We start from the raw sequence: 56,068 nt of genomic DNA on the forward strand, positions 1-56,068 counted from the left end.
GTCCCCCGGTGGTCCGTTCCCGACATCCCCGAGAGCGCCCTGCGCGAGCGCGGCCCGGAGCACTGGGACGTCTTCCGGAGCAACCCCTTCATGGCCGGACTGACCGCCCGGCGGGAGCCGGGGGCGAACGGGTAGGCGCCGCCGTCAGGCGGCGGCCGGGCGCCAGGGCAGACCGGGGACCACCAGCGGCGAACCGGTGACCGGGTCCGGGACGACCACGCAGTCCAGGCCGAAGACCTCGCGGACCAACTCCTCCGTGACGACCTCGGACGGCGGGCCCTGGGCGACCAGCCGGCCGTCCTTCATGGCCACCAGGTGGTCGGCGTACCGGGCGGCCTGGTTGAGGTCGTGGAGGACGACGACCACCGTGCGGCCCCGGTCGTGGTTGAGCTGGCGCACCAGGTCGAGCACCTCCACCTGGTGGGAGATGTCGAGATAGGTCGTGGGCTCGTCCAGGAGCAGGAGCTCCGTCTCCTGGGCGAGGGCCATCGCGATCCACACCCGTTGCCGTTGTCCGCCGGAGAGCGCGTCCACCGGACGGTCGGCGAGCGCGGCGACGTCGGTGCGCTCCATCGCCTCGGTCACGGCCCGCTCGTCCGCCTCGGACCACTGCTGCCACCACCGCTGGTGGGGCTGACGGCCGCGGGCCACCAGGTCGGCGACGGTGATCGCCTCCGGGGCGACCGGGGTCTGCGGCAGCAGTCCGATCTGCTGGGCGATCCGCTTGGTGGGCAGCTCGGCGAGGGCGGTGCCGTCGAGCAGCACCGAGCCGCCGCGCGGCTTCAGCAGCCGGCCGAGCGCCCGCAGGGTGGTGGACTTGCCGCAGGCGTTGGGGCCGACGAGGACCGTCACCCGGCCGTCCGGGATCGCCAGGTCCAGTTCCTGGACGACGGTGCGGTCCTCGTAGCCGAGGGACAGTTCGCGGGTCCGCAGCCGCGCGGCGGCGTCCGCGGGGAGCCCGCCGGCCGCCGCGGCCTCCGCCCGCCGGGGGCCCTTCGGGTCGGAGGACGGGGACTGCTTGCCCAGGGACGGTGACTGCGTCACGAGGTTCCTCCAGTGCGGCTGCGGATGATGAGCCAGATCAGGTAGGGGGCGCCGACAGCCGCGGTCAGCACTCCGACGGGGAGTTCCGTGGGGGCGAACATCCGCCGTGCCAGCAGGTCCGCGACGACCACGATCACCGCGCCGGTCAGCGCCGAGCACAGCAGCGGGATCTGCGCGGTGCGGGTCAGCCGGCGGGAGACCTGCGGGGCGAGCAGCGCCACGAAGTCCACCGGGCCGGCCGCGCCGGTCGCCACCGAGGCCAGCACCACGCCGAGGGCGACCAGCCCGAGGCGGACCCGGTTGAGCCGGACGCCGAGCGCGGTGGCGGTGGCGTCGTCGACGCCGACCCTGCGCTGGGCGTGGGCGGCCCAGAGCATCGCGGGCACCAGGGCGAGCAGCACCCAGCCGAGGGGGGCGGCCTCCGACCAGCCGCGGCCGTTGAGCGAGCCGGTCATCCACACCTGGGCCTGCTGGGCCACGTTGTGGTCGCCCTTGGTCATGAACAGGCTGGTGACGGAGCGCAGGGCGACGGCGATGCCGATGCCGATCAGGACGAACCGGGCGGCCTGCACCCCGCCGCGCCAGGCGAAGGCGTAGACGAGCGCGGCGGCGAGGATGCCGCCGGCGACGCTCAGGTACGGCATCACGGCGTAGGAGGTGATGCCGAAGGTCATCGCGCCGACCGTGACGGCCGCCGCGCCCTGGCTGATGCCGATGACGTCGGGGCTGGCCAGCGGGTTGCGGGCGACGGACTGGATCAGCGCGCCGGCGACTCCGAAGGCGGCGCCCACCAGCAGCCCCACCACCAGCCGCGGCGCCCGCAGGCTCTCCACGACCAGCTCGTCGGGGGAGGGTTGGCCGCTGAGCACCCGCAGCACCTCGGCGGGGGAGACGAAGCTCTCGCCGACCGACAGGTAGGCGACGCAGGACGCGAGGAGCACGGCGGTCAGGGCGAGGGCGGTGACCACGGCCCGCCGGTGCACCAGGAACGAGGCGCGCGTCCCGAACCGCACGGGTGTGTAGCCGGCGGGTCGGGCCCCGGGCCGGGAGGGTCGGGTCGGGGTCGGGTCGGCGGTGACGCCGTCCGCGGTACGGAGCTTCATCCGCGTGCCGCCTCTCGCAACGCTCGGAACGTCTCGGTGCGCGTGCCCGCGCTGCCCACGTGACGGGTGTGACGTAGGTGGTGGCCGGTGCGGCTCATGCGGTGACCGTCTTCCTGCGCACCAGGACGATCAGGAACGGCACCCCGAGGAGGGCCGTCATGACCCCCACGGGGACTTCGCTGGGCGGGAACACGACCCGGCCCACGGTGTCCGAGACCAGCAGCATGGTGGGCCCGAGCAGGGCGGCCATCGGCAGCAGCCAGCGGTGGGCGGTGCCGACGATCCCGCGGGCCAGGTGGGGCACCGCGAGGCCGATGAAGGCGATCGGGCCGGCCGCGGCGACCCCGGCCCCGGTGAGGACGGCCGCGCCGAGCCCGCCCACGATCCGTACCGTGGCGACCTTCTGCCCGAGGCCCTTGGCCATGTCCTCGCCGAGGGCGAGGGCGTCCAGCCCGCGGGCCACGGAGATCACCAGCACCGTGCCGATCAGCAGGAACGGCCAGACCTGACCGGCGAGTTCGGCGTCCCGACCGGACAGCGAACCGACCTGCCAGAAGCGGAACTCGTCCAGCGCGGCCGAGCGGGTGGTGAGGATGCCGGTGAGGACGGAGGCCAACAGCGCGTTGAGCGCGGCCCCGCCGAGCGCGAGTTTGATGGGGGTGGCCCCGCCCCGGCCGCGGGAGGCGATCGCGTACACGGCCAGCGCGGCCAGCGCGGCGCCGACGAACGCGAACCACACGTACCCGTTGAGCGTGTGCACGCCGAGGAAGGCGATGGCGAGGATCACCCCCACCGAGGCGCCCTGGCTGATGCCGAGGATGGCCGGGTCGGCGATCGGGTTGCGGGTGATGCCCTGGAAGGCGGTTCCGGCCATCGCGAGGGCCGCCCCCACCATGACCCCGACCAGGGTGCGGGGCACCCGCATCTCGCGGATCACGATGGCGTCCTCGCTGGACCCGCCGTGCAGCAGGGCGTCGAGGACGACGGACGGGGCGATGGTACGGGCGCCCACGGCGAGGCTGAACACCACGGCGAGCAGCAGGGCCGCGACGGCCGCAAGCATCGCGACGGCACGTCTGACCGGCATCGGCGGTACTCCCGTGACAGCGAGGGTTGGTAAGGCTTGGCTAAGTCTAAGGGTGGGCCCTTTTCGGCCGTGCTTCGGGAGTTGTCCGGGATGCGAGACGCGTGGGGATCGGGGTCGGGGCGGCGCGGGGCGTGCCGAGGTGCGGCGGACGGGCACGGGACGGGACGTTCCGGCCCGTCCCGGCACAATGGAGGGCGTGACCTCCACGACGCACCCCCCGACGGACCCCGCGCCCACCGTGCCCCGGACGGTGCCGGGGCACCCCGCGACCGGACCGGAGCCCACCGGGCACCGCATCGGCGGGGCGGCGCCCGGCGGAGGGCTCGTCGTCGGGTTCGACCTCGACATGACGCTGATCGACTCGCGTCCCGGCATCCGGGCCTGTTACGACGCCCTGGCCGAGGAGACCGGCGTCGCCATCGACAGCGAGTTGGTCGTCAGCCGGCTGGGCCCGCCGCTCACGGAGGAACTGGCGCACTGGTTCCCGGCGGAGCGCGTCCCGGCGGTGGCCGACCGGTACCGGCGGATGTACCCGCGGTGGGCCATCGAGCCGACCGGGGAGATGCGCGGCGCGGGCGCGGCACTGGACGCGGTGCGCGCGGCGGGCGGCCGGACGCTGGTCGTGACCGCCAAGTGGGAGCCGAACGCGGTGCTCCACCTGCGGCACCTGGGCATCGAGGCGGACGCGGTGGTGGGGAACCTGTGGGCGGAGGGCAAGGCGGCGGCGCTGCGGACGCACGGGGCGACCGTGTACGTCGGCGACCACGTCGGCGACGTGCGCGGGGCGCGCGCGGCCGGCGCGGTGTCGGTCGCCGTGGCGACGGGTCCCTGCTCGGCGGAGGAGCTGCGGGCCGCCGGCGCGGACGTGGTCCTCGCCGACCTCACCGGCTTCCCCGACTGGCTCGCCGCGCATGCGGCGCGGGGCTGACCGGGGGCGGTCCGGTGGTCAGCCGGTGGTACCGGCGCGCTGCACGGCGCGGGCCTGCCGGCGCTGCGCCGCGATGGACCGGAGGACGCCCGCCCCGGCGACGGCGAAGCCGACGCCCATCAGCATGCTCAGCCAGAACATGTAGGTGGGGAACGGGGTGGTCCCCAGGAACAGTGGGGCCACCGTGATCAGGGTGGCCACCGCACCGAGGAAGAAGACGACCGCACCGACGCGGATCAGTCCGTCACCGGGCACCGTGGAATTCGCTGGGGTCTCGTTGCGCACCGCTCCAGGGTAGTTCCTGCGCCCGCGCACGCTCCTCGGGTGCCGACGGCGCGGCGGGAGCACGCGCGGGCGCAGGCGCCGTACCCGTGGGGAGCCGGCCGGAGGCCCCTGGTTTCCGGCGGCTGAACAGCGGTTTTTCGGACAGGGTCCCCGGGCGCTCCCGGGCGGGGCCCCGGATGGCCGAAGCGTGTGCCTAACATGCCCCTCCGCGACCGAGGCGACGGTGAGGGTGCATGACGGACGGCAGGAGCGCTTCACCGGGGCGTCGGAAAGGATTTCGAAACCTCCGCGGCGAGCTGGCACGGTTCGGGGCGGTGGGCGCTTTCGGCTGGATCGTCGACGTCGCGGTTTTCAATTTCTGCATCGGTGTCCTCGATCTCCAACCGGTCCGCTCCGGAGTGATGGCCTCGGCCGTCGCGATGTGCGTCAACTATCTGGGGAACCGGTACTGGACGTACGGCGACCGGGCGACCGGGAAGCGCGGCCGGGAAATGTCCCTCTTCCTGGTCTACAGCCTGGTGGGGACGGGAATCCAGAACGGCGTTCTCGCCATTTTCCACTACGGATTGGACTTCACTTCCGCGCTCGCCGACAACCTCGCCAAGAACGTCGTCGGACTGGCGCTGGGCAGCCTGTTCCGGTTCTGGGCCTACCGCACCCGGGTGTTCCGGCCCGCTGGTGGGACGGTGCGCGGGGAGCCCGTGCGGGACGCGGAGCCGCCCGCCGTTCCCCGATCCGAAGAGCAGTTCCCCGTCCCCCTGAACGAACGGGCCGGCCGCCGCTGACAACGGGCGGCGGCCGTCGTCGTTCCCGGGTCCGTTCAGCCCTCAATGGCGTGAACCCAACGGGTCGACGGCCCCCTTACCGGATCGAGTGGCCGCCCCGTTTGTTTTCCTGGGTGATCGAATGGGGACAGCCCCGGTAGGCTGGTCCAAACGTTGGCCTTGTGAAGCGGAAGTGGGTGTGTGCTTTGCCGACTGGCAAGGTCAAGTGGTTCAACAGTGAGAAGGGCTTCGGCTTCCTCTCCCGCGACGACGGCGGCGACGTTTTCGTCCACTCCTCCGTGCTGCCCGACGGCGTCGACGTCCTCAAGCCGGGCCAGCGGGTCGAGTTCGGTGTGGTGGCGGGCCAACGGGGCGACCAGGCCCTGTCCGTGACGGTCCTCGACCCCACGCCGTCCGTCGCCGCCGCCCAGCGCCGTAAGCCGGACGAACTCGCCTCGATCGTCCAGGACCTCACGACCCTCCTGGAGAACATCACGCCCGCGCTGGAGAAGGGCCGCTACCCGGACAAGGCGTCCGGCGCGAAGATCGCCGGCCTGCTCCGGGCGGTCGCCGACCAACTCGACGTGTAGGGTCCCCCGTTCGGATCCGGCCGGGCGGGCCCGGCACGATCCGGACGAGCGGTTCTCACGCCGACCCCGGTCAGGGGAACGCCAGCGCACCGGGGGCGAGGGGCGGCACCAGTCCCTCGTCCGCGGCCCGCGACAGCAGCGTCCGCACCGCCGCGTACCCCTCCTCGCCCAGGTCGGCCGTGAACTCGTTGACGTACAGCGCGATGTGCTGGTCGGCGACGGCCGGGTCCATCTCCTGCGCATGGGCGAGGACGTAGGGGCGGGAGGCGTCCGGGTCGGCCCAGGCGGCCCGGACCGAGGCGCGGGCGGCCTCGGCGAGCCGGCGCAGCGCCGCCGCGCCCAGCGAGCGCCTGGCGATGATCGCGCCGAGCGGGATCGGCAGCCCCGTCGTCGTCTCCCAGTGCTCGCCGAGGTCGACCAGGGCGTGCAGCCCGTAGTTCCGGTAGGTGAAGCGGGCCTCGTGGATGACGAGTCCGGCGTCCACCCGCCCGTCCCGCACCGCGGGCATGATCTCGTCGAACGGCAGCACCACGATCGAGCCCACCCCGCCGGCCACCCGCTCCGCGGCCCAGAGCCGGAACAGCAGGTACGCCGTCGAGCGCTCGCTGGGCACCGCCACCGTGCGCCCGGCCAGGTCCGCGCCGGGCTCGCGGCTCAGCACCAGCGGCCCGCAGCCCCGGCCCAGCGCTCCGCCGCAGGGCAGCAGCGCGTACTCGTCCAGCGCCCAGGGCAGCGCCGCGTAGGACACCTTCAGCACGTCCAGCTCGCCGCGTTCGGCCATGCCGTTGGTGAGGTCGATGTCGGCGAAGGTGACGTCCAGGGCGGGGGCGTCGGCGAGTCGGCCGTGCGCCCAGGCGTCGAAGACGAAGGTGTCGTTGGGGCACGGCGAGTAGGCGATGCGCAGCGGCACGGCCCGCTCCGGGGCCGCTCCGGACACGGTGTCGGCGGTGGACGTCATGAGGGTTCCCCACTCTCCAGGACGGGTGCGCAGGTGCCGAACGCGTCGGTGAGCGCGTCCAGGGCGTCGGCGATGCGCCAGGCGGACCGGTCGCGCGGGCCCACCGGGTTGGACACCGCACGGATCTCCAGGACGGGCCGGCCGTGCGCGGCGGCGGCCTCGGCGACCCCGAAGCCCTCCATGGCCTCGGCGAGCGCCCCCGGGTGACGGGTACGCAGGTCCGCGGCGCGGGCGGCGGTGCCGGTGACCGTGGAGACGGTGAGGACGCCGCCCGTCGGGCAGCCCAGGGCCCCCGCCACCGCCCGCACCAGCGGGGCCGGCGGGGTGTGCGTGACGGTGCCGAAGCCCAGTTCGGTGACGGGCAGGAAGCCGGCCCCGTCACCGGCCTCGGCCCCCAGGTCGGCGGCGGTGATCGCGTCGGCGACCACCAGGGAGCCCACCGGGGCGTCCGGCGCGAAGCCGCCGCCGATCCCGGTGGACACCACCAGGTCGTAGGGGGCGCCGTCCAGGGCCGCGGCGGTCAGCGCCGAGGCGGTGCCGCTCGCGGCGGCGGCCGGGCCCACGCCGGCGGCCAGCAGGTCCCAGCGCGCGCCGGGGGTGGTGAGCCGGCGCAGCGGGGCGCCCGGGACCGGCACCTCGCGCTGCTCGGTGCGGAACGCGACCGCCACCGCGTCCCGCTCGACGGGCACCGCGGTGGCGACCAGGACGCGCAGGGGCCGGGTCATCGGACGGGGTCCGTCAGGACGCCTTCTTGAGCCGGAACGTCCACAGCCCGGTGACCTTGTTCTCGCCGCCCTCGGCGATGGTCACGGTGGTGGAGCTGCCGCTGGCGCCGTACTGCTGGTTGAAGAAGACGCTGCCGGGAACCGTGCGGTACGTGTTCTTGCTGTAGTCGGTCAGCCGCTGGCCGTTGAGGAGGATCGTCCACTCCTTGTCGGCGATGCCGACGTCCACGCCGAAGCGGACCGTCTCGTCCGGGTTCACGGTGATCGACTTGACGTCGTCCATGTCCTTCAGGCACTTCTCCACGTCGGCCGGCTTGATCGCGTCGCCGTCCTGGTAGCAGGAGGCCTCCGAGGTCACGGAGTCGTCCCCGACGGTGACGGTGGCGACGGGCGTCGGCTTCTCGCAGGCCGACAGGACGAGCAGACCGGCGGACACGGCGCCCACGGCGGCGACGGTCCGGCGCAGGCGGCGGGGGCGCCCGGTGGCCGGGGCGGACTTCAGGTGCGGCTCGGCCGCGGGCAGGGACGTCATGGCGGAAAGGCTAGCGGGCCCCCGGGACGGGCGTGTTACGCGGGTACGGCGTGCCGCCCCGGCACGACCCCGCTCAGGCCACCCGGGCCCGTGCCGGGCCGTCGTGCCGCGCCGCCGCGAGCAGCCCCCGGACGGTGGTCAGCCAGCCGGTGGCCACGATCGCGGCGGCCACCAGCAGCCCGAGGGTGCCGTTCAGCGGCAGCACGATGCCGACGGCGCCGCCGAGCACCCACGCCATCTGGAGCAGGGTCTCCGACCGGGCGAACGCCGAGGTGCGGACGGACTCGGGGACGTCCCGCTGGATCAGCGCGTCCAGCGACAGCTTGGCCAGTGCCTGGGCGAAGCCGGCGCAGGCGGCCAGGCAGGCCACCAGCACGGCGCCGAAGAACACGGCGGCCACCAGCGCCATCAGCAGGACCCCGCCGACCACGGTGACGATGATGAGCTCCGGGGCCCGGGTGCGCAGCCAGGCGCCGACCGCGGTGCCCAGGGCGTTGCCGGCCCCGGCCGCCACGCCCACCACGCCCAGGGACACCGCCGCGCTCTGCCCCGTCATCGGGTGCTCCCGCAGCAGGAACGCCAGGAAGAAGATGAGGAACCCGGACAGACAGCGCAGCGCGGCGTTGGCGGCCAGCCCGTGGGTGACCGCCGGCCCCACGGTGCGCAGCCCGGGCCGGCGGGCGCCGTTCCTCGGGCGCGGGGCGCGCGCGGGGCGGTCCGCGGGGTCCGGGCCGGCCGCGAGCAGGGCCCGGGCCTCGCCCTTGGCCGAGTCGACCTTGGGCGGCATCCGGAAGGACAGGAAGGTGCCCGCCACGAAGAGCACGAACGCCCCGTACAGCGGCCAGCGGGGGCCGATCAACTGGAGCCCGGCGCCGATCGGGGCGGCGGCCCCGGTGGCGAGCAGCCCGCCGAGGGTGACCCGCGAGTTGGCGCGCACCAGGGAGAACCCGGCGGGCAGCAGCCGGGGCACCACGGCGCTGCGCACCACCCCGTACGCCTTGGAGGCGACGAGCACGCCGAGCGCCGCCGGGTACAGCTCCAGGCTGCCGGTGACGACCGCGCTGGACAGCAGCAGCGCGAGGGCGGCCCGGGCCAGCATCGCCGCGGCCATCGCCGCCCGCCGCCCGTGCGGCAGCCGGTCCAGCAGCGGGCCGATCACCGGGGCCAGCAGGGTGAAGGGGACCATGGTGACGGCCAGGTAGAGGGCGACCCGGCCGCGGGCCTCGTCGGTGGGCACGGCGAAGAAGACGGTGGAGGCCAGCGCCACGGTGACCATGACGTCACCGGCGCCGTTCACCGCGTGCAGCTCGATCAGTTTGCCGAGGCCGGACTCGCCGGCGCCGTGGGCGTGGGTGGCCCGGCGGATGCCCCGGGCGGGGCCGGTGATCGGCAGGTGCAGCGCGCGTCCCACCGTGCGGCCGGCCCGGCTCAGCGGGCCCGGTCCGCCCGGGGAGCGGGACGACCTGGCGACTGCCACCCCGTCATAGTGCCCGCAAAGCGGCGCGCGTGGCGCGGAAACGACGTCCGCCGGGTGGGGGGCGCGCCCGGCTGCGGGGGGCGCGGACCGGGGGCCGCCGGGTCTCGGACCGGGAACGAAGCCGGGCCGCACCGTACGCCGGTGTGGGCGCCGGCGGCCGGAGAGGGTAGCGTGCACCACGCGCCTGCGGTGACTGGTCCTGGCCGCGCGCCTCTCGCTCATCACGCAGAATGGATGACACAGGTGCGCCCGGGTGGCCGGGCGCGGACGTTGACGCGGCCCACAGGTCCGCTCCGTCCGTGCTCCCGGTGCAGCCGGTCCGCCGCTCGACAGGAGGCGCACCCGACAGACGGTGTAGGAGAGAAGCGATACCCGTGAGCGCAGCGACAACGCGAAGCCGTACCCCCGACCGTCTGTGCGCCGAGGCGGTCGATCTCGCCCGCACCGCAGCCGAGGAGGCCGCCGCGCCGGGGGTGGTCGGTGAGCACGTCGACGTGGTCGTCGAGGGCGACCGGGTGCTCACCCACCTGTTCGAGTCCAAGGAGCCCGGCTACCGGGGCTGGCGCTGGGCGGTGACGGTGGCCCGGGCCTCCCGGGCCCGGATCGTCACGATTGACGAGACGGTTCTGCTGCCCGGCCCGGACGCCCTGCTCGCCCCCGAGTGGCTGCCCTGGAGCGAGCGGCTGCGCCCCGGCGATCTGGGCCCGGGCGACCTGTTGCCGACCGAGGACGACGACCGGCGCCTGGAACCGGGGGTGCCGGCCGCCGCGGACGAGCCCGCGGCCGGGCCCGTCGAGGGGCCCGCACCGGCCGGTGACCCGCGGCTCGCGGGCGGCTGGAGCGGCGCGGACGAGCCGGCGCCCGACTCCGTCCGTTCGGCGGAGGCCGCACGGCTGGCCGCTGCCGAGGAGGCCGCGGCCGGGGTCGACGGGCCGGCGCCGGCGCTGCCGGTGACGCCCGCCCGCGCGGAGATCGCCTCGGTGGCCCGCGAACTCGGACTCGGCCGGGCCCGGGTGCTGTCCCCGCTCGGGCTGAAGGAGGCCGCGGAGCGCTGGGACCAGGCGTTCGGCGGGGCCACTCCGATGGCGCAGGCCGCCCCCGGGAACTGCGGGAGCTGTGGCTTCCTGGCCCCCGTCGGCGGTGCGCTCGGACAGGCGTTCGGCGTCTGTGCGAACGAGTTCGCCCCCGCGGACGGCCGACTGGTCTCCCTCACCTACGGCTGCGGCGCCCACTCCGAGGCGGCGGTGGTCCCGCGCGGCAACCGCCCGCCCGCCCCGGTCCTGGACGAGACGACCGTCGAGGTCTTCCCCCTCCACCCCACCGCCGACGCGGACCCGGCCCCCGCGGACCCCCCCGCCGAGGGCCCGGGCCACGCGTAGTCACACCCCCTGTCCGGGGGGTATCCGGCGTCGGGCGCGGGGGCGGGGGTCCCCGTGCACCCGCGCCGCCGACCCCTCCTCCCCGAGGCGGTACCTTCGGGCGGCACGCCCGAACGCCCGGCCCCGGCACGCCCCAGCGGCGACCAGCGGGCCGGGCGCCGGGCCCGCGCCGCGGTCGCCGACAGGCCGCGGGCCGCAGGACCAAGGACAAGGAGCACCCCGTGAGCACGTCTCCGAGCCCCGCCCCCCAGGCCCCCGGGGCCCCGGACCCCTTCGGCACCGACCGGCTGCGCACCGAGGTCCTCGCCGCCTGGCGGGCCGCGCCCGCCCGCTTCCGGGAGGACGCCAACGCCGAGGAGGACCTCGCCCTCGGCGGTCACCGCGACCGCTTGGTCGTGGAGCTCGCGCAGAACGCCGCCGACGCCGCGGCCCGCACCGGCGCCCCCGGCCGGCTCCGCCTCGCCCTCCACGAGGACGGCACCCCGCACGGCACCCTGCTCGCCGCCAACACCGGCGCCCCGCTGGACGCGGCCGGCGTGCGCTCCCTGGCCACCCTGCGCGCCTCCGCCAAACGCGAGGACTCCGACCCCGCGGCCGGCGCCGTGGGCCGGTTCGGCGTCGGCTTCGCCGCCGTCCTCACCCTCACCGACGCGCCCGCCGTGCTCAGCCGCACCGGCGGCGTCCGCTGGTCCCTCGACGAGGCCCGCACCCAGACCGAACGGACCGCTTCCGGCGATCCGGCCGGCACCCCCGGCTCGCTCGGCGACGAACTCCACCGCCGCGCCGGCCAGGTACCCCTGCTGCGGCTGCCGTTCCCGGCCTCGGGAGCCGTCCCCGAGCCCTACGACACGGCGGTGCTCCTCCCACTGCGCGACGCGACCGCCCGGGAGCTCGCCGAGCGCCTCCTCACCGAGGTCGACGCCGCCCTGCTGCTCACCCTGCCCGGCCTCGCCGAGGTCACCGTCGAACTCCCCGGCGCCGCCGTGCGCACCCTCGCCCGGCGCACCGAAGCCCCGTACACCGTCGTCGAGGACACCCGGGACGGCACCACCCGCTGGCGCACCCTCAGCCGCACCGGCCCGCTCACCGCCGAGCTCCTCGCCGGGCGCCCCACCGAGGAACGGCTCCGCCCGCACTGGTCGGTCACCTGGGCCGTCCCGGTGGACGACGCGGGCGCGCCCCGCCCGCCGCGCACCCAGCCAGTGGTCCACGCGCCCACCCCCAGCGACGAGCCGCTCGGCCTGCCCGCCCTGCTGATCGCCTCCTACCCGATGGACCCCACCCGCCGCCACGCGGCGCCCGGCCCGCTCACCGACTTCCTCACCGCCCGCGCCGCCGACGCCTACGCCGACCTGCTCGCCGGCTGGCACCCGGTGGGCCCCGGCACCGTGGATCTGGTGCCAGGCCCGCTCGGCCGCGCCGAACTCGACGGGGCGCTGCGCGCCGCCGTGCTGGAGCGGCTGCCCCGCACCGCGTTCCTGCCGCCCGCCGCACGGCACGCCCCGGCCGCCCCGGTGCCCGCCCCCGAGGCGTGGGACGGCGACGCCGAGCGGGCCCCCGAGGACGGGCACGCCCTGCGCCCCCGGGACGCCGAACTCGTCGAGGGCGCCGGCGCGGAGACCGTCGAGGTGCTCGCCGAGGTGCTGCCGACCCTGCTCCCGGCCGGACTGGAGCGCCGGGTGGAACTGCGCGCCCTGGGGGTGGCGCGCACCCCGCTCACCGACGCCGTGGACCGGCTCGCCGGCCTGGAGCGCGACCCCGCCTGGTGGTGGCGGCTCTACGACAGCCTCGCCGGCGTGGACCCGGACCGGCTGACCGGACTGCCGGTGCCGCTCGCCGACGGCCGCACCACCATCGGCCCCCGCCAGGTGCTGCTGCCCGTGCCGGGCACCGGCCCGACCGACGCGGACGCCCCGGGCACGCCCGCGGTCCTGGCCCGGCTGGGCCTCAAGGTCGCCCACCCCGACGCCGCGCACCCGCTGCTGGAGAAGCTGGGCGCGCTGCCCGCGACCCCGCGCGCGGTGCTGACCACCCCGCAGGTGCGGGCCGCCGTCGCCGCCTCCCTGGACGAGGAGTGGGCGGGGGCCGACCCGTACGGGGCGGAGCCGGGCGCCGGTCTGGACGCGGAAGGGCTGGCCGAGCTCGTCCTCGGACTGGTCCGGGACGCACACCTGGCCCCCGGCGACGAGCCCTGGCTGGGGGCGTTGGCCCTCACCGACGAGGAGGGCGAACTCGCCCCGGCGGGCGAACTGGTCCTGCCGGACAGTCCCTTCGCCCTCGTCATCCGGGAGGGAGAGTTGGCGGAGGTGGACCGCGAACTCGCCGAGCGCTGGGGCGGGCAGCCGCTCGCCGCCTGCGGGGTGCTCGCGGACTTCGCCCTGGTCCGGGCCACCGACGTGGTCCTCGACCCGGACGAACTGGAGCCCCGGGAGGGCGACTTCGCCCAACCGGACGACGCCGGCCTGCTGGACGCCGTCGACGTGTGGTGCGAGGACGTGCTGGACCGGCTGCCGCACACCCCGGTGCCGCCGGTGGCCACCGAGCTGATCGCGGTGCGCGACCTCGACCTCGTCGACGACGACCGCTGGCCGCAGGCGCTCGCCCTGCTGTCCCGCCCGCCGCTGCGGGACGCGCTCACCCAGCCGGTGCGGGTGCTGCTGCCGGACGGCACCACCGAGTCCGTCCGCCCGTACACCGCCTGGTGGCTGCGCGGGCACCCGGTGCTGGAGGGCCGCCGCCCGGCGGGGCTGCGGGCCGCCGGCTCGGACCCGCTGCTCGCCGGGCTGTACGAGTCGGCGGACGCCGCCGGCTTCGAGGACGCGCAGGTGCTGCGGGCCCTGGGGGTGCGCACCTCGGTGACCGCGCTGCTGGACGAGCCGGGCGGGGCCGCCGAACTCCTGGACCGGCTGGCCGACCCCGAGCGCGATGTGACGCCCGCCCAACTGCACGCGATCTACGGTGAGCTGGCGCACCTCGACGCGGACCGGGTGACCCTGCCGGAGGAACTCCGCGCGGTGCTCGACGGCCGGGCGGCGGTCGTGGACGCCGCGGACGCGGTGGTCGCCGACGCGCCGGACCTGCTGCCGCTGGCCACCGGGCTGCCCCTGCTGCCGGTCCGCCCCTCCGCGGCGAACGCCCTCGCGGAACTCTTCCAGGTGCGGCGGCTGTCCGACGTGGTCGAGGGCGCCGTGACGGCGGACGGCGCGGTGCGGACGGTGCCCGAGTCGGTGCGCACCCTGCTCGGCCCGACGACCCCGGCCACCTACGTGGAACACGAGGAGCTCGTCGTCCAGGGAGTGGAACTTGACTGGCGCCGCACCCCGGACGGGGTGGTGCACGCGGCGACCCTGGAGGGCGTCGCGGCGGGTCTCGCCCGGGCGGCGGGCCAGTGGCCGCGGCGGTTCGAGGTGGCCGCGCTGCTGGAGGACCCGTCCCGGACGGACGAGTTGGCCCGGGACCGCTGGTTCGACTGAGGCGGTTAGGGCCGGTTCATCACGGTTCGACGGATGCCCGGCCCGAGGAAATGACTGTTAACTCGGCTCACAGGTCAAAAAGTTGTGGACGAGTGCAACCGTTCGATGGCATGGTGTGTCTTGTTCGACGAGCCGACCGGCTCGTACCGAACGCAGACCGGGCTCCCGTGCGGCCCCACGCCCCAGAATTGGGGGGTGGCGTGGATCGCCCCGGGAGCCCCCAACACCTGGGGAACTCATGCGCAAGCGCGTATCCGCCGCCGTGGTGACCGGCGCCCTCGCCCTCACCGGCCTCGCAGTCCCGGCCGCCCACGCCGCTCCGGAAGAGCCGATCGTGATCAGCAACATCAAGGTGAACGGCGGCAAGGACGTCCACGTCGGCACCGGCCTCACCAAGTTCACGTTCACCTTCTCGGCCAGCCACAGCGCCAACGTCGAGCGGGACCCGTCGCTGTCGCTGGAGAAGAACTCGCTGGGCATCATCCTGCCGGAAGAGTTCATGGGCAACATGTGCAAGGCGGTCTCCAGCACCAAGTCCGACTGCAAGGCCACCTTCAACGTGGACCCGCGCGCCTACGACATCTCCAACGAGGAAGCCGGCAACTGGCGCTCCGAACTGTTCATCGCCTCCACCGACTACGCCTCCACGCTGAGCAGCAGCAACATCAAGACCGTCAAGATCCTGCGGGCGGCGAAGCTGACGGCGAACGCGTCGCCGGAGCCGGTGCGCCGCAACGCCACCATCACCGTCACCGGTGACCTGACCCGCGCCAACTGGGACACCCGGAAGTACGCGGGCTACACCAGCCAGCCGGTGAAGCTCCAGTACAAGAAGAACGGCTCCAGCACCTGGACGACGCTGAAGACCGTCAAGACGGACCGCTACGGCAAGCTGAGGACCACCGTCAAGGCGACCGCGGACGGCTCGTACCGCTACAGCTTCGCGGGCACCTCCACCACTCCGGCGGTCAACTCCTCCGCCGACTACGTGGACGTGCGCTGATCTGACGCCGTGGGCGTCCCCCGGTGCGATCGGGGGGCGCCCACGGTGCTCCGACCCGTCGCAAGGCGGGTTCTCCAGGGGAAGATCGGGGTGTCGTACAACCGTCGGCGGAGGGCGGCGATCGTTGTCGGTGGAGCCGGAAGGGCTCCGCGACCGACCCGATGCGGACCGCCGGCCGACCGCGCACCTCCCGCCGTGCACGCGGGAGCGGCACGGAAGCGCCGACCGGCCGCCCAACATCTGGGGGATACACCACATGCGCATGCGCGCCTCCGCCGCCCTGACCAGCGGCGCCCTGGCCCTCACCGGCCTCGCCGTCCCGGCCGCCCACGCCGCTCCGGCAGAGCCGATCGTGCTCAGCAACTTCAGCGTGAACGGCGGCAAGGGCATTCACATCGGATCCCTTGGTTCCAGCTTCACGATCACCTTCTCGGCCAGTCACCCCGCCAACGTCGAGCGCAACTCGGTGCTCGTGCTGCGGCAGGGTTCGGGCGAGCTCCTCCAGCCCTACGAGGTGCAGGGCAACATGTGCAAGGCCGTGTCCGACACCAGGTCGGACTGCACGGCCACGTTCCGCGTGGAGACGCTGAACTACGACATCAAGAACCGGAACGCCGGCGACTGGCGGACCTGGTTGCGCATGAAGTCCACCGACCACTCCTCCGCCCTGGAGAGCGACAACGTCAAGACCGTCAAGATCCTGCGGGCGGCGAAGCTGACGGCGAACGCGTCGCCGGAGCCGGTGCGGCGGGGCGCCACCATCACCGTCACCGGTGACCTGACCCGCGCCGACTGGGACGCCTTCGCGGATCAGGGCTACGCCGCCCAGCCGGTGAAGCTCCAGTACAAGAAGAACGGCTCCAGCACCTGGACGACGCTGAAGACCGTCAAGACGGACCGGTACGGCAAGTTGAGGACCACCGTCAAGGCGACCGCGGACGGTTCGTACCGCTACGGCTTCGCGGGCACCTCCACCACCGCGGCGGTCAACTCCTCCGCCGACCACGTGGACGTGCGCTGACCGTGATGCGCTCCCCGCGCGCTCACGCGCGGTAGCGCACGGCGCCACCCCGGGCGGGGCCTTCACGGGAACCTCTGCCCGCCCGGGGCGGCGCACCCGAACTCCCGCGGACCGACGTCGTCCACGGCGTGCGGACGGACCCCGCATCCGTCCGCAGAGGTGTGACCTCGCGAGAAGCCGCGTGATTCGTACAACCATTCGCCGGCGGGGGATGTCTGTTCGGTTGGAGTCATCAGGACTCCGGACCGATGTGGGCCGCCGGGACGGCGCACTCCGCGGCGGAGAGCCACGGAGCGCCGGGTAGCCGGGGGCCCCGCAGAAACAGTGGGGAACAGTCTCTATGCGCTTCCGTGCCTCCGTCGCCGTGGTCAGCGGCGCCCTGGCCCTCTCCGCCCTCTCCGTCCCGGCCGCCCAGGCCGCCGACGGTGGGCTGGACCTCCCGAACTCCCTCTCCTCGTTCGCCGCCACCAACTCCGGCAGCGGGAAGATCACCGGCGTCACCGTGAACGGTGGCAAGGACGTGGTGGTCGGCGTCTCCAAGAAGAAGATCACCATCTCGGTGAGCGCGCAGCGCAAGGGCGGCGTGATCGCCGCCATCGCGCTGCCGTACCGCGGCAGCTTCGACAACCCGGCCGCCTTCCTGGAGCCCAACGAGCCGACCAGCAACCCGTGCTCGTACGGCTCGACGACCCTCACCTGCAAGTACACCTATGACCTCGACCCGAAGACCACCGGGGTCAACGCCCACCTGACCAACAAGGACGCGGGAGCCTGGAAGACCGTCGCCTTCAGCGTCAAGGAGAACGGCGAGCCGGTCTCGATGGTCGAGAACTACCGGAACTTCAAGCTCCAGCGGGCGGCGAAGCTGACGGCGAACGCCTCGCCGGAGCCGGTGCGTCGGGGTGCGAACATCACCGTCACCGGTGATCTGACCCGGGCGAACTGGGACACCCTGAAGTACGGCGGCTTCACCAGCGGTGCGGTGAAGCTCCAGTACAAGAAGCAGGGCACCACCACCTGGAAGACGCTGAAGACGGTGTCCGCGGACAGCCGCGGCAAGGTGAAGACGACGACGAAGGCGTCGGCGGACGGTCACTACCGGCTGTCCTACGGCGGTTCCACCACCACCGGTGGTGCGACCTCCGCGGCCGACTTCATCGACGTGCGCTGACCCTTCGGGCGCACCTCTGACGTATTACGGGGCGTCGCCCCGGGCGGAACCACCCGCCCGGGGCGACGCCCCCTAGCCGTGCGTACGGACCCGGTTCCGCCACGTGGTGGTCGTGGGTCGACGTGCAACCACGCCGCTCCCGCGGCGCGTCTTGAGGGCGGGGGGTCGTGATGATCGGCTCCTCGCCGACCTGGGCCCGGGTGCCCGTGCGCCCCGAGGAAGACGGGGGCGGCGCCCGCCACCGCGGCCCACAACGAACAGGACACCCCATGAAGACCCGTGCCTTGGTCGCTCTGACGACCGGCGCCCTGGCGCTGACCGCCGTCACCGTTCCCGCCGCCCACGCGGAAGACCGGGCCGCCGACCCGGTCTCCCCGTTCGGTTCGGTGACCACCGCCGCGGCCGGCGCCCCGACGGTCAGCAACCTCCGCGTCAACGGGGGCAAGGACCTGGTGGTCGGCGTCTCCAAGAAGACGTTCACCATCACCTTCACCGCGAAGGACGCCCGGGGCGTGGCCAACGGCGTCGCCGCGCTGTGGAAGGGCGGCCCGGACGCGGACCGTGCCGAGAGGATCCTGGTGCCCCCGCTGGAGCAGCAGGAGTCCGACTGCGTCACGGTCAACCGGACCACCTCCACCTGCACCCTGAAGATCGTCGCCGACCCGAGGAACCTGCACCCGAACTCGAAGTTCGACCTGGCGAACGCCTACGCGGGCCGCTGGACCGTGGCCGTCTTCGCCCTCGGCAGGGACGGGAGCGAGTACGAGAACCAGAAGTACGGGAAGCACTCGGTGAAGCGGGCGGCGAAGCTGGCGGCCAACGCGTCGCCGGAGCCGGTGCGTCGGGGCGCGAACATCACCGTCACCGGTGATCTGACCCGGGCGAACTGGGACACGCACCGGTACGGCGGTTTCGCGAGCGGTGCGGTGAAGCTCCAGTACAAGAAGCAGGGCACCACCACCTGGAAGACGTTGAAGACGGTGTCCGCGGACAGCCGGGGCAAGGTGAGGACGACGACGAAGGCGTCGGCGGACGGTCACTACCGGCTGTCCTACGGGGGTTCCACCACCACCGGTGGTGCGACCTCCGCGGCCGACTTCATCGACGTCCGCTGACCCTTCGGCGCCGCCGTCGACGCACCGGGGTCCCGCCCCGGACGGGATCACCGTCCGGGCGGGAGCCCTCCCCGTGCGCACGGCGCCGTACTGCTCAACCCGGCGCCCGTGAAAGGGGTCTTGGGGTACGCGGAGCCGCTTCCCGCTCCGCTTACCGACACGATGCGGCCGGTTCGGCCCGGCGTGCGCCCCGGAGCGGGGGGTGGCGCACGCCGTGGCCCGGTCGCCCCGTCGACAGGGAGAAGCATGAGAACCCGAGCCGTGACCGCTCTCGCCACCTGCACCCTGGCCCTGACCGCGCTCGCCGCACCCGCGGCCCAGGCCGCCGCGCCTTCCGCGCCCGCCGCCCCGGCCGACCCGAAGATCATCAGCGTCTCCGCGAACGGCGGTAAGGACCTGGTGCTCGGCCTCGGTCCGAAGTCCTTCGACGTCACGATCACCGCCTCGGACGAGTCGGGCGTCGCCCAGGGGGCCGCACTCGCCTACTGGGGCGCCTCGCTGGACAACGCGTACCGCCAACTGCTGCCCGACGACTTCACGTCCAGCTGCCGGGAGATCGACGCCACCACCTCCGCCTGCACCACGCGCAACGTCGCCGACCCGGACCACTACCACCCCCGCAAGGACGTCACCAACGAGCTCGCCGGCCCCTGGAAGTTGGCCGGGCAGGTGCTGGGCCGCGACGGGAGCGCGACCCTGGGGGAGCGGGGCACCCTGCACATCAAGCGGGCGGCGAAGCTGACCGCCAACGCGACGCCGGAACCGGCGCGGCGCGGGGCGGACCTCACCGTCACCGGTGCGCTGACCCGGGCCGACTGGGACCGCAACCGGTACGGGGGCTTCACCAGCAACGCGGTGAAGCTCCAGTTCAAGAAGGACGGCGCCACCGCCTGGACCACGGTGAGGACCGTCCGGGCCGACGCCCGGGGCACACTGCGGACCACCGTCAAGGCCACGGCGGACGGCACCTACCGCTACCAGTACGGAGGGTCCCGCACGACGGGCCCCGCCACCTCGGGCGGCGACCACGTCGACGTGCGCTGACCGCGCCCGCGGCGGGCGGAGGCGCCGCCCCGCCCGCCCCGGGGCCTACGCGGGGAAGCGCACGTCCACCCAGCGCCAGGTCAGCTCCAGCACGGCGGCCGCGGCCGCCGCCACGCCGACCGCCGTCCACGGCATGAACACGCCCACCAGCTTCAGTGCGAAGAAGTGCTGGAGCCAGGGCACCACCAGCACCAGCACGAACCCGCCCGCCATCGCCGCCACCAGGGCGACCCGCCACCAGGTGTACGGACGCGCGATGATCACCAGCACCCAGAGCGAGACCAGGAACAGCGTGAGCGTCGCCGCACTGGTCTCGGCGTCCAGGGCGCCGGCGCCCGTGTAGTGGTGACGGGCCAACAGGTACGTCACGAAGGTGGCCGTCGCCGCGATGATCCCGCCCGGGACCGCGTAGCGCATCACCCGCCGGACGAAGTGCGGGCGGGCCCGTTCGGTGTTGGGGGCCAGGGCGAGGAAGAACGCGGGGACGCCGATGGTCAGGGTGGACAGCAGCGTCAGGTGCCGCGGCAGGAACGGGTACTCGACCTGGGAGACCACCACCAGGACCGCCAGCAGCACCGAGTACACGGTCTTCACCAGGAACAGGGTCGCCACCCGGGTGATGTTGCCGATGACCCGCCGGCCCTCGGCGACCACCGAGGGCAGGGTCGCGAAGCTGTTGTTCAACAGCACGATCTGCGCCACCGCCCGGGTCGCCTCCGAACCCGAACCCATCGCCACCCCGATGTCCGCGTCCTTGAGCGCCAGCACGTCGTTCACCCCGTCGCCGGTCATCGCCACGGTGTGCCCGCGGGACTGGAGCGCACCCACCATCTCCCGCTTCTGCTGCGGGGTCACCCGCCCGAACACGGTGCCCGCCTCCAGGGCCCCGGCCATCGCGTCCGGTTCGGTGGGCAGCGTCCGCGCGTCCACCGCCGCCTCGGCGCCGACCAGGCCCAGCTTCCCCGCCACCGCGCCGACCGAGACCGCGTTGTCCCCGGAAATGATCTTCGCCCGGACCCGTTGGGCGGCGAAGTAGCGCAGGGTGTCGGCGGCGTCCGGCCGCAGCCGTTGCTCCAGCACCACCAGGGCGACCGGCTGCACCCCCGCGGCCACCGCCGTGCCGTCGACGGCGTCCAGCACGTCCGGTCCCTCGGCGGACCGGGCGAGCAACAGCACCCGCATGCCCTGCCGGTTGAGCTCCTCCGTCGCCCCCAGCGCCGGATCGTCCGCCGCGAGCAGCACGTCCGGGGCGCCCAACAGCCAGGTGCTGGACTGGCCGTCCTCCTCGTCGAAGCTCGCCCCGCTGTACTTGCGGGCCGAGGAGAACGGCAGCGAACGGGTGCACCGCCATCCCGCGGGCACCGGATGGGCGTCGACCACGGCCTGGAGCGAGGCGTTGGGCCGCGGATCGGACTCGCCGAGCGCACCCAGCACCTTGGCCACGTACCCGGCCCGCTCCTCGTCGCCCTCGCCGCCGCCCAGGAGCCGCACCTCGGTGACGTCCATCCCGCCCTCGGTGAGGGTGCCCGTCTTGTCCAGGCAGACGGTGTCGACCCGGGCCAGCCCCTCGATCGCCGGCAACTCCTGCACCAGGCACTGCTTGCGGCCCAGCCGGATCACGCCGATCGCGAAGGCCACCGAGGTCAACAGGACCAGGCCCTCCGGAACCATGGGGACGATGCCGCCGACCGTGCGGGCGATCGAGTCCCGGAGGTCGTGGTGCTCGGCGACCAACTGGCTGATGACCAACCCGATCGCGGTCGGGACCATCATCCACGTCACGTACTTCAGGATGGTGGAGATCCCGGACCGCAGCTCGGAGTGGACCAGCGTGAACCGGGACGCCTCCTCGGCGAGTTGCACCGCGTACGCCTCCCGGCCGACCTTCGTCGCGGTGAACGCGCCGCCGCCCGCGACGACGAAGCTGCCGGAGAGCACCGGGTCCCCGGGCCGCTTCACCACCGGGTCGGCCTCCCCGGTGAGCAAGGACTCGTCGATCTCCAGCCCGTCCGCCTCGACGCAGGCCCCGTCCACCACGATCTTGTTGCCGGGCCCCACCTCGATCAGGTCGCCCAGTACGATCCCCGCGGTCGGCACCTCGACCGCGGCGCCGTCGCGCCGCACGGTGGGCCGCGCCTCGCCGATCACCGCGAGCGAGTCCAGGGTCCGTTTGGCCCGCAGCTCCTGGACGATGCCGATCCCGGTGTTGGCGAGGATGACGAACCCGAACAGGCTGTCCTGGATCGGTGCGACCACCAGCATGATCACCCACAGCACGCCGATGATCGCGTTGAAGCGGGTGAGGACGTTCGCCCGGACGATGTCGGTCGCCGATCGGCTGCTGCGCACCGGTACGTCGTTGACCTCGCCCCGGGCCACCCGTTCGGCGACCTCGGCCGCGGTCAGACCGATCGCCCGGGCGCCGCCCGGGAGCGGGACCGGGTGCACGGGGTCGAGCTCGGCGCCCGCATCGATGTGGGTCATGCCCCGACGGTACGGAACGACGTGGGTCCGCACCCGTCGAGAGCCGCGCGTCGCCCGGACGGTGACCCGTGGCGGCGGAGCGGCGGGCCCGTGGGGCCCGTGGGGGTGTCAGCCGGTGCGGTCGGCCGTTCCTCCGCTCCTGCCGTGCCCGCCGTTCTGCTCGCCCTCGTCGCCCTCGTCGCCCTCGTCGCCCTCGTCGTTCCGGGCGTTCCCGGTGGAGGGTTCGCCGGCGGCCGAGCGGGCCGCGTGCCGCTTGAGGGCGGCGTCCCGCTTGCGCACGTACCAGATGCCGATCAGGCCGAGGCCGCCGCCGGCGAGGCAGGTCCACAACCACCACAGGTGGCCGTGGTCGTCGAACCAGCCGTAGAAGGGGAGCTGCACCAGGAAGAGCGCGAACCACACGATCGTGCCACCGGTGATGGTGCCGACCACCGGGCCCTCCAAGGGCTCCGGAGCCTCGCGCTTGGGGGAACCCGCTGAAGGATCGGACATGGTGGTGAGTTTATCGAGGGCCCGGAGGGGGCCCGTCCGGCCCTCCGGGGGCGGGGCGGGCCGCGGCGGGCCGTGGCGGCGGGCTCCGGAGAACCGGGCCCGGCGCGCAGGGCGCCGGCTGGGCCCTCCGAGTGATCACCGCGAGGGGTCTACGCGCGGAGATAGCGTTCATTTGCATCATATGTTCATACTGAAACGTTCTCGATATGGCCCGTTTCCCTCGTAGGAACACACCAATTCCTGCGAGTCACCCCTTGAGGTCCCGTATGTCCCCCTCGGCCACCGACCAGGTCGACGCGGCCGGAGGTTCTCCGGCCCCCCAGCAGCCGTCCAACGGCCTCGACCGCTTCTTCCGGATCTCCGAGCGCGGCTCCAGCATCCCGCGCGAGATCCGCGGTGGCTTCGCCACCTTCTTCGCGATGGCCTACATCATCGTGCTGAACCCGATCATCCTCGGCAGCGCGAAGGACATGTACGGCAACCAGCTCGACAACGGGCAACTGGTCACCGCCACCGCGCTCACCGCCGCGTTCACCACCCTGCTCATGGGCGTCATCGGCAACGTGCCGATCGCGCTGGCCGCCGGTCTCGGCGTCAACACCGTCGTCGCCCTCCAGCTCGCGCCCCGCATGTCGTGGCCGGACGCCATGGGCATGGTCGTGCTGGCCGGCTTCGTGGTGATGCTGCTGGTCGCGACCGGGCTGCGGGAACGCGTCATGAGCGCCGTGCCGCTCGGGCTGCGCAAGGGCATCGCCATCGGCATCGGCCTGTTCATCATGCTGATCGGCCTGGTCGACGCCGGGTTCGTGTCCCGCATCCCGGACATCGCCGGCACCACCGTCCCGCTCCAGCTCGGCGGCGGCGGGCACCTCGACGGTTGGCCCGTGCTGGTCTTCGTGCTCGGCGTGCTGCTCACCCTGGTGCTGATCGTCCGCAAGGTGCCCGGAGCCATCCTCATCTCGATCATCACCATGACCGTCGTCGCCATGGTCATCGAGGCGGTCGCGAAGGTCCCGTCCTGGGGCCTGACCACCCCGAAGTGGCCCGGCAACCCGGTCTCCACCCCCGACTTCGGGCTGATCGGCGAGGTCAGCCTGTTCGGCGGCTTCGAGAAGGTCGGCATCCTCACCGGCGTCCTGTTCGTCTTCACCGTGCTGCTGTCGTGCTTCTTCGACGCGATGGGCACGATCATGGGCGTCGGCGACGAGGCCAAGCTGACCGACGCCCGGGGCAACTTCCCCGGCATCAACAAGGTGCTCTTCGTGGACGGCATCGCCGTCGCGGCCGGCGGTGCCACCTCCTCCTCGGCGACCACCTGCTTCGTGGAGTCCACGGCGGGCGTCGGCGAGGGCGCGCGCACCGGCCTCGCCAACGTCGTCACCGGCGGCCTGTTCGGCCTGGCCCTGTTCCTGACGCCGGTCGCCACGATGGTGCCGTCCCAGGCGGCCACCCCCGCCCTGCTCGCGGTCGGCTTCCTGATCCTGGCCGGCTCCGTCCGGGCCATCGACTGGGACGACTACACCATCGCGATCCCGGCGTTCGTGACCATGGTGATGATGCCCTTCACCTACTCGATCACCAACGGCATCGGCATGGGCTTCATCACCTTCACCGTGCTGAGGGTCGCCGCCGGTCGGGGTCGCGAGGTCCCCGCCGCGATGTACGCGGTCTCGGCGGTGTTCGCCTTCTACTACCTGATGCCGGCCCTCGGGCTCACCTGACGGGGACGGCGGCCGGGCCCGGGCGGCTACCGGGCCGCCCGGTTCTGGGGCCGAGCCCTGCGGGCTCTGTTTGATATCAAGGAGCGAGCCCTGTTGATATCATTCCTGGTATCCGAACCGAGGGGTGATGGCCATGGCGCGCACGGTGATCGATCTGGACGACGAACTCCTCGCGGAGGCGCAGCGCCTGTTCGGGACCCCCACCAAAGTGGCCACGGTGAACGCCGCGCTGTGGGAAGCGGTGAAGCTCGCGCGACGGATAGAACTCGCCGACGCCATCGCCAACGGTGAGTTCGACCTCCTCGGCGACGAGGGTCGGGTGGACGGGTCGGCGGTGGCGTGAGCCGCGAGCACTACCTGATCGACAAGTCGGCGCTGGCGCGTTGGGGGAAGCCCGCGGTGCGGCCGGTCCTCGACGACCTTTCGCAGCGGGCGCTCCTCGCGGTGAGCGCCGCCGTCGAGATGGAGGTCGTGTACAGCGCCCGAAGCGCGGCGGAAGCCGACCGGTTGGGTCACCTCCTGCGGGGCTTCGACTACCTGCCCTGCACGGACGAGGTCTGGGACCGGGCCAAGGAGATCCAGCGTCGCGCTCTCTTCCGGGGGAATCACCGTGCCCTGTCCATGGCCGACGTGCTGATCGCCGCGACCGCCGAACGCCACGGCGTCACGGTCCTGCACTACGACGGCGACTACGACATGATCGCCGCGATCACCGGGCAGCCGACGCGCTGGGTGGTTCGCGCCGGCACCGCGGACTGATCCGGGGAGCCGCCCGTCCGCGTCGGCCCTCGGGCGCACGGGGCCGGGGCGGTCGCTGCGGCTCACCGCCGTTCGGTGCGGCGGCCGGCGGGGTCCGGGCGGCTACGGGGCCGCCGCCGTGGCGCCACCCGCCCCGCCCGCCGTCCGGGCGGGAGCCGGGGCGAGGGGTCCCGTGCCCGTGCCGGTGACGGTCGAGCCCGTCGCCCGCGGGGTGCTGCCGGGCGGGGTGCCGGGGCGGGCCGTGCCCGGGGTTCCGGTCGGCCCGGCCGAAGGGACGGGACCGGAACCGGGGCCGGACGGGGCGGCGGAGGCGTCCGCGGGCCGGCGGTCCGTGGGGGCGGTGCCGGCCGGGGGGAGGGCGCGCGGGGCGGGGGCGGCGCCGGCGTAGAACCGGTCGGTCTCCTCGACCGCCGCGTGGAACCGTTCGTCGAAGTCGTCGCGCACCAGCGTCCGGATCACGTAGTCCTGCACGCTCATGCCGCGCTTCGCGGCGTGGCCGCGGAGCCGGTCCAACAGCTGACCGTCTATCCGTAGGCTCAACACATGTGTCCCCATGTACACGAGGGTCCGGCGCGAGGCGGTAGGTTGTATCACTTTCCGGCGGTCGCTCACCCGTACGGGTGATGGGCGGCGGGCGTGTCGCAGGTCACGGTTTCCCGGCTGGTATTTAGAAAGGGTAATGAGTTACTCTAAGGAACATGCCTGACCTCACCCATGGCGACGACGCGGCAGCGGTGAACGCCCTGCGCTCGGCGGTCATGCGACTGTCCCGCCGGCTCAAACACCAGCGGGTCGACGAGTCGCTCAGCCCGACGGAGATGTCGGTGCTCGGCACTCTCGCCCGCTGTGGCTCAGCCACCCCCGGCGAGCTGGCGCGCAAGGAGCACGTGCAGCCGCCGTCGATGACCCGCATCGTCGCACTCCTGGAAGCAAAGGGCCTGGTCAGGCTGGAGCCACACCCCGACGACCGCCGCCAGAAGGTGGTCACCCAGACCGAGCGGGCCGAAGCCATGCTCGAAGAGAGCCGCCGGCGCCGCAACGCCTGGCTGGCCGGTCTGGTCGAGGGCCTGGACGAGGACGAGCGCGCGAAGCTGCGCGCCGCCGCCCCCGTGCTGGAGAAGCTCGCACACCTGTAAGCCAGAGCCGAGGAGGCGAACTCTTTGAGTACGGGACCCGGAGCAGAATCCGCCCCCGCACCACGACCCGACCACCAGCGCCCCGACCCCGCGGGGTCCACGGGGGCCACCCCCACAGGGTCCACGGAGCGTCCCGACCGCGGACGCCGCGGCACCTTCTCCTCCCTGCACATACGCAACTACCGACTGTTCTGGACCGCCGCCCTGGTCGCCAACATCGGCGTCTGGATGGCCCGGATCACCCAGGACTGGCTGGTCCTCAGCCTCACCGGCTCCTCGACCGCGGTCGGCATCACCACGGCGATGCAGTTCCTGCCGATGCTCCTGTTCGGGCTCTACGGCGGCGTCATCGCCGACCGCTTCCCCAAGCGGACCCTCCTCTTCCTCACCCAGGGCGCCATGGGTCTCGGTGGGCTCTTCCTCGCCGTCCTCACCCTGAGCGGACACGTCCAGGTGTGGCACGTGTACGCGACCGCGCTGTTCACCGGAATGGTGACCGTCGTGGACAACCCGACCCGACAGTCCTTCGTCTCCGAGATGGTCGGCCCCGGCCAGGTGCGCAACGCGGTCAGCCTGAACTCCGCCAACTTCCAGTCCGCCCGGCTCGTCGGCCCCGCCGTCGCGGGCGGCCTGACCGCCGCGGTCGGCCCCGGCTGGGCCTTCCTCGCCAACGGCCTGCTGTTCCTCGCCCCGATCGTCGGGCTCGCGCTGATGCGCACCGCCGAACTGCACCCCACCCCGCGCCGCCCCCGCGGCAAGGGCGAACTCCGGGAGGGACTGGCCTACGTGTCCAGCCGCCCGGAGCTGATCTGGCCGATCGTCCTTATCGGATTCATCGGCACCTTCGGCTTCAACTTCCCGATCTGGCTCAGCGCCTACGCCCATGACGTCTACGACGGCGGCTCGGGCATGTACGGCCTGTTCAACACGCTCATGGCCGCCGGTTCGCTGACCGGTGCGCTGCTCGCGGCCCGACGCTCCAGCACCCGGCTGCGGATGCTCGTCGCGGCGGCCGTCGTCTTCGGCGTCCTCCAGATCGTGACCGCCTACTCCCCGACGCTCTGGACGTTCCTGCTGCTGCTCGTGCCGATCAGCATGCTCGGCCTGACCGTGAACGTCACTGCCAACTCGTTCGTCCAACTCGCCACCGACCCCGAGATGCGGGGCCGGGTGATGAGCCTCTACATGATGGTCTTCGTCGGCGGCACCCCGCTGGGCGGGCCGCTGTTCGGCTGGCTCACCGACGCCTACGGCGTGCGGATCAGCTTCGCCCTCGGCGGACTCGTCTGCGCCGTGTCCGCCCTGTTCGTCGGGTTGATGCTGGCCCGGGCCGCCGGGCTGCGGCTCCAGGTCGACCTGCGGCGCGGCCACCAGCACGTGCGGTTCGTGCCCCGCCGCCGGGAACTGGTCGCCGCCTGATCGCCCGCACCACCCCGTCCGGCCGACGGCCGGCGGGGACACTGGGCCCATGAGACTCTACGCCGGGGTGCTGCCCCCGCCGTCCGTCGCCGGGGAGCTCGGCCGGGCGGTCGACGCGCTGCGGGACCTGCCCGGCCACGACGCGCTGCGCTGGACGGGCCGGCCCGGCTGGCACCTCACCCTCGCCTTCTACGGCGAGGTGCCGGACGGGGCGGTGCCCGAGCTGACCCGGCGACTGGCCCGGGCCGCCCACCGCACGGAACCCTTCGCCCTCTCCCTGGCCGGCTCCGGAACCTTCGGCGGGCGCACCCTGTGGGCCGGGTTGCGCGGTGACACCCCGACCCTGCGGCTGCTGGCCGACCGGGCGGAGGCCGCGGCCCGCCGCGCCGGGCTGGCGACGGGGGAGCACCGCCGCCACCGTCCGCACCTGACGCTGGCCCGCACCCGGGACACCGGCCCCACCGTGGACCTCGGGCCGTACGCCGAGGCCCTCGCCGACTTCGTCGGCGCCCGGTGGACGGTCGAGGAGTTGGCCCTGGTCCGCAGCAACCTACCGACCGGCGGGGTGCCCGGGGCCCGGCCCCGCTACGAGACGGTCGCCGCGCTTCCGCTCCGCCCGGCCGGTTAGGCTCGACGGCGTGAACCCGAAGACCCGCAACCGGATCATGGCCGGTGTACTCGTCGTGATGTTCCTCGTCGTCGCCGTCGCCTCGGCGTTCGGCGGGTAGCCGCGCCCGCCGGCCCGGTCCGCCCGCGGGAACCCCGCGCGGACGGACCTCACCCTTCGTCCCGCGCCTACCAGGCGAAGGCTTCCGGGGACGGGCCGGGCCCCGGGAACAGGGTCTCCAGCTCCGTCAGCACCTCCTCCGGGATCGTCAGGGCCGCCGCGCGCAGCGCCGAGTCGAGTTGCTCGGCGGTGCGTGGGCCGACGATCGGGCCGGTGACCCCGGGCCGGGTCAGCAGCCAGGCGAGCGCCACCTCGCCGGGCTCCAGCCCGTGCCGGGCCAGCAGGTCCTCGTAGGCGCCGATCCGCGTCCGCACCGCCGGGTCCTCCAGCGCCAGGGCGGAGGTGCCGCGGGCCCGCCGCTCGCCCTGCTCCTCCTTGCGCAGTACTCCGCCGAGCAGCCCGCCGTGCAGCGGGGACCAGGGAATCACCCCGAGCCCGTACTCCCGGGCCGCCGGCAGCACCTCCATCTCGGCCCGCCGTTCGAACAGGTTGTAGAGGCACTGTTCGCTCACCAGCCCCAGCCGGCCGTGCCGGGCGGCGGTCTCGTTGGCCTGGGCGATCTTGTAGCCGGGGAAGTTGGACGAACCGGCGTACAGCACCTTGCCCTTGGCCACCAGGACGTCGATCGCCTGCCAGATCTCCTCGAACGGGGTGTTCCGGTCGACGTGGTGGAACTGGTAGAGGTCGATGTGGTCGGTCCGCAGGCGCTGGAGGCTGGCGTCGACCGCACGGCGGATGTTCAGCGCCGACAGCCGGTCGTGGTTGGGCCACTCCCGGGCGCCCGGGCCGCCCATGCCGCCGTAGACCTTGGTCGCCAGGACCACCTTGTCGCGGCGCCCGCCGCCCCCGGCCAACCAGTCGCCGATGATCGTCTCGGTGCGCCCCCGGGGGTCGCGGCCGTAGGTGTTGGCGGTGTCGAAGAAGTTGACGCCCGCGTCCAGCGCGGCGTCCATGAGGGCGTGACTGGTCGCCTCGTCCGTGTGCGGACCGAAGTTCATCGTCCCGAGGACGATCCTGCTGACCTTGAGGCCGGTGCGTCCGAGCTGCGTGTACTCCATGATCCCAGCCAACGGGGTGGGGGAGCGGTGTGCAAGGGCATTCCGCGTCGGCGCGGGCGCGGGTCGACCGGGGGCTGCCCCCTCCGGTCGTCGCGGGGTGCGTCGTTGAGCGGTCGCCGCGGGGAACTGCGCTTGATGGCCGGCCGGTTGTGCGCCTCCCCGCGGCTGGTGTCCTGGGTCGCGGAGAGCCGGCGGGTGCGGTCGGCGGTGCGGTCCGGACCCGGGCGACTGACCCGGCCGGTCCCGCGCCGTGCAAGGGCACACGGCCGTCGACGAGGGGCGCAGGGGGCGCGGGTTCGGGGGTCGGGGGTACGTGGGGGCATTCCCGGACGGTGGCCCGGACGGGCGGTGCCCGGGGGTGGCACCCTTGGGGGCATGCGTTCGCTTCCGTCGGTGGCCGGTGCCGCCTGCCTCGCCGTCCTGACCGCCGCGTTCACCGTCGCGCCCGCGTCCGCCGCCGGGGACCCCGGGGCGGAAGGGTTCACCATCGAGGATCCGCGGATCAAGGAGTCCAGCGGTCTGGTCGCCTCCCGGGTGCACCCCGGGATCTACTGGACGCACAACGACAGCGACGACGGCGCGTTCCTGTACGCGGTGGACGCCCGCAGCGGCAAGACCGTGGCCCGGCTCACGCTGACCGGGGTGGGCCGCCCCCGGGACGTGGAGGCGATCTCGATGGGGCCGGACGGGGACCTGTACGTCGGGGACATCGGGGACAACCTCGGCGGCACCTGGAACCACGTGTGGATCTACCGGCTGCCCGAGCCGAAGAAGCTGGTGGACCGGACGGTCAAGGCCGTCCAGTACGTGGTGAAGTACGCCGACGGGGCGCGGGACGCCGAGGCGCTGATGGTGCATCCGAAGACCGGGCGGGTCTACATCGCGGACAAGAAGCAGGACGGCAACGGTTCCCTGTACGTGGGTCCGGAGAAGCTCTCCCCGTCCGGGACCAACGTCTTCCGACGGGTCGGGCCGATCGACCTCTGGGTGACCGACGGGGCGTTCTCCCCGGACGGCGAACACCTGGCCCTGCGCGGCTACTTCGGCGGGGTCCACTACGCCTGGAAGAAGGGCAAGCCCAAGCGCGTCGACCAGTTGCGGGTGCCGCTCCAGCGGCAGGGCGAGTCCCTCGCCTGGACCCCGGACGGCAAGACGCTGCTGTACGGCTCGGAGGGGCTGGCCAGCGACGTGGAGCCGCGCGAGGCGCCCGGCGGTGCGGCGGCGGAGGCCGGCAAGGGCGGCACGGCCGCGGCCGGTGACGGGAAGGACGGCGGGGGGATCAGCACCGGCTTCGTGCTGCTGGCCCTCGGCGTGCTCGCGTTCTTCGGGGTGCGGCGGGCGCGGCGGGGCTGAGGCTCCGGGGCGGGGTCAGCCCGTCGCGGTGGCGTCCTCGGCCGGCCGGAGCGTCGGGGGACAGGCGTGGGGTCGCACGGTCGGGGCCTCGTCCCCGCCCGTCCGGCGCCGTTCGACCAGGACGGCCAAGCCCTCCAGGAGGCACTGGAGGCCGAACTCGAAGTGGTCGAAGGCGGAGCCGAAGGTGTCCTCGGCGAGGGAGGCCATCACCGGGTAGCGCCCGCTGGCGATGACGCCTTCCAGGTAGGGCGTCTGGGCGGCCCAGAACTCGCTGTCGGTCAGTCCGCTGCGCTGCTCCGCCTCGACCTCGTGGACGTTGGTGCGGGCGACGCCGGACACGTACCCGTCGACCATGATGACCACGGACAGCAGCTCGGGGTCGGTCAGTCCCATGGTGCGGATGCGGCCCAGGGTGGCTTCCATGCTGTCGAGGGTGCCGGGGCCGAGCACCGGGCGGGCCTGGTTGACCTGGAGCAGCCAGGGGTGCCGCTGGTAGACGGCGAGGGTGCCGCGGGCCAGGTCCTCGACGGCCGTCCGCCAGTCCCCGTTGTCGACGGCGGGCCCGCCGGCCTCCTCGGGGCCCTGCACCCGGTCCAGCATCAGGTCGAGGAGTTCGGCCTTGCTGGGGATGTAGCGGTACAGGGACATGGTGCCGGTGCCCAGTTCGGTGGAGAGCCGGCGCATGGAGACGGCGTCCAGGCCCTCGGCGTCCGCGATCCGGATCGCCGCCTGCACGATGCGGTCGACGGTGAGGGTCGGCTTGGGGCCGCGGCTCGGCCTGCGGTCGGGCTCCCAGAGCAGTTCGAGGGTGCGCTGGATGTCGCCGCTGCCGCTGGACTCGGTGCTCTCCATGGAGCGCAGTTTAAACCGTCGGGAATAAAACTGGGTACAGCGTACCCGTCATGAGGTACGCTGTACCCAGTTAATGGCCGCGGGTGCCTCCGCGGCACCGATCGAACGGCACCACACGGGGTGGAATCGATGAGTACGCATGCGGTGCGGGCCGAAGGGCTCCAGAAGAGGTACGGGGAGAAGCACGCCCTCGCCGGCTTCGACCTCGAAGTGCGCCCGGGGACCGTGCACGGTCTGCTCGGCCCCAACGGCGCGGGCAAGACCACGGCCGTGCGCATCCTGTCCACCCTGGTCGCCCTGGACGGCGGCCGGGCCACGGTGGCCGGGATCGACGTGCGCCAGGACCCGCGGGCGGTCCGCGCCCGAATCGGGCTCACCGGCCAGTACGCGGCGGTGGACGAAGTGCTGACGGGACGGCAGAACCTGGAGATGTTCGGCCGGCTCTTCCACCTCGGCGGGCGGGGCGCCCGCCGCCGGGCCACCGAACTGCTGGAGCGGTTCGACCTGGCGGAGGCGGCCGACCGGGGCGTCGGCAAGTACAGCGGCGGGATGCGCCGGCGGCTGGACCTGGCCGCCTCGATGATCCTCACCCCCGACGTCCTCTTCCTCGACGAGCCCACCACCGGACTCGACCCGCGCAGCCGGGGCGAGGTGTGGGACTCGGTGCGCCGGCTGGTCTCGGACGGCACCACGGTCCTGCTCACCACCCAGTACCTGGAGGAGGCCGACAAGCTGGCCTCCCGGATCACCGTCATCGACCGGGGCCGGGCCATCGCCGACGACACCCCGGACGGGCTGAAGGACACCGTGGGCGGGGACCGCATCGAGGTCGTCGTCGCCGAGCCGGCGCAGCTCGCCCACGCGGCGGGGGTGGTGGCCCGGGTCAGCGCGGGCGAGCCCGAGACCGACCCGAACGAGCGACGGGTGCACGCCCCCGTCGTCGACCGGGTGGCCGCCCTCACCGAGGTGGCCCGCACCCTCCAGGACGACGGCGTCCAGGTCGAGGACATCGGACTGCGCCGCCCCAGCCTGGACGACGTGTTCCTGCGCCTCACCGGACAGCGCGCGGAGGAGCCCCAAGCCGCGGCCGATCCCGCGCACCGCACCGACGACCCGAAGGGAACGGCCCGCCGATGACGGGGACGACCATCACCGAGAAGCCCGCCGCGACCGCCGGCGCGTCCTCCCCGTCGGGGGGCGGGGAGGACGACCGGCCGCAGCACGGCCGGCTCTACTGGGCCCTCGCGGACTGCTGGAACATCGTCCGCCGCGGCCTGACCCACTACCAGCGCCAGCCGGTGAACATCGCCTGGCAGCTCGGCTTCCCTATCCTCTCGGTGTTGCTGTACGGGTACGTGTTCGGCAGCGCCATGACGGTGCCGGGCGGCGGCGACTACCGGGACTTCCTGATGCCCGGCATGTTCGCCATGACGATGGCCTTCGGCTTCATCAACACGGCCACCGTCGTCGTCTATGACGCGACCAAGGGCGTCATCGACCGCTTCCGCTCCATGCCGATGGCCCCCTCCGCGGTGGTCTCCGGCCGGGGCGTCACCGATCTGATCGTGGCCTGCGCGGAACTGACCATCCTGATGCTCACCGCGCTCGCCATGGGTTGGCGCCCGGACGGCGGGGTCGGCGGTGCGCTCGGCGCCTTCGGGCTCCTGCTGCTGCTCCGCTTCTGCCTGATCTGGGTGGGCGTGCTGCTGGGGCTGATGGTGCCCAACCCGGAGGCCGCGGGCGGCCTCTTCGCGGTCGCCTTCCCGCTGACGATGATCTCCAGCATCTTCGTCGCGCCCCAGCTCATGCCGGACTGGCTCGGACACGTGGCCGCCTGGAACCCGATCTCCTCCACCGTCGCGGCCTCCCGTGAACTCTTCGGCACGCCCGTCGGGGCCGGAGACTCCTGGATCGAGCAGAACGCGGTGCTGATGGCGGTCGTCTGGCCGCTGGTGCTGACGGCGGTCTTCCTTCCGCTGGCGGTGCGGCGCTTCCAGCGGCTCAGCCGCTGACCCGCCGGCCGCGGCGGACGGCACGACGAAGGGGGCGGGCGCCCGGCCGGGCGCCCGCCCCCTGGTGGTCCGTCAGACGGTCAGAGCTGCTCGATGACGTAGTCGATGCACTGCGTCAGCGCCTCGACGTCCGCCGGGTCGATGGCCGGGAACATCGCCACCCGCAGCTGGTTGCGGCCCAGCTTGCGGTACGGCTCGGTGTCCACGATGCCGTTGGCGCGCAGCGCCTTGGCCACCGCGGAGGCGTCCACCTCGTCCGCGAAGTCGATGGTGCCGATCACGGCCGAGCGCTGCGCCGGGTCGGCCACGAACGGGTCGGCGTACTTGCTGGCCTCGGCCCAGCCGTACAGGTTCCGGGCGGAGGTCGCGGTGCGCCGCACCGCCCAGTCCAGACCGCCCTGGCCGTTGATCCAGTCCAGCTGCTCGGCGAGCAGGAACAGGGTGGCCAGCGCCGGGGTGTTGTACGTCTGGTTCTTGCGCGAGTTGTCGATCGCGGTCGGCAGCGAGAAGAACTCGGGGATGTGCCGGCCGGAGGCGTGGATGCGCTCGGCGCGCTCGATCGCGGCCGGGGAGAACACCCCGAGCCAGAGTCCGCCGTCCGCGGCGAAGGACTTCTGCGGGGCGAAGTAGTAGACGTCCGTCTCGCTGACGTCCACCGGCAGGCCGCCCGCGCCGGAGGTCGCGTCGACCAGCACCAGCGCGCCCTCGTCGGCGCCCTCGACCCGCTTCAGCGGCATCGCGACGCCGGTCGAGGTCTCGTTGTGGGTGTACGCGTACACGTCCACGCCGGCCTCGGCGACCGGCAGCGGGTGGGTGCCCGGCTCGGCGGTGACCAGGGACGGGTCCTGGAGCCAGGGCGCCAGCTTGGCGGCCTTGGCGAACTTCGAGGAGAACTCGCCGAAGGCGAGGTGCTGGGAGCGGGACTCGATGAGCCCGTGGGTCGCGATGTCCCAGAACGCGGTGGAGCCGCCGTTGCCCAGGATCACCTCGTATCCCTCGGGCAGGTCGAAGAGTCGGGACACGCCGTCCCGGACCCGGCCCACCAGGTCCTTGACCGGAGCCTGGCGGTGGGAGGTGCCGAGGAGTGACGTGCCGGTGGCGGCCAGGGCGTCCAGCGCCTCCGTCCGCACCTTGGAGGGGCCCGCGCCGAAACGGCCGTCCGCGGGCTTGATGTCAGCGGGAATCTGGATCTCAGCCACGTACGGAGCCTAGCCCTTCGCCGGACGCCCCCGAACGGGGTGTCCGGCCGCTGAGACGAACGCGCCGGATCTCGGACACAAGGGAAGCGGGGGGTCCGTCATCGGCGGGCGCCGAGCGCTGCCGCCGGGGTGAACCGCACGGGGAGCGAGGCCACCCCGCGCAGCCACGGCGAGGGCCGCCGGGCCAGCTCCTCGGGCGCCACCGCGAGATCCAGGTCCGGCAGCCGGTCCAGGACCACCTCGATCCCGGCCCGGGTCACCACCTCGGCGATCTCCCGCGCCGGGAACGGACAGCGGTGCTCGCCGTGCCCGAACGAGAAGAAGGCGTTGTTCCCGCCGGTCAGCGCGGTCCGGTCGATCCGCACCTCCGGGTCGGAGTTGGCCGCGGCCAAGCCCAGCACCACCAGGTCCCCGGCCCGGATGTGCCGCTCCCCGAGCACCGTGTCCCGGGAGGCCCAGCGGCCGGCCACGTTCTGCGCCGGCGGGTCCTCCCACAGCACCTCGTTCATCGCCTCGACCACGCTGCGCCGCCCGCCGGAGAGCGAGGCCGCGAACCGGTGGTCGGTCAGCATCAGCCGCAGCGAGTTGCCGATCCAGTCGCTGGTCGGGCGGTGCCCGGCGAGCAGCATCAAGGTCAGGTCCCGGGCGATCTCCTCCTCCGGCAGCCCGGCCGGGTCCGCCAGCATCCGGGTCGTCACGTCGTCCTGCGGGGCCCGGCCGCGTTCCACCACCAGCTCGACCACCGCCGCGGACAGCCGGCGCCGGCCCTCCACCGCGCCCTCCCCGCCGCCCGCCACCGCCTCCAGGGCCGACTGCAACTCCGGGGCCAGCCCGGGCGGGAAGCCGAGCAGCCAGGCGAGTACCCGGACCGGCAGCGGCACCGCGTACTGCCCGATCACCTCGGCCCGCCCCCGGGCGCAGAACCCGTCGACCAGCTCATCGGCGAAACGTTCCGCCTGCTCTCTCAGCCGGAACGGGTCCTCCGCGGCCAGGGCGTGCGCGATCACCGCCGCCCGGGCGGTGTGCTGCGGTCCGGTGGTGTGCAGTACCGGCGGCGCGCCCCGTCCGGTGTGCGGCGGCAGCGGCCAGCCGTCCGGAACCGTGCCGGGCCGGTTCCACAGCGCCGGGTCCCGGCTGAACAACTCGGCGTCGGCCGTCACCTGGTGCAGCTCGCGGTACCCGAGGACCAGCCAGGCCGGCACCCCGTCGTCCAGCACCACGGGTGCCACCGGGCCGTGGGTGCGGCGCAGCTCGTGGTGGAGCGCCGTCGTGGCGCCGGGCCCGCGCAACAGGCTCAGCGGCACCGGTGCGACCGCCTCGGGGCCGGTCGCGGTCATGCGTCCCCGCCCGGTCGGCGGGCGGCGGCGGTCAGGTACTCGACCAGGGTGATCAGCACCCGGGCCGCGGACTCCCGGGACCGTGCGTCGCAGTCGATCACCGGCACCTCCGGGTCCAGGGCCAGCGCCTCGCGGAGTTCGCGGGGGGTGTACGGGGGCCCGCCGAAGTCGTTGCGGGCCACGATGAAGGGCACCCCGGTCTGTTCCAGCCGGTCCACGGCGTACCAGCAGTCGTCCACCCGTCGGGTGTCCACCAGCACCACCGCGCCCAGCGCCCCGGCGAAGAGCTGGTCCCACAGGAACCAGAACCGGGGCTGGCCCGGCGCGCCGAAGAGGTACAGCACGTGGCGCGGGCCGAGCGTGATGCGGCCGAAGTCGAAGGCGACCGTCGTCTCCGACTTGCCCTTCACCCCGGCGGTGTCGTCCACCGCCTCGCCGGCGCGGGACAGCGTCTCCTCCGTGTTCAACGGGCGGATCTCGCTCACCGAGCGGACCAGGGTGGTCTTGCCCACGCCGAAGCCGCCGACCACCACGATCTTGAGCCCGGTCTCCGCGGTCGGTTGCAGGGCCGGCCGGCCCGCGGGCCCGTCGTCCTGCCAGAAGGAGCGGCCCGCGGGGACGCCGAGGGGGCCGGGCGTGCCCGGTGGCCAGGGTCCTTCAGAGTCTTCGGAGGCCATTGAGCACCTGTTCCAGGAGTTCGGTATCGGGAAAGCCCTCCCGCGGGCGCGCCGGACGCGGGTGCCGGGCGCTGATCCGGCCCGCGGAGAGCAGGTCGGAGAGCAGCACCCGGGTGATGCTCACCGGCAGCCGGAGGTCCGCCGCGACCTCCACGACCGCCGTGGGGAGCCGGCACATGCGCAGGATCGCCGCGTGCTCCGACTGCATCCCGGGGCGCGGCTCGGACTCCGCGACGATCAGCGTCACCAGGTCGAGGGGGGTGTCCGTCGACGACCGGCTGCGTCCGCCGGTGAGGGTGTAGAGCCGGTCCGGCACCTCGTCCCGGCCGGGTCGGCTCACGTGCCGGGGGTGGGGTGCGCTCCCTTGGGGGCGCCGTCCGCCGTGTCGTCCGCCGCACGGGCCTGGGCCGTCAGATGGGCGCCGAGTTGGTCGACCAGTTCGCTCATGTGGTGGCCGACGAGGCCGGCGTCCGCGTCCTCGTCGGCGACGACGGCGATGTGGGCGCCCTGGCCGGCCTCCACGATGAACAGCACACCGCCGTGGAACTCGGCCATCGCGGAGCGCACGCCGCCCTTGCCGTTGCCGAACTCCACGGAGGCGCCGTGGGACAGCGAGTGGATGCCGGCCGCGATCGCCGCCAACTGGTCGGCCTGGTCGACGGAGAGTTCGGGGGTGCGGCACAGCTTGAGGCCGTCGCGGGAGAGCACCAGGGCGTGCCGGGCGCCGGGGGTGCGGGCGAGCAGGCCCTCCAGCAGCCAGGCGAACGAGTCGTCGACGGTGCCGGTGGCGTCCGGGGAGGCGGGGCGCAGGTCCATGTCCGCGTGGTAGGTGGCCATCGGGTAGGCCGCGTCGAACGCGTGGAGCGTCCCCGCTCCGGTCTGTCCGGTCTGCTGCGCCGGGCCGGCGGGGGCGGCGGTGTGTGAGCGGGCGGTGGTCATGAGGTGGGCTCACCTTCCTGCTGGAGCGGTTCGACGGCCGGTTCGGCCTGGGCGGAGGCCGGGGGAGCGGTGCGGACGGCCGCCCGGAAGTTGCTGAACCGCGCCGTGCGGGCGGCGACTTCCGCGGGGTCGAGGGGGGCGGAGACGGCGTAGGGGTCGCCGCCGGCGCGCCGGGGGTCGGTGTCGGCGAGGGTGCGGCCCCGGGCCCGGCGCGGGAGCCGGCCGGTCGGCGGGGTCGCGCCGCGCACCGGCAGGGCGGCCGGTGCGGTGCGGGCCGCGGCGGCCTGGGACGGCCGGCCGTGGGACGGCACCGGGTCGGGGTCGAGGCCGTCCTCCGCGTCCGGCCGGGCGGCGGCGTACGAGAAGGACAGCGGGTGCGGGTCGGCCGCGGGGACGACGGAGGACGTCGTGCCGGGCCGGGCGTCCTCGGTGGCGGGGTCACCGGCCGCCGGGGCGGGACGCGCGTGCTCCGGGTCGGCGGCGAGCACCGGCTCGGCTTCGGTCTCGGGCAGGCCCGAGTAGCGCGAGGGTGCGGCGTCGGGGCCGGTCAGCAGGGACCGGGGGATCATCAGGACCACGCCGGTGCCGCCGCGCGAGGAGGGGCGGAACGACACCTTCAGTCCGTGCTTGAGGGCGAGCCGGCCCACCACGGCGAGTCCGAGCCGGGTGCCGGAGAGCCCGCCGAGCGCGGTGCACTCGCCGGACACGGACCGCTCCGCACGGTGCAGTTGGAGCTCGCTCATCACCAGCCCGCTGTCCTCGACGGAGACGACGACCCCGGCCGGCACCTCCTCCACGTACACGTGGACCTCGGAGGTCGGCGAGGAGAAGTTGGCGGCGTTGTCGAGGAGTTCGGCGAGGGCGTGCATCACGCCCTCGGCGGCGTGGCCGGCGACGGCGACCTGGCTGGTGGAGTGCACCCGGATCCGCCGGTAGGCGCTGATGCGGCCCATCGCGCCGCGCAGGATGGACTCCATGACGATGGGTCGGGACCAACGCCGCCCGGAGCGCGAGCCGGTGAGCAGCGCCATCGAGTCGGCGATCCGACCGGCCTGCGCGGTGCGGTGGTCGAGGTGCAGCAGGTCGGCGAGGACGTTCTCGTCGGCGTGCTGGTCCTCCATGCGGCGCAGGTCGGCCAGGGTGCCGGTGGCCAGGGCCTGGAGCCGCCCGGCGGCGTTGGCGCAGGCGGACAGGGTGGCGGCGCGGTCGATGGCGGCGTGGTCGGCGGCCTCGGCCAGCCGGGCGTTGTCGACGGAGAGCCGTTCGCAGACGGCGCCCAACCGGTCGCGTTCCCGAGTGAGTTCCTCGGCGGCCCGCTCCCGTTCGTCGGCCAGCTTCTCGGTGAGGGAGGCGTTCTGGGCGAGGGCGCGGGCGGTCTCGGCCCGCGCCGCGGCGAGCCGCTCCCGCAGCAACCGGGCGGTGTGCAGGGTCCGGTGGGTGACGGCGACGGTGACGGAGAGCAGCAGGGCGCCGGCCGCGGCGCCGCCGAGGGCCACGGTGTTCCGGACCTCGGGGGGCGCGGCCAGGGCGGTGGCGAGCGTGGCGCCGCCGGAGAGCAGCAGGGTGAGCAGTCCCGCGAGGGCGGAACGCATCGGGCCGGGGGCGCTCGGGGCCGGGGCCGTGCCGGTGCGGGTGCGGGGGGCGGTCGCCGGGGCGGGCCGGGACGGCTCGTGCACGGTGGTGCCCTGGACGGGGCGGGTGGTGCGCAGTTCGGCGGCGGAGAGGGGGGTGGGGGTGGCGAACGCCGGCGGGGGGGACGCCGGGGCGGGGGTCGCGGGCGGAGCGGACGCCTGCGGGGTGGGAAGGGCCGCCGTCTGACGGACCTTCGCCCGCTTGGACGCGGGTATGCGGCGTCCCGCGGGGTGCGCGTGCGGTAGGGGCGCGGTCATCAATCGTGTCCTCGGGTCATGTCCTCGGGTGGCGAGTCCACGGTGGCTGGGTGCGGGTGCGGGTGTCGGGGGGCTGGTGGGTGGGAGGGGGCAGGGCCTCCGCCCCGCGGGGTGTCCGCGGTGGGGACCGTCACGGGGTGTCCGTCACGGGCGCGGGTCGCTCCCCGGGGGGCCCGAGGGTGCCCGGCCCCGGGTGGTGGGCTGCGTCGAAACGGCCGACCGATGGGTCGAAGTGCTTCTCCGTACGGACAGGAAACACCCGCCGTTCAACTTGTCGTCACTATAGGAGAGTTCCTGATCGGTTTGGGAACATCCCGCAGCGGAATTCCTGGCTTTCCGTACCGTCGCGCTAAGCAATTGGTCTGAACCACACAGCGGCCCTGTGGGGTTCTCGTGTCATTCGCTCGGGACCGGGTGAGGGGAAGGCGGCGCCGGGGTAAGGAGATGCGCCGAGCAATTCCACACCGTTCGCAGGCGGTAACCCACGGGTGCGACGGCTTCCCTGGTCCCCCGCCCCGTCCGGCCCGTTTTCCCAGCCCATTCCGTTGCTCCGGAGCAGGCGGGGGGCCGCCTTCGCGCATCCGACCCGCCGACGTCCCCGCCGCATTCGTTTCCCACGGCAACCGGTCTCCCTTCCGTTTGCCGTGCCGCCCCTGCGCGGCCCCGCCCGGCGGTGCCGCCGCCCGGGGCATACCGACCGCCTCGTATACGGCGATCGGATTCACCGACCGGACCCGGCCCGGGCGATCCGGCTACGCACATGGCGGCGGCCGGCCGGCTCCGATTCACGAGTTCCGGCGCCCCGGCCGGTGCGCCCCGTCGCACGGCACCGCGGACTTGACGGTGCAGGTCCGGGCCTCGATCCCGGGCTTCCCGGTGTCCCCGTGCCGGCGGTCGCGCGCGGGGTTCTTCTCGTTTTCCGCGTTCTTCTCGTTTTCCTTCGCGGTCCGATTCGTCGCCCTCTCGCCCGTCGGAATTCCCTTTCGATGCTTTGGCCGTTTTTATCGCTCCCGGATCTCCTGGAATCCGGGCCGGATTCGCCGGAATCGCCCGCCCCGCAGGTTCTCTCGCCCGCGTCGACGGGCGCGTTCGGCCCGTTCCCCGGGGTTCCCCGACCCGCTCCGGGGCGGGGCTTCCGCCCCCGTCCGCCCGCGCGCGGGATGCTGGGGGGATGACGGACCACGGGACCGACACCGAACCGGAGGGCCTCCGGGCCGCGTTGCGGGCGGAGGTGGCCGGAGAAGTCGACTTCGGGCCCACCGCCCGCGCCCTGACCACCATGGACGCCTCCAACTACCGACGGGTGCCGCTGGCGGTGGTGGCCCCGCGGGACGCGGACGACGTCCTCGCCGCCCTCACCGTCTGCCGGGACCACGGGGTGCCCGTCCTCGCCCGCGGCGGCGGCACCTCGATCGCCGGCCAGGCCACCGGCACCGGGGTGGTCCTCGACTTCACCCGTCACCTCGACCGGGTCCTGGACCTGGACCCCGAGGCCCGGACGGCGACCGTGCAGCCCGGCCTCGTCCTCGACCGGCTCCAGGAGGCCGCCGCCCCGCACGGGCTGCGCTTCGGCCCCGACCCCTCCACCCACGGCCGGTGCACCATCGGCGGCATGGTGGGCAACAACGCCTGCGGAGCCCACTCGGTGGCCTGGGGCACCACCGCCGACAACGTCGCCTCGCTCACCGCAGCCCTCTGCGTCGGTGACCACGGCCCCGCCCTCACCCGACTCGGCCGCGACTGGACCGGGGCCCCCGCGGCGCTCCGCCCGCTGGTGGAATCCGAACTCGCCCTGCTGCGCACCGGCTTCCCCGACCTCCCGCGCCGGATCTCCGGCTACGCCCTGGACGCCCTGCTGCCCGAGCGGGGCGCCGACGTGGCACGGGCGTTCTGCGGCTCCGAAGGCACCCTCGGCCTGCTCACCGAGGTCACCGTGAAACTGGTGGAGACCCCGCCCGCGCGGGCCCTCGCCGTGCTCGGCCACGTCGACGAGTCGGCGGCGGCGGACGCCGCCCCCGGCCTGCTGGCGCACCGGCCGCTGACCGTCGAGGGCATGGCCGTCGACCTGGTGCCCCCGGGCGTTCTGGACGCCCTGCCCCGGGGCACGGCCTGGCTGTTCGTGGAGACCGGCGGGGCGAGCCCGGCCGAGGCCCGGGCGGCTGCCGAACGGATCGTCCGCTCCGCGGACGCCCTCGACGCCCGGGTGGTCACCGACCCGGCCGCCCAGCGGGCCCTGTGGCGGATCCGGGAGGACGCGGCCGGCACCGCCACCCGGATGCCGGACGGCTCCGAGGCGTGGCCCGGTTGGGAGGACTGCGCGGTTCCCCCGGCCCGACTCGGCGCCTATCTGCGGGAGTTCCGCGCCCTGCTCGCCGCGCACGGCCTGCACGGCACCCCCTACGGGCACTTCGGCGACGGCTGTGTGCACGCACGGATCGACTTCGACCTGCTCACCGCCCCCGGCATCGCCCGGTTCCGCGCCTTCTCCGAAGAGTTGGCGGACCTGGTGGTCGCCCACGGCGGTTCGCTCTCCGGGGAGCACGGCGACGGCACCGCCCGGGCCGAGTTGCTGCCCCGGATGTACGGCCCCGAACTCGTCGGGCTCTTCGCGCGGGTGAAAGCCGCCTGGGACCCACAGGGACTGTTGAACCCCGGGGTACTCGTCCGGCCGGCGCGGCTGGACGAAGGGTTGCGGTTCGCCGTGCTGCCCCGGCGGCCGGTGCCGGTGGAGTTCGGCTACCCGCAGGACGGCGGGGACTTCACCGCGGCGGTGCGCCGCTGCGTCGGCGTCGCCAAGTGCCGCACCACCGCGCCCGGCCCGGACGTGATGTGCCCCTCCTTCCGGGCCACCGGAGAGGAGGAACACTCCACCCGGGGCCGGGCCCGGCTGCTCCACGAGATGCTGGCCGGCACCACCGGCGCCCCCGACGCCGTCATCACCGGCGGCTGGCGCGCCCCCGAGGTGCGGGACGCCCTCGACCTCTGCCTCTCCTGCAAGGGGTGCCGCTCGGACTGCCCGGTCGGCGTCGACATGGCCACCTACAAGGCGGAGTTCCTCCACCACCACTACGCGGGACGGCTCCGCCCGGCCTCCCACTACGCCCTGGGCCGGCTGCCGCGCTGGCTCCGGCTGGCCGCGGCCACCCGCACCGCACCGTTGCTGAACGCCCTGGCCGCCCGGGAGCCGCTGGCCGCCCTCGGCAAGCGGCTGGCCGGCATCGACCCGCGCCGGGACCTCCCGCCGCTCGCCCCCGAACCCTTCACCCGCTGGTTCGCCCGGCGGACCCCGCCCGGCCCCCGGTTCCTGTCGGCCGGTCAGACCACCGTGGTGTGGCCGGACACCTTCACCGAGCACCTGGCCCCCGAGGTCGGCCGGGCCGCCGTCCGGGTGCTGGAGGCGGCGGGACAGCAGGTCCTGTTGCCCGGCACCGGGGTGTGCTGCGGGCTGACCTACGTCACCACCGGCCAACTCGACCGGGCCCGCCGGGTGATGACCCGCACCCTCGACCTGCTGGACCGGACCGGCGGCCCGGACCAGCCGGTGACCGTCCTGGAACCGAGCTGCGCCGCCACTCTCCGCACCGACCTGCCCGAGCTCCTGTCGAAGGACCCCCGCGCCCACCGGCTGGCGGCCTCGGTGCGCACCTTCGCCGAGACGCTGGAGGCGCAGCTGCCCCACTGGCGTCCGCCCCGGCTGGACCGGCCGGTAGTCGGCCAGACCCACTGCCACCAGCACGCGGTCCTCGGCGACGCGGCCGACCAGCGGGTCCGGGACGCCGCCGGCCTGAGCGGGCGACTGAGCGGCGGCTGCTGCGGACTGGCCGGCAACTTCGGCTTCGAGAAGGGTCACTTCGAGGTGTCGCGGCGCTGCGCCGAGGAACAGCTGCTGCCCTCGGTGCGGGCGGCCCCGCCGGGCGCCCTGGTCCTCGCGGACGGCTACTCCTGCCGCACCCAGCTCGCCCAACTCGGCGGGGTCCGGGGTCGCCACCTGGCCGAAGCGCTGGCGGACGGCCTGCCCGGGGAGGAGGGCGCCGGGACGGGGTCAGCCGGCCGTGCGGACCCGTAGTGCGGCGACGGTCCAGTCGATCACCGGAGCCGTGCACCGGGGCGGCTGCCAGCCGTTGATCAGGGCCAGCAGCCGGAAGTACCGGCCCTTGCGCGGATCGCGCATCCCGTCGAGCCGGTCCAGCAGCCACCGCCGCAGGGCCCGGTCGTCGGGGCGGTCGTGGAGGAGCGCGCAGCGGGCGGTGAACTCCGCGACCACCGGATCGGCCCGCGACGATCCGGGGTCGGTGCCGGCCGCGAGGGCGGGCCCCACGACCAGCCGGGCCAGGCCGATCGTGCCCGGCCGCGGCGGGGCGCCGGCATCGGCGGGCAGCTCGGCCAGATGGGTGTGGACGAGGTGCCGCAGATCGGCCCGGAACTCCGGATCGAGGGTCAGCCCGGCCAGCTCCACCCAGGCGGCGAGTTGCTCCTCCGTGGGGTCGTCGGGGAGGTCGGGGGTCAGGGTGCGCCGTGGTCCGGCGTGCCGGGCGGGGTCGCCGAGGCCGTCGAAGACCTCGTGCAGGAAGTCGTCGACCAGACGTCGGCGTTCGACCGCGGTCAGGGTGGCCGACCGGTGCATGCGTGCCATCTCCCCGGGGATGGTTCCGTGCGCGGCGACGACGCCCAACACGGCCCGCCGCAGCCGCAGGACGTCGATCTGGACGTCCAGCGCGGCGAGGTGCTCCGCGGCGACCTCGCCGAGGGTGCGCTCCCGTGCCGTGACCCGACGGATCACGTCGAGGCCGATGCCGAGTTCCCGTAGCGTGCGCACCAGGGCGAGCCGGGCCACGGCGTCCGGTCCGTAGCGCCGGTAGCCGGCGGGGGTGCGGTCCACGGGCGTGACGAGGCCGCGGTCGGAGTAGTAGCGGACGGTCTTGACCGTCAGCCCGGTGCGCCGGGCCAGCTCACCGATCGAGTAGGGAGTGCCGCCGTTCATGGCCCCACTCTGGGATCTCCCCCGGCGGGAGACTCAAGCGCCCCCGTCCCCGCCCTCCGTCAGCACCGTGCGGACCAGGGCCAACAGGGCGTGGAGCGCGGGGCCGTCGGTGCCGGTGCGCCAGGCCAGCAGCACCGGCACCGGGGGCGCGTCGGCCAGCGGCACGTAGACGACGCCCTGGTGCGGGTGCATCCGGGCGGTGGCGGTCGCCGAGACGCCCACCGCCCGGTCGGCGGCGATGGCGTTCAGCCAGTCGTCGGTGTTGGCGACCTTGACCACCGAGACCGGGCGGATCGCGGCGGGCCACAGCTCCAGGGAGGTCAGCCCGGAGACGGTGTTCAGGGCGATGGTGCGGTCCGACAGGTCGGCCAGCCGCAGGTCCGCCCGGTCGGCCAGCGGCCCGTCCGAGGGGACCGCGGCGACCTGCCCCTCCTCGTACAGCCGCACCGACTCCAGCCCGGGCGCCGGCAGCGGTCCGCGCAGGAACGCCGCGTCGACCAGCCCCCGGGTCAGCCCCGCGGTCCGGTCGTCGATGCGCAGCAGCTCCAGCGGGGTGTCCGGGTGCGCGGCGCGCCAGCGGCGCAGCAGGGGCGTGGTGTACGGGCCCAGCGCCGACCAGGGGTGGCCGATCCGCAGCGGGCGGGGCGCCCCGCGGCCGGTGGCGAGGGCGTCCTCGAAGGCGGTGACGGCGGCCCGGGCCCGGTCCCGGAAGGCGTGGCCCTCGGGGGTCAGGGCGAGGTGGTGGGTGGAGCGGTCCACCAGCCGGACGCCGAGCGCGCCCTCCAGGGCGGCGAGGGTCCGGGACACGGCCGGCTGGGTGAGCCGCAGCCGGATCGCCGCCCGAGTGAAGCTGCCCTCCTCGGCGACGGCGAGGAAGCAGCGCAGATGACGGATCTCCAGGGTGCGCAGGCTGCCGGTGCCGGTGCCGGCCGGGCGGGGCCGATGGCCGCTGTCAGCGCTCATGTCTGTGAAGCATAGGCGCGGTCCGATCGGCATTTCACGGGCGCGCACGGGGCGTTTAGCGTGGTGGGGAGGGCCGAGGGCCCGCCCCGGGGCGGGCACCGGCTCGGGGGCAGGGCCCGTGCGCCGGCGCAGTGCTCCGGGGTGTTCGGGGTCGAGGTGCTGGGCATCCCCCGACGTGGTGCATTAAAGTGCACCTTTGAGTTCAGAGTAGTGATCGGACGGGTGTCGCCGGCCGACCCGCCACCGATGACGATGCGAGGAACCCGTGGACGTCCCCCCGACCGCCGCCACCGCCGGCCCGGCCCCCGCGCGCGCCCCGGCCCCCGCCCCCGCGGACGGCGGCGCGCGACCGGGACGGTTCGGGGCGTTCGGCCCGGTCGGGCTGGTCCTCGCGGGCGGCGTCTCCGTTCAGTTCGGCGGGGCCCTCGCGGTCACCCTGATGCCCCGGGCCGGGGTCCTCGGCGTCGTCACCCTGCGCCTGGTGGTCTCCGCGCTGGTCCTCCTCCTGGTCTGCCGGCCCCGACTGCGCGGGTACACCCGCGCCGACTGGACCACGGTCGTCGCCTTCGCGGTGACCCTCGCCGGCATGAACGGCCTCTTCTACCAGGCCATCGACCGCATCCCCATCGGCCCGGCCGTCACCCTGGAGGTGCTCGGTCCGCTCGCCCTGTCGGTGATCGTCTCCCGCCGCGCGATCAACCTGCTCTGGGCGGGCCTCGCGCTCGCCGGGGTGTTCCTGCTCAGCGGCGGCGGCTTCGGCACCCTGGACCCGGTCGGCATGGCCTACGCCCTCGCGGCGGGCGCCCTGTGGGCCCTGTACATCGTGTTCTCCGCCCGCACCGGCCGCCGCTTCCCCAAGGCCGACGGCCTCGCGCTCGCCATGGCCGTGGGCGCGGTGCTGATCCTGCCCTTCGGCGTGGTGGAGTCCGGGACCGCACTCCTCGACCCCGCCGTCCTCGGGCTCGGCGCGGCCATCGCCCTGTTGTCCTCCGTGCTCCCGTACACCCTGGAACTGCTCGCCCTGCGCCGGATGCCCGCCTCCACCTTCGCCGTCCTGATGAGCCTGGAGCCGGCGATCGCCGCGGCGGCCGGGTTCCTCGTCCTGAGCCAGACCCTCACCGCCTCCCAGAGCGTGGCCATCGTCCTGGTCATCGCGGCGAGCATGGGCGCGGTCCGCACCCAGGTGGCCCGCGGCCGGCGCGCGGCACCCGCCGCCGATCCGCTCTGACCTCCCCGCGCCCGGCGTGCGCACACCTCGCGCCGGGCGCGGACCACCTGTGAGCGCGCGCACGCGCGCGCCCTCCACCCCCGCAGTACGCTGGCGACATGCTTCCGCTCGTACGCCGCCGTCACGTGGACTACCGCCGTGTGACGAGCACCGGATGTCGGCGTCCCGCCTGACCCGACCCCCGTCAACCCAGGCAGCCGGCGCCCCATCCCGGCGGCGCCCGTGCCGTACCCCCAGCGGACATCCCATGACGCACCCGGGTGACACCACCGTCCCCCTCGCCCGCCCCCTCGACGGCAACCACTCCACCGGCCGCACGGACCTGCCCGTCATCGACCTCTCCGCGGCGGACCGCGGCCCCCAGGCCCGCCGACTGCTCCACGCCCAACTGCACGACGCCGCACACCGGGTGGGCTTCTTCCACCTCCTCGGGCACGGCGTCCCGGAAGCCCGGACCGCCGCGCTCACCACCGTCGTGCACCGGTTCTTCGCCCTGCCGGAGGCCGAGCGGGGCGCCCTCGACATCGTCAACTCCCCGCACTTCCGCGGCTACACCCGCACCGGCGAGGAACGCACCGGCGGCCGGGCCGACCGGCGCGACCAACTCGACATCGGCACCGAGCGCCCCGCCCGGGCGCCCGCCCTCGGCGCCCCCGCGTACGGCTGGCTCCAGGGCCCCAACCAGTGGCCCGACGCCCTGCCCGAACTGCGGACCGCCGCACTGGACTGGATGGCCCGCCTCGGCGACGTCGCCCAGCGCCTGCTGAGGGAACTGCTCGCCTCGATCGGCGCCCCGCCCGACTTCTACGACCCCCTCTTCGGGCCGGGCGCGCACCCCCAGCTGAAACTGGTCCGCTACCCGGGCGGGGCGGGCGCCGACGGCGCCGGGCAGGGGGTGGGCGCGCACAAGGACTACGGCTTCCTGACCCTGCTGCTCCAGGACGAGGTCGGCGGGCTCCAGGTGCAGGGCGAGGACGGGACGTTCCACGACGTGCCGCCGCTGCCCGGCGCCTTCGTGGTCAACCTCGGCGAGCTCCTGGAGATCGCCACCGACGGCTACCTCATGGCCACCGCGCACCGGGTGGTCAGCCCGCCCGGCGCCACCGAACGGTTCTCCGTCCCGTACTTCCACAACCCGCGGCTCGACGCCCGGGTGGAACCGCTGCCCTTCCCGTACGCCCCGCGCGCCCCCGGGATCACCCGGGACCCGGCGAACCCCTTGCACGCCGAGTTCGGCCGCAACGAGTGGAAGGGCAAGCTGCGCGCGCACCCCCGGGTCGCCGCCCGTCACCACCGGAACCGTCCGGTCCGGGCCTGAGCGCCGGCGCGGGGCCCGTCCGCCGGCGTGCGGACGAGGCCCCGCGCCCGCTCAGGAGGCGGCGCGCTCCGGGCGCAGCAGCTCGGCGAGGGGGCGCGCTCCGGGCCCGGCGTACCGGGCGGAGGGCCGCACCAGCCGCCCGGTCCGCTTCTGCTCCAGCACGTGGGCCGACCAGCCGGCCGTCCGGGCACAGGTGAACAGGGAGGTGAACAGGTGCGCCGGCACCTCGGCGAAGTCCAGCACGACCGCCGCCCAGAACTCCACGTTGGTGGCCAGCACCCGGTCCGGGCGGCGGGCCCGCAACTCCGCCAGCGCCGCCTCCTCCAGCGCTTCGGCCACCTCGAACCGGGGCGCGCCCAGCTCCCGGGCGGTGCGCCGCAGCACCCGGGCCCGCGGGTCCTCGGCCCGGTACACCCGGTGCCCGAAGCCCATCAGCCGCTCGCCCCGGTCCAGGGCCCGCCGCACGTAGGCGCCGGCGTCGCCGGTCCGCTCGACCTCCTCGACCATCCCCAGCACCCGCGACGGGGCGCCGCCGTGCAGCGGCCCGGACATGGCGCCCACCGCGCCGGAGAGCGCGGCGGCGACGTCGGCGCCGGTGGAGGCGATCACCCGGGCGGTGAAGGTCGAGGCGTTCATCCCGTGCTCGGCGGCGGAGGTCCAGTACGCGTCGACGGCCGCCACGTGCCGCGGGTCGGGATCGCCCCGCCACCGGACCATGAAGCGCTGCGCCGCGGTGGTGGCCCGGTCCGCCTCGCGCTGGGGCACCATCGGCAGCCCCTGCCCCCGCGCGGACTGCGCCACGTAGGACAGGGCCAGCGCTGCGGTGCGGGCGAGGTCGTCACGGGCCTGGGCCTCGCTGACGTCCAGCAGGGGGCGCAGCCCCCACACGGGCGCCAGCTGGGCCAGCGCGGCCTGGACGTCCACCCGGACGTCTCCCGAGTGCACGGGCAGCGGAAACGGTTCGGCAGGGGGGAGGCCAGGGTCGAAGGATCCGTCCACCAGCAGCCCCCACACCTGCTCGAAGGGCACCTGGCCGGCCAGTTCCTCGATGTCGACGCCCCGGTAGCGGAGGGCGCCGCCCTCCCGGTCCGGTTCGGCGATCTCCGTTTCGAACGCGACGACTCCTTCGAGCCCGGGAACGAAGTCGGTCATGGGGCGGCTCCTTGCTGCGGAGGGCGCACCGGGCGCCCGGCGTCGGTGCCGCGGCACCACCGGTGGGGGAGCGCGCGGACCTGACCCGTCACCCCCGTGATGCCCCGTTCGGACGGTCGGCCAACCGGAACCGGGCGCGGACCTTTCCCTGAGTGCCGGAAACCGGGTCCGCGGTGGCACTGGGTGCCGGGTCGGGTACGCGCTGGGTGACCGCCCCCTCGCGGTCCGCACGGGGCGGGTGCGGCAGGATGGCGCCGTGAACCGCGATTCCGTCGACCACCCGAACCCGTCCCTGATGCGCGCGCAGTACCGGGAGCAGGGCCTCGAAGAGAACGACCTGGCGGCCCACCCCCTGGAGCAGTTCGCCCGCTGGTTCCGGGACGCGGCCCGCACCGCGGACGAGGGCGCCCTCTACGAACCGAACGCCATGGTGGTGTCCACCGCGGACGACCGGGGCCGGCCCCGCTCCCGCACCGTCCTGCTGAAGCAGTTCGACCACGAGGGCTTCGTCTTCTACACCAACTACGGTTCCCGCAAGGCCCGGGACCTCGACGCCAACCCGCAGGTCGCGCTGCTCTTCCCCTGGCACCCGATGGCCCGGCAGGTGCTCGTCACGGGGGTCGCGAGCCGCACCGGTCGCGACGAGACCGCCGCCTACTTCCGCACCCGCCCGCACGGTTCCCAACTCGGGGCCTGGGCCAGCGCCCAGTCCACGGTGGTCCCGTCCCGCGCGGAACTCGACCGGGCCTACGCCGAGTTGGCGGCCCGGTACCCGGAGGGCGAGCAGGTGCCGGTGCCCCCGCACTGGGGCGGCTACCGGGTGGCCCCGCTGACCGTGGAGTTCTGGCAGGGGCGGGAGAACCGCCTCCACGACCGGCTCCAGTACGTGCGGGAGGGCACCGGCCCCGACACCGTCTGGCGGGTCGAGCGGCTGAGCCCCTGACCGTCCCCGCGGCGGGCGCGCGGGCTGGTCCGGTCAGCCCGCGGTGACCTCCTCCAGGAAGGGTTCGATCGCGGTGCGCCACTGCTCGGGCCGGTCGACGTGGACGAAGTGGGTGGCGTCGTCGACCTCCGCGTACCGGCCCCGGGGCAGCACCCGCACCATCTCCTGGGCCTCCGCCCGCCCCAACTCCCCGTCCAGTCCGCGCACCACCAGCGTGGGGCAGCGGACCTGCGCCAATTCGTCCCAGTGCGCGTTGTGCGTCCAGGCGGCGCGGGAGGCGAGCACGTGCGCGGGGTCGAAGACGGGCCGCCAGCCGTCCGGGGACTCGGCCATCACCTCGGCGTAGAACGCGCCGCGGGTCGCGTTCGGCCGCTCCACCCGGGGGTCGTCCTCGCCGAACCACTTGTGCACGTCGGCCAGGGTCGCGAACGGGAGCGGCCAGGTGGCGAACCACTGCTCCCACTCCCGCTGGGAGGCCGCGCCCAGCGCCGAGGCGCGCATGTCGCCCACCACGACCGCGCGCACCAACTCGGGCCGGCGCGCGGCCACCTGCCAGGCCGTCAGCGCGCCCATGCCGTGGCCGATCAGCACGGCGGGCGCGAGGTGGAGCTGCTCCAGGGCGGCGATCGCGTCCGCGATGTACGCCTCCCGGTCCCAGGGGCCGTCGACGGGCTTGTCGCTGCGGCCGTGTCCGCGCTGGTCGAGGGCGAGCGCCCGGTGCCGTTCGCCCAGCCAGCGGGCGGTGTCGGCCCAGTGCGAGGCCCGGCCCATCAGGCCGTGCAACAGCAACACGCCCGGCGCGCGCTCCCGCCCGGGCTTGGACGGGTCGGCGAAGTCCCAGGCGGCCAGGCGCACCCCGTCCGCCCCGGTCACGTCGATACGCCTCGCCATTGCTCCGGCACCCCCTCATGGCGGCCCGGGGGCCGCTCGCGCGCTCTACTGGGCTGTTGCGGGTCTTGTGTGTGGGCTGGAAGGGGCGGAATGATGCAGGGCACCGCTCCACCCGCCGGTCGTCAGGTCGACGGATGCCAGATTATCGAACTTGTATTCGAAAAGGCGGTGCGGGGTCGTGACACCCCTCGTTCGGATGACGCTTCCCGGGGAACGTCCCCGGTGAACCGGGGGAGCTCGCTGCCGGGAGGCGGTCCGCCCGGGGAGGCGGGCCCGTGGGGAGCGCCCCCGAGAGCTCGGGGCTCCGGGGCGGCGAAGGGGCGCGGACTCCGGCGCCCCCGGGTGTAGGGGCCCGTCACGGGCCGCCCCGCCCCGTGGTGCGCGGTGCGGCGGCCGGCTCGCGGACTCCGGGGCGTGCGCCCGCCGTCGAGCGCTCCGCGCCGCACTCCCCACTGACGTACCGCCCCCTGCGCGCCGCGCATGGTCCGCCCCTCCACGGCCGAGCGACCGGGTCCCGACGTGCGGTTCCCGGCCTCCTGGTCATATGCCTGCCGCACAGATTGGCACGGGGAGGGGGTCCGGCGCTGCGATTCCACACACAGAATGCGCATCGACTGTGAATGTGAACACCCGCCGTCCCCCTCCCGTTCTCCGCCGCCCCAACAACCCCACATCCAGGGGCGCACTCCACCTGCTCACGCCCCGTGCAGGTGGCGCACGCCCCTGCCCGGTGGGCGAGCTGCCCGGAGCCCTCCGAAGCGCACCCGGACCGGTCCGGTTCCGTCCGGGCGCCGTCGAGCCCACGGCGCCCGCTCCCGTCCGCAACCGGGCCCGGCCCGTGCCGTCTGCGGGGCGGCACGGGACTCAGCCCCGAGAGCGGCGCCTCACCGCTTGGCCACGAACACGTGGGACGCCACCTCGGTCGACAGTTCGGCGGCCTCGCCACCGCTGCCGACCAGCACCCCGCCCGCGGACTCGGTGACGCTCACCACCGAACCGGGCTGCACCCCGGCCCGCCGCAGCGTGTACATCAACTGGGCGTCCGTCTGGATCGGCTCGCCGATCCGCCGGACCGCCACGGTCTTGCCCTCGCTGCCCGGGTCGAGCTCCGCGAGGGACACCATCCCCTCGTCGAGGAAGGGGTCGGCGGCCTCCTTCTCGCCCAACTCCTCCAGCCCCGGAATCGGGTTCCCGTACGGCGACTCGGTGGGGTGCCGCAACAGCTCCAGCACGCGCCGCTCCACCGCCTCGCTCATCACGTGCTCCCAGCGGCACGCCTCCGCGTGGACCTGCTCCCACTCCAGGCCGATCACGTCGACCAGCAGGCACTCCGCGAGGCGGTGCTTGCGCATGACGCGGGTGGCGAGCCGGCGGCCCTCCTCGGTCAGCTCCAGGTGGCGGTCGGTGGCGACCGACACCAGACCGTCGCGCTCCATGCGCGCCACCGTCTGGCTCACCGTCGGGCCGCTCTGGTCCAGCCGCTCCGCGATGCGGGCGCGCATGGGGACCACACCCTCCTCTTCGAGTTCGAGGATGGTGCGGAGATACATCTCGGTGGTGTCGATCAGTCCGGACATACGTACGTGCCCCTCGTTCGGCTTTGCTAGTGCTCCACTAGCGAGTGCGCTGGCCCCTGGCCCCAATTCTTACGCATCGCGCCGACAACCGGGCCCCGGCCGTCGTACCCGACCTCGTCCCGACGCCTCCGGGCGCGCACGCGGCCGTGCGCGGAACGCCACGCAGACCCGCCCGCGGGTGGCGTCCGCACCCGTGTTGACAGCGCAGCGGTGCAGAACGCACGGTGATCCGCGACACGCGCGGGGACGGCACGCGAGGTCACCGGCGCGCGCGACCCACCCACGGGCGCACGCCGCCGGGGACGGGCGCCGGCGCTCCAGCGCGCGAGACGCACACGATCGTGAACGAAGGGGTTCGGCGATGAGCGACAGCAGCTCCCAGGGAGTCGGGGGCGCGCAGGCGCACGATGGAGGGGCTCGGGGGACGGGGGCCGACCGGAAGCTCTCCGACCGGTTCTTCGACGCGGCCATCGGGCTGCTCCAGCAGGTCCGGGACGGGGACGCGGACGAGATCGCCGCCGCGGGCACCCTCGTCGCGGACACCGTCGAAGCAGGTGGACGGCTCTTCGCCTACGGCGCCGGGCACTCCGCGCTCGCCGCCCAGGACATCGTCTACCGGGCGGGCGGCCTGGCCCTGATGAACCTGCTGGCCGTGCCCGGCGCCGTGGGCGTCGACGCGGTGCCCGCCACCCTCGGCTCCGCGCTGGAGCACGTCGAGGGGCTGGCCACGGCGGTGCTGGACACCAGCCCGCTGCGCGCCGGGGACCTCCTGATCGTCATCTCGCTCTCCGGCCGGAACGCGTTGCCCGTGGAGATGGCCTCCCACGCCCGCGCCCTCGGGGTCACGGTCATCGGCGTCACCTCCGTCGCCTACGCCACCGGGACCACGTCCCGGCACCCGTCCGGCACCCACCTCAAGGACCACTGCGACGTCGTCCTGGACACCCGCATCCCCCTCGGCGACGCCGAGCTCACCCACGAGGGCATCGCGGCCCCGTTCGCCCCCGCCTCCACGGTGGTCAACAGCGCGGTGCTCCAGGCGGTCATGGCCACCGCCGCCGGCGCGCTCGCCGGACGCGGCACCGAACCCCCGCTGCTGCGCTCCGGGAACGTCGACGGCGGTCTCGACTGGAACGACCGGGTGATGGACGAGTACCGCGACCGCATCTTCTACCGCCGGTAGCCGCACCGGCCCCCGCGGCTCAGCCGCGGGGGCCGGACCGCGCGTCGGCGAGGTCCACCGCCGTCGCGATCCGGGCGGCGATCGACTCCGCGTAGGTGGCGTCCAGCCGCTCGAAGCGGCTGCGGCTCGCCGCCCGCAGGAACGTCAGCACCCCCAGGGTCCGGCCCCGGCTGCGCAGCACCGAGCACAGGGCGTGCACCGAGTCCTCCGGCCACTGCCGGGCCCGCGCCCACTCCCGGGCGCGACCCGGCGGATCGGCGGGCGCACTGGCCCGCACGGAGCTGGTGCGCTCCACGCTCTGGACGGCCGGGTGCCCGGCCGCGTACCGCAGCGGCAGTCCGGAGCGACGGGCCGCGAGTCCGGGCCCCGGGCCGCCCGCGGGGCCGGCGGGCGTGGCCAGGGCCCGCACCAGGCGCACCGGCACGTCGAGGTCCGGGTGCGCGGAGGGCGCGTCGGCCCGGCCGAGCACGTCCAGCAGCACGTGGTCGGCGAAGCCGGCGAGCGAGAAGTCCAGCAGCACCGAGATCGCCTCGGCGGGGTCCTCGCACTCACCGGCCGCCCGAGCCGCCCGGTGCAACTGGTTGCTGCGGAACCGCAGCTGGGTGGCCTCCTGCTCGGTCTGCTTGGACTCCGTGACGTCCTGGAAGAGCCAGCCGACGCCCAGCGGAACCGGTTCTTCGGCGAGCGGCGACGACAGCCGGACGAAGCCGCTGCGCCAGCAGCGCCGGACCTCGCCGTCGGGCAGCCGGACCGTCACCCACAGGTCGGTGGGCACGGGCGGCGCCCCCTCGGCGAGGACGTGCGCCAGCGCGCCCTCCACCTCCTCCACGCCCTGGGTCAGGAACTCGCCCAGCGGTCGGCCCAGCAGGGTGGTGCGCCCGCTGCCGAGGGCGGTGGCGGCGTGCGCGTTGGCGGCGGCGGGCCGCAGGTCCGCGTCGATCAGGACGACGCCCCAGGCGGCGTCCTGGAAGAGGGCCTCGCTCAGGGCGATGGACCGCTCCAGGTCGATCTGCGCGTGCACCTCGCTGAACGCGCAGTACACGCCGGCGGGCTCGCCGTCCGGTCCGCGCACGGCCGCGGACTGGGTGCGCACCAGCACCCGGCCGCCGTCCTTGGTGAGCAGGGCGAATTCGTGGACCTGACGGCCCCGCGCCCGCATCGCGCCCAACAGGCGCTCCACGATGCCCGCGGCATCGCCCGGCCGGGCCGCCCAGCCCGCGAACCCCTGACGGCCGACCGCCTCGTCGGCGCTCCACCCGAGGACGCGTTCGGCCTCCCGGTTCCAGTGGGTGACCACCCCGTCCGCGTCGAGGGCGCACAGGGCCGCGTCCATGCCGTCCAGCAGGGCCGCGAGCAGGTCCGCGCCGTCCCGCCCGTCGCGGTCGGGACCGGTCGGTCCCAGTTCGTCGGTGGTCCCGCTCGGTCGGGAAGCACTCACCGGGCACCCCCTGTCCGCGGCGCCCAGCACCGCGTCGTTTCCGTGCGGCACGCGTACCACCGCGTCGGGTACGCCCACCGCGCTCCGGCCTCATTCAACTCGAACGTGACCCACCCCATCCAGTGTTCCCCGAAAGAGGCCGCGCCGGGAAACGATCGAGGACCCAACGGCCCGTTTCGGGGGCATCGGGGGCGGCTTCCGTGCAGGTGGGGGCGCATGGGGGGCGGACGCCGCGGATGGCGGTACGGGGGCTCTGCGGGCTTGCGGGCCCGGCGCGCGCAGCCGGGTTCGCGCCGGGGCGACGGTCGGGGCCGGGGCCGGTGCGGGAGGCACGGGGCGGTGCGGCGGAAAACCGTTTGAGGGCGCCCGAGGGGCGTGCCTAGTCTGGAGGCACACAGAAGGGAGGTGGTTCGGAACATGAGTGATCACCGGACTAGTGAGGTGGCTGCGGGCTAGGCCCGTCACCCCACCCGAGTGCGGTGCCGGACCAGCGCGTGGACGCATGCGCAACCGGCCCAATCCACGCAGTCACCCGACCCGCAGGTCGCCGGTCAGTCCGGCCGGCTTCCCCCGCTCCGCGCGGGGGGACCACGCCTGCGGGTCGTCTGCGTGCACGACCCCGTACGGCCTCCCGGACGGAG

49 protein-coding genes and 1 pseudogene (1 of these 50 only partly in view) are annotated in these 56,068 nt (G+C 74.3%); 25 read left to right on the top strand and 25 right to left on the bottom strand.

The genetic code is table 11. The features are described 5' to 3' along the window. A protein-coding gene (locus tag ACSMX9_RS16875; protein WP_445394932.1) for a class I SAM-dependent methyltransferase crosses the window boundary here: on the top strand, positions 1-135 show its final stretch. It extends 687 nt beyond the left edge of the window; the window shows 135 of its 822 coding nt (coding positions 688-822); its start codon lies beyond the left edge, outside the window; the stop codon is at positions 133-135. 9 nt (positions 136-144) lie between these two features. On the opposite strand, the gene ACSMX9_RS16880 is transcribed toward ACSMX9_RS16875, so the two are convergent. From ACSMX9_RS16880 to ACSMX9_RS16890, 3 genes are all read right to left on the bottom strand, one after another. Further along, positions 145-933, bottom strand: a complete 789-nt coding sequence (locus ACSMX9_RS16880) for an ABC transporter ATP-binding protein (protein ID WP_445403009.1) — start codon at positions 931-933, stop codon at positions 145-147. 107 nt (positions 934-1,040) lie between these two features. Next, positions 1,041-2,147 carry a FecCD family ABC transporter permease gene (locus tag ACSMX9_RS16885; RefSeq protein ID WP_366116791.1) on the bottom strand — a complete coding sequence of 369 codons (1,107 nt, stop codon included), beginning with the start codon at positions 2,145-2,147 and terminating at the stop codon, positions 1,041-1,043. Between the two features lie 94 nt (positions 2,148-2,241). Next, positions 2,242-3,234, bottom strand: coding sequence for a FecCD family ABC transporter permease (locus tag ACSMX9_RS16890; protein WP_445394933.1), 993 nt, complete (start codon positions 3,232-3,234; stop codon positions 2,242-2,244). A gap of 187 nt (positions 3,235-3,421) precedes the next feature. Between ACSMX9_RS16890 and ACSMX9_RS16895 the strand changes: the two genes are divergently transcribed. After that, complete coding sequence (locus tag ACSMX9_RS16895; RefSeq protein WP_445394934.1) at positions 3,422-4,162, top strand: HAD family hydrolase; 741 nt, start codon at positions 3,422-3,424, stop codon at positions 4,160-4,162. Between the two features lie 18 nt (positions 4,163-4,180). Here the strand turns inward: ACSMX9_RS16895 and ACSMX9_RS16900 are convergent, their stop codons facing one another. After that, on the bottom strand, positions 4,181-4,447 hold the full coding sequence (locus ACSMX9_RS16900) for a hypothetical protein (RefSeq protein WP_445394935.1): 267 nt from the start codon (positions 4,445-4,447) through the stop codon (positions 4,181-4,183). A gap of 314 nt (positions 4,448-4,761) precedes the next feature. Between ACSMX9_RS16900 and ACSMX9_RS16905 the strand changes: the two genes are divergently transcribed. Then, positions 4,762-5,232 (top strand): GtrA family protein, encoded by a 471-nt coding sequence (locus tag ACSMX9_RS16905; protein ID WP_445394936.1) that lies wholly within the window; start codon positions 4,762-4,764, stop codon positions 5,230-5,232. Positions 5,233-5,417: 185 nt separating this feature from the next. Then, positions 5,418-5,801, top strand: coding sequence for a cold-shock protein (locus ACSMX9_RS16910; RefSeq protein ID WP_351241480.1), 384 nt, complete (start codon positions 5,418-5,420; stop codon positions 5,799-5,801). Between the two features lie 70 nt (positions 5,802-5,871). Here the strand turns inward: ACSMX9_RS16910 and ACSMX9_RS16915 are convergent, their stop codons facing one another. From ACSMX9_RS16915 to ACSMX9_RS16930, 4 genes are all read right to left on the bottom strand, one after another. Beyond that, a complete protein-coding gene (locus ACSMX9_RS16915; RefSeq protein WP_445394937.1) occupies positions 5,872-6,759 on the bottom strand; it encodes a 1,4-dihydroxy-6-naphthoate synthase in 888 nt (295 codons plus the stop codon). Beyond that, on the bottom strand, positions 6,756-7,484 hold the full coding sequence (locus ACSMX9_RS16920) for a futalosine hydrolase (protein WP_445394938.1): 729 nt from the start codon (positions 7,482-7,484) through the stop codon (positions 6,756-6,758). The genes ACSMX9_RS16915 and ACSMX9_RS16920 overlap by 4 nt, the downstream gene beginning before the upstream one ends. 13 nt (positions 7,485-7,497) lie before the next feature. Further along, a complete protein-coding gene (locus ACSMX9_RS16925; RefSeq protein WP_445394939.1) occupies positions 7,498-8,016 on the bottom strand; it encodes a DUF2771 domain-containing protein in 519 nt (172 codons plus the stop codon). A 73-nt stretch (positions 8,017-8,089) separates the two neighbouring features. Further along, positions 8,090-9,493 carry an MFS transporter gene (locus tag ACSMX9_RS16930; protein WP_445394940.1) on the bottom strand — a complete coding sequence of 468 codons (1,404 nt, stop codon included), beginning with the start codon at positions 9,491-9,493 and terminating at the stop codon, positions 8,090-8,092. Positions 9,494-9,867: 374 nt separating this feature from the next. Between ACSMX9_RS16930 and ACSMX9_RS16935 the strand changes: the two genes are divergently transcribed. The 7 genes from ACSMX9_RS16935 (at position 9,868) to ACSMX9_RS16965 (ending at position 19,699) form a co-directional block, all read left to right on the top strand. Beyond that, on the top strand, positions 9,868-10,872 hold the full coding sequence (locus ACSMX9_RS16935) for a DUF3027 domain-containing protein (protein WP_445394941.1): 1,005 nt from the start codon (positions 9,868-9,870) through the stop codon (positions 10,870-10,872). Between the two features lie 221 nt (positions 10,873-11,093). After that, entirely contained in the window at positions 11,094-14,345 is a 3,252-nt protein-coding gene (locus ACSMX9_RS16940) for a sacsin N-terminal ATP-binding-like domain-containing protein (RefSeq protein ID WP_445394942.1), read from the top strand. Positions 14,346-14,583: 238 nt separating this feature from the next. After that, the gene (locus tag ACSMX9_RS16945) at positions 14,584-15,348 is read left to right on the top strand and encodes a calcium-binding protein (protein ID WP_445394943.1); all 765 of its coding nucleotides are present in this window, start codon (positions 14,584-14,586) and stop codon (positions 15,346-15,348) included. Between the two features lie 256 nt (positions 15,349-15,604). Then, positions 15,605-16,369: a calcium-binding protein gene (locus tag ACSMX9_RS16950; protein ID WP_445394944.1), complete on the top strand. Its 765-nt coding sequence runs from the start codon at positions 15,605-15,607 to the stop codon at positions 16,367-16,369. A gap of 340 nt (positions 16,370-16,709) precedes the next feature. After that, positions 16,710-17,540: a calcium-binding protein gene (locus tag ACSMX9_RS16955; RefSeq protein ID WP_351241464.1), complete on the top strand. Its 831-nt coding sequence runs from the start codon at positions 16,710-16,712 to the stop codon at positions 17,538-17,540. Positions 17,541-17,809: 269 nt separating this feature from the next. Next, complete coding sequence (locus tag ACSMX9_RS16960) at positions 17,810-18,655, top strand: calcium-binding protein (protein WP_445394945.1); 846 nt, start codon at positions 17,810-17,812, stop codon at positions 18,653-18,655. Between the two features lie 246 nt (positions 18,656-18,901). After that, positions 18,902-19,699 (top strand): calcium-binding protein, encoded by a 798-nt coding sequence (locus ACSMX9_RS16965; RefSeq protein ID WP_445394946.1) that lies wholly within the window; start codon positions 18,902-18,904, stop codon positions 19,697-19,699. 45 nt (positions 19,700-19,744) lie between these two features. Here the strand turns inward: ACSMX9_RS16965 and ACSMX9_RS16970 are convergent, their stop codons facing one another. Together ACSMX9_RS16970 and ACSMX9_RS16975 are read right to left on the bottom strand one after the other, a co-directional pair. Continuing rightward, positions 19,745-22,183: an HAD-IC family P-type ATPase gene (locus ACSMX9_RS16970; protein WP_445394947.1), complete on the bottom strand. Its 2,439-nt coding sequence runs from the start codon at positions 22,181-22,183 to the stop codon at positions 19,745-19,747. A 108-nt stretch (positions 22,184-22,291) separates the two neighbouring features. Then, the gene (locus tag ACSMX9_RS16975; protein WP_445394948.1) at positions 22,292-22,675 is read right to left on the bottom strand and encodes a DUF2530 domain-containing protein; all 384 of its coding nucleotides are present in this window, start codon (positions 22,673-22,675) and stop codon (positions 22,292-22,294) included. Positions 22,676-22,941: 266 nt separating this feature from the next. Between ACSMX9_RS16975 and ACSMX9_RS16980 the strand changes: the two genes are divergently transcribed. From ACSMX9_RS16980 to ACSMX9_RS16990, 3 genes are all read left to right on the top strand, one after another. Further along, positions 22,942-24,396 (top strand): NCS2 family permease, encoded by a 1,455-nt coding sequence (locus ACSMX9_RS16980; RefSeq protein WP_445394949.1) that lies wholly within the window; start codon positions 22,942-22,944, stop codon positions 24,394-24,396. 133 nt (positions 24,397-24,529) lie between these two features. Further along, positions 24,530-24,739, top strand: a complete 210-nt coding sequence (locus ACSMX9_RS16985) for a type II toxin-antitoxin system VapB family antitoxin (RefSeq protein WP_445394950.1) — start codon at positions 24,530-24,532, stop codon at positions 24,737-24,739. Further along, on the top strand, positions 24,736-25,155 hold the full coding sequence (locus ACSMX9_RS16990) for a PIN domain nuclease (RefSeq protein WP_445394951.1): 420 nt from the start codon (positions 24,736-24,738) through the stop codon (positions 25,153-25,155). Before ACSMX9_RS16985 ends, ACSMX9_RS16990 begins: the two co-directional genes overlap by 4 nt. Before the next feature lie 384 nt (positions 25,156-25,539). On the opposite strand, the pseudogene ACSMX9_RS16995 reads toward ACSMX9_RS16990, so the two are convergent. Then, positions 25,540-25,710, bottom strand: a pseudogene (locus tag ACSMX9_RS16995) (ribbon-helix-helix protein, CopG family); the annotation flags it as partial. Positions 25,711-25,853: 143 nt separating this feature from the next. On the opposite strand from ACSMX9_RS16995, the gene ACSMX9_RS17000 reads away from it, so the two are divergent. From ACSMX9_RS17000 to thpR, 3 genes are read left to right on the top strand one after another with little or no spacing between them, the layout of a single operon-like run. Next, complete coding sequence (locus ACSMX9_RS17000) at positions 25,854-26,291, top strand: MarR family winged helix-turn-helix transcriptional regulator (protein WP_351241448.1); 438 nt, start codon at positions 25,854-25,856, stop codon at positions 26,289-26,291. Positions 26,292-26,315: 24 nt separating this feature from the next. Further along, positions 26,316-27,710 (top strand): MFS transporter, encoded by a 1,395-nt coding sequence (locus tag ACSMX9_RS17005; protein ID WP_445394952.1) that lies wholly within the window; start codon positions 26,316-26,318, stop codon positions 27,708-27,710. A gap of 49 nt (positions 27,711-27,759) precedes the next feature. After that, the gene (gene thpR, locus ACSMX9_RS17010; protein WP_445394953.1) at positions 27,760-28,338 is read left to right on the top strand and encodes an RNA 2',3'-cyclic phosphodiesterase; all 579 of its coding nucleotides are present in this window, start codon (positions 27,760-27,762) and stop codon (positions 28,336-28,338) included. 167 nt (positions 28,339-28,505) lie between these two features. On the opposite strand, the gene ACSMX9_RS17015 is transcribed toward thpR, so the two are convergent. Further along, on the bottom strand, positions 28,506-29,495 hold the full coding sequence (locus ACSMX9_RS17015; RefSeq protein WP_445394954.1) for an aldo/keto reductase: 990 nt from the start codon (positions 29,493-29,495) through the stop codon (positions 28,506-28,508). A 375-nt stretch (positions 29,496-29,870) separates the two neighbouring features. Between ACSMX9_RS17015 and ACSMX9_RS17020 the strand changes: the two genes are divergently transcribed. After that, positions 29,871-30,848 (top strand): WD40 repeat domain-containing protein, encoded by a 978-nt coding sequence (locus ACSMX9_RS17020; RefSeq protein WP_351241440.1) that lies wholly within the window; start codon positions 29,871-29,873, stop codon positions 30,846-30,848. 15 nt (positions 30,849-30,863) lie between these two features. Here the strand turns inward: ACSMX9_RS17020 and ACSMX9_RS17025 are convergent, their stop codons facing one another. After that, entirely contained in the window at positions 30,864-31,700 is an 837-nt protein-coding gene (locus ACSMX9_RS17025) for a TetR/AcrR family transcriptional regulator (RefSeq protein ID WP_445394955.1), read from the bottom strand. A 129-nt stretch (positions 31,701-31,829) separates the two neighbouring features. Here ACSMX9_RS17025 and ACSMX9_RS17030 point away from each other — a divergent pair, with 129 nt between their 5' ends. Both ACSMX9_RS17030 and ACSMX9_RS17035 read left to right on the top strand, forming a co-directional pair. Next, positions 31,830-32,837, top strand: a complete 1,008-nt coding sequence (locus ACSMX9_RS17030; RefSeq protein WP_445394956.1) for an ATP-binding cassette domain-containing protein — start codon at positions 31,830-31,832, stop codon at positions 32,835-32,837. After that, on the top strand, positions 32,834-33,712 hold the full coding sequence (locus ACSMX9_RS17035; protein ID WP_351241434.1) for an ABC transporter permease: 879 nt from the start codon (positions 32,834-32,836) through the stop codon (positions 33,710-33,712). The genes ACSMX9_RS17030 and ACSMX9_RS17035 overlap by 4 nt, the downstream gene beginning before the upstream one ends. Before the next feature lie 80 nt (positions 33,713-33,792). Here ACSMX9_RS17035 and serC read toward each other — a convergent pair whose 3' ends face one another. The 6 genes from serC to ACSMX9_RS17065 all read right to left on the bottom strand — a co-directional run bounded on the left by serC (position 33,793) and on the right by ACSMX9_RS17065 (position 39,753). After that, positions 33,793-34,911 carry a phosphoserine transaminase gene (gene serC / locus ACSMX9_RS17040; protein WP_445394957.1) on the bottom strand — a complete coding sequence of 373 codons (1,119 nt, stop codon included), beginning with the start codon at positions 34,909-34,911 and terminating at the stop codon, positions 33,793-33,795. Between the two features lie 98 nt (positions 34,912-35,009). After that, the gene (locus ACSMX9_RS17045) at positions 35,010-36,248 is read right to left on the bottom strand and encodes a cytochrome P450 (protein ID WP_445394958.1); all 1,239 of its coding nucleotides are present in this window, start codon (positions 36,246-36,248) and stop codon (positions 35,010-35,012) included. After that, entirely contained in the window at positions 36,245-36,925 is a 681-nt protein-coding gene (locus ACSMX9_RS17050; protein ID WP_445394959.1) for a GTP-binding protein, read from the bottom strand. The genes ACSMX9_RS17045 and ACSMX9_RS17050 overlap by 4 nt, the downstream gene beginning before the upstream one ends. Beyond that, the gene (locus tag ACSMX9_RS17055) at positions 36,906-37,265 is read right to left on the bottom strand and encodes a DUF742 domain-containing protein (RefSeq protein ID WP_366116145.1); all 360 of its coding nucleotides are present in this window, start codon (positions 37,263-37,265) and stop codon (positions 36,906-36,908) included. The genes ACSMX9_RS17050 and ACSMX9_RS17055 overlap by 20 nt, the downstream gene beginning before the upstream one ends. Beyond that, positions 37,262-37,741, bottom strand: a complete 480-nt coding sequence (locus tag ACSMX9_RS17060; RefSeq protein ID WP_445403010.1) for a roadblock/LC7 domain-containing protein — start codon at positions 37,739-37,741, stop codon at positions 37,262-37,264. Before ACSMX9_RS17060 ends, ACSMX9_RS17055 begins: the two co-directional genes overlap by 4 nt. A 119-nt stretch (positions 37,742-37,860) precedes the next feature. Beyond that, positions 37,861-39,753: an ATP-binding protein gene (locus tag ACSMX9_RS17065; protein WP_445394960.1), complete on the bottom strand. Its 1,893-nt coding sequence runs from the start codon at positions 39,751-39,753 to the stop codon at positions 37,861-37,863. Positions 39,754-40,924: 1,171 nt separating this feature from the next. On the opposite strand from ACSMX9_RS17065, the gene ACSMX9_RS17070 reads away from it, so the two are divergent. Further along, entirely contained in the window at positions 40,925-43,819 is a 2,895-nt protein-coding gene (locus ACSMX9_RS17070) for an FAD-binding and (Fe-S)-binding domain-containing protein (protein WP_445394961.1), read from the top strand. On the opposite strand, the gene ACSMX9_RS17075 is transcribed toward ACSMX9_RS17070, so the two are convergent. Then, the gene (locus tag ACSMX9_RS17075; RefSeq protein WP_445394962.1) at positions 43,796-44,734 is read right to left on the bottom strand and encodes a MerR family transcriptional regulator; all 939 of its coding nucleotides are present in this window, start codon (positions 44,732-44,734) and stop codon (positions 43,796-43,798) included. The two genes, ACSMX9_RS17070 and ACSMX9_RS17075, sit on opposite strands and share 24 nt — an antisense overlap. A gap of 33 nt (positions 44,735-44,767) precedes the next feature. Further along, positions 44,768-45,697, bottom strand: coding sequence for a LysR family transcriptional regulator (locus tag ACSMX9_RS17080; RefSeq protein ID WP_445394963.1), 930 nt, complete (start codon positions 45,695-45,697; stop codon positions 44,768-44,770). A gap of 265 nt (positions 45,698-45,962) precedes the next feature. Here ACSMX9_RS17080 and ACSMX9_RS17085 point away from each other — a divergent pair, with 265 nt between their 5' ends. Both ACSMX9_RS17085 and ACSMX9_RS17090 read left to right on the top strand, forming a co-directional pair. Then, complete coding sequence (locus ACSMX9_RS17085) at positions 45,963-46,925, top strand: EamA family transporter (protein WP_445394964.1); 963 nt, start codon at positions 45,963-45,965, stop codon at positions 46,923-46,925. A gap of 247 nt (positions 46,926-47,172) precedes the next feature. Continuing rightward, positions 47,173-48,243 carry an isopenicillin N synthase family dioxygenase gene (locus ACSMX9_RS17090; protein WP_445394965.1) on the top strand — a complete coding sequence of 357 codons (1,071 nt, stop codon included), beginning with the start codon at positions 47,173-47,175 and terminating at the stop codon, positions 48,241-48,243. Positions 48,244-48,294: 51 nt separating this feature from the next. Here ACSMX9_RS17090 and ACSMX9_RS17095 read toward each other — a convergent pair whose 3' ends face one another. After that, on the bottom strand, positions 48,295-49,395 hold the full coding sequence (locus tag ACSMX9_RS17095; RefSeq protein ID WP_445394966.1) for a citrate synthase 2: 1,101 nt from the start codon (positions 49,393-49,395) through the stop codon (positions 48,295-48,297). A gap of 295 nt (positions 49,396-49,690) precedes the next feature. On the opposite strand from ACSMX9_RS17095, the gene pdxH reads away from it, so the two are divergent. Next, complete coding sequence (gene pdxH / locus ACSMX9_RS17100) at positions 49,691-50,338, top strand: pyridoxamine 5'-phosphate oxidase (RefSeq protein WP_445403011.1); 648 nt, start codon at positions 49,691-49,693, stop codon at positions 50,336-50,338. 33 nt (positions 50,339-50,371) lie between these two features. Here the strand turns inward: pdxH and ACSMX9_RS17105 are convergent, their stop codons facing one another. Together ACSMX9_RS17105 and ACSMX9_RS17110 are read right to left on the bottom strand one after the other, a co-directional pair. After that, positions 50,372-51,229 (bottom strand): alpha/beta fold hydrolase, encoded by an 858-nt coding sequence (locus tag ACSMX9_RS17105; RefSeq protein WP_445394967.1) that lies wholly within the window; start codon positions 51,227-51,229, stop codon positions 50,372-50,374. Positions 51,230-52,113: 884 nt separating this feature from the next. Next, the gene (locus ACSMX9_RS17110; protein ID WP_445394968.1) at positions 52,114-52,806 is read right to left on the bottom strand and encodes a metal-dependent transcriptional regulator; all 693 of its coding nucleotides are present in this window, start codon (positions 52,804-52,806) and stop codon (positions 52,114-52,116) included. A 361-nt stretch (positions 52,807-53,167) separates the two neighbouring features. Here ACSMX9_RS17110 and ACSMX9_RS17115 point away from each other — a divergent pair, with 361 nt between their 5' ends. Then, positions 53,168-53,989: an SIS domain-containing protein gene (locus ACSMX9_RS17115; RefSeq protein ID WP_445394969.1), complete on the top strand. Its 822-nt coding sequence runs from the start codon at positions 53,168-53,170 to the stop codon at positions 53,987-53,989. A gap of 19 nt (positions 53,990-54,008) precedes the next feature. On the opposite strand, the gene ACSMX9_RS17120 is transcribed toward ACSMX9_RS17115, so the two are convergent. Further along, positions 54,009-55,427 carry a PAS domain-containing protein gene (locus tag ACSMX9_RS17120; RefSeq protein ID WP_445394970.1) on the bottom strand — a complete coding sequence of 473 codons (1,419 nt, stop codon included), beginning with the start codon at positions 55,425-55,427 and terminating at the stop codon, positions 54,009-54,011. Positions 55,428-56,068: the final 641 nt, after the last annotated feature.

Source organism: Streptomyces sp. LE64 (assembly GCF_052606915.1).

Bases quoted from the DNA above. Each gene is read 5' to 3' on its own strand.
- ACSMX9_RS16955 (WP_351241464.1), top strand. From the start codon at position 16,710: ATGCGCTTCCGTGCCTCCGTCGCCGTGGTCAGCGGCGCCCTGGCCCTC.
- ACSMX9_RS16965 (WP_445394946.1), top strand. From the start codon at position 18,902: ATGAGAACCCGAGCCGTGACCGCTCTCGCCACCTGCACCCTGGCCCTG.
- ACSMX9_RS16975 (WP_445394948.1), bottom strand. From the start codon at position 22,675: ATGTCCGATCCTTCAGCGGGTTCCCCCAAGCGCGAGGCTCCGGAGCCC.
- ACSMX9_RS16920 (WP_445394938.1), bottom strand. From the start codon at position 7,484: ATGACCCGGCCCCTGCGCGTCCTGGTCGCCACCGCGGTGCCCGTCGAG.
- ACSMX9_RS16915 (WP_445394937.1), bottom strand. From the start codon at position 6,759: ATGACGTCCACCGCCGACACCGTGTCCGGAGCGGCCCCGGAGCGGGCC.
- ACSMX9_RS17115 (WP_445394969.1), top strand. From the start codon at position 53,168: ATGAGCGACAGCAGCTCCCAGGGAGTCGGGGGCGCGCAGGCGCACGAT.
- ACSMX9_RS16895 (WP_445394934.1), top strand. From the start codon at position 3,422: ATGGAGGGCGTGACCTCCACGACGCACCCCCCGACGGACCCCGCGCCC.
- ACSMX9_RS17030 (WP_445394956.1), top strand. From the start codon at position 31,830: ATGAGTACGCATGCGGTGCGGGCCGAAGGGCTCCAGAAGAGGTACGGG.
- ACSMX9_RS17015 (WP_445394954.1), bottom strand. From the start codon at position 29,495: ATGGAGTACACGCAGCTCGGACGCACCGGCCTCAAGGTCAGCAGGATC.
- thpR (WP_445394953.1), top strand. From the start codon at position 27,760: ATGAGACTCTACGCCGGGGTGCTGCCCCCGCCGTCCGTCGCCGGGGAG.
- ACSMX9_RS17000 (WP_351241448.1), top strand. From the start codon at position 25,854: ATGCCTGACCTCACCCATGGCGACGACGCGGCAGCGGTGAACGCCCTG.
- ACSMX9_RS16890 (WP_445394933.1), bottom strand. From the start codon at position 3,234: ATGCCGGTCAGACGTGCCGTCGCGATGCTTGCGGCCGTCGCGGCCCTG.
- ACSMX9_RS17020 (WP_351241440.1), top strand. From the start codon at position 29,871: ATGCGTTCGCTTCCGTCGGTGGCCGGTGCCGCCTGCCTCGCCGTCCTG.
- ACSMX9_RS17070 (WP_445394961.1), top strand. From the start codon at position 40,925: ATGACGGACCACGGGACCGACACCGAACCGGAGGGCCTCCGGGCCGCG.
- ACSMX9_RS17065 (WP_445394960.1), bottom strand. From the start codon at position 39,753: ATGACCGCGCCCCTACCGCACGCGCACCCCGCGGGACGCCGCATACCC.
- ACSMX9_RS17110 (WP_445394968.1), bottom strand. From the start codon at position 52,806: ATGTCCGGACTGATCGACACCACCGAGATGTATCTCCGCACCATCCTC.
- ACSMX9_RS17045 (WP_445394958.1), bottom strand. From the start codon at position 36,248: ATGACCGCGACCGGCCCCGAGGCGGTCGCACCGGTGCCGCTGAGCCTG.
- ACSMX9_RS16980 (WP_445394949.1), top strand. From the start codon at position 22,942: ATGTCCCCCTCGGCCACCGACCAGGTCGACGCGGCCGGAGGTTCTCCG.
- ACSMX9_RS17095 (WP_445394966.1), bottom strand. From the start codon at position 49,395: ATGACCGACTTCGTTCCCGGGCTCGAAGGAGTCGTCGCGTTCGAAACG.
- ACSMX9_RS17080 (WP_445394963.1), bottom strand. From the start codon at position 45,697: ATGAGCGCTGACAGCGGCCATCGGCCCCGCCCGGCCGGCACCGGCACC.
- pdxH (WP_445403011.1), top strand. From the start codon at position 49,691: ATGCGCGCGCAGTACCGGGAGCAGGGCCTCGAAGAGAACGACCTGGCG.
- ACSMX9_RS16960 (WP_445394945.1), top strand. From the start codon at position 17,810: ATGAAGACCCGTGCCTTGGTCGCTCTGACGACCGGCGCCCTGGCGCTG.
- ACSMX9_RS16885 (WP_366116791.1), bottom strand. From the start codon at position 2,147: ATGAAGCTCCGTACCGCGGACGGCGTCACCGCCGACCCGACCCCGACC.
- ACSMX9_RS16950 (WP_445394944.1), top strand. From the start codon at position 15,605: ATGCGCATGCGCGCCTCCGCCGCCCTGACCAGCGGCGCCCTGGCCCTC.
- ACSMX9_RS17025 (WP_445394955.1), bottom strand. From the start codon at position 31,700: ATGGAGAGCACCGAGTCCAGCGGCAGCGGCGACATCCAGCGCACCCTC.
- ACSMX9_RS16945 (WP_445394943.1), top strand. From the start codon at position 14,584: ATGCGCAAGCGCGTATCCGCCGCCGTGGTGACCGGCGCCCTCGCCCTC.
- ACSMX9_RS16925 (WP_445394939.1), bottom strand. From the start codon at position 8,016: ATGACGTCCCTGCCCGCGGCCGAGCCGCACCTGAAGTCCGCCCCGGCC.
- ACSMX9_RS17075 (WP_445394962.1), bottom strand. From the start codon at position 44,734: ATGAACGGCGGCACTCCCTACTCGATCGGTGAGCTGGCCCGGCGCACC.
- ACSMX9_RS16985 (WP_445394950.1), top strand. From the start codon at position 24,530: ATGGCGCGCACGGTGATCGATCTGGACGACGAACTCCTCGCGGAGGCG.
- ACSMX9_RS17090 (WP_445394965.1), top strand. From the start codon at position 47,173: ATGACGCACCCGGGTGACACCACCGTCCCCCTCGCCCGCCCCCTCGAC.
- ACSMX9_RS17105 (WP_445394967.1), bottom strand. From the start codon at position 51,229: ATGGCGAGGCGTATCGACGTGACCGGGGCGGACGGGGTGCGCCTGGCC.
- ACSMX9_RS17050 (WP_445394959.1), bottom strand. From the start codon at position 36,925: ATGGCCTCCGAAGACTCTGAAGGACCCTGGCCACCGGGCACGCCCGGC.
- ACSMX9_RS17035 (WP_351241434.1), top strand. From the start codon at position 32,834: ATGACGGGGACGACCATCACCGAGAAGCCCGCCGCGACCGCCGGCGCG.
- ACSMX9_RS16970 (WP_445394947.1), bottom strand. From the start codon at position 22,183: ATGACCCACATCGATGCGGGCGCCGAGCTCGACCCCGTGCACCCGGTC.
- ACSMX9_RS17060 (WP_445403010.1), bottom strand. From the start codon at position 37,741: ATGGACCTGCGCCCCGCCTCCCCGGACGCCACCGGCACCGTCGACGAC.